This window comes from Candidatus Nitrosotalea sp. FS, assembly GCF_011319475.1.
Classification (GTDB): domain Archaea; phylum Thermoproteota; class Nitrososphaeria; order Nitrososphaerales; family Nitrosopumilaceae; genus Nitrosotalea.
In genome coordinates, this window is sequence record NZ_RCMC01000199.1 from 1 (window position 1) to 44,080 (window position 44,080).

Genomic DNA, 44,080 nt, shown 5'->3' on the forward strand with positions numbered 1-44,080 from the left:
TCTTTTGTAATTTTAGTTCTGCTTCTTACTACTACTATATCAAAATTAGAAATTTTTTCTTTTATCTGATCTGGTGTAATCTCTGGCTCATATGTTATCTTTAATCCGTTTTTTTGCAATATTTCATTTAGAATAGGCGCCACTTGATCACAGATCAATACAGATTGATTCATGGACATAAAGGAAAGCCATCAGTGACAGAATATAATCATTGCCCAGATCATGTTGAAAATATTGNGTTCATTGACATAAAGGAAGGCCATCAGTTACAGAATATAATCATTGCCCAGATCATGTTGAAAATATTGACAGATTAGAATTGTCACATAATCAAGATTAGAGAAAATCAAAACAAAAAGAGAAAGATTTGGGGGGTTTACCCGCTCATTGATTTCGCAATTGCAGCTGCTTGATCATCAGTACATAGACAATGAACTATTTCCTTTTGTGGAATGGAGTTCATACCGACTGGAGGTACTGCGTCAGATGGGTTTGGCATATCGCCTGCTTTGTATCCCAAGTTGAATGGGTCGCCTGCGACAAATACTGTGGCCGCACCTGTAAAGATTGCTGCATAGTCATGATTGACTGCGACATATGCACCTGGACTGTTAAAGACAGTATCAATTATTGCATCCTGTGAGCCACCAATTAACCAAGTCTGTGAGCCTTGAGCTTCGACATGGTTACCCTGTGACACACGGTCCAACATTCCACCCACAATGTGGAAGAATACTGGCATGTCTCCTTGATTCACTACAAATAGTCTGTAGTGTGTGTCAAGGTCTACAAATAATGGATGTCCTTGATATTGTTTTAGTGCTGGATCATTCCAAGNTACATATGCGCCTGGGCTGCTAAAGACAGTATCAATGATTGCATCCTGTGAACCACCAATTAACCAAGTCTGTGAGCCTTGAGCTTCGACATGGTTACCCTGTGACACACGGTCCAACATTCCACCCACAATGTGGAAGAATACTGGCATGTCTCCTTGATTCACTACAAATATTCTGTAGTGAGTATTAAGGTCGACAAATAACGGATGTCCTTGATATTGTTTTAGTGCTGGATCATTCCAAGGTTGCACTGGGAAGACATTCTTTGTTGGATCACCCTTGATCAGCTTGTTGATATCTGAGTTTGGTGTGTAACCAAATGCCATTCCGTTTACAACAGTTTGTGTTGTGTTATGAAGGAACATTGCTGTTTGGTCATAGCTGCCATCTGCGGTCAAGTACAATTGGTTGTACTCTAACACAAATTCTTTTGCGGCAGCTTCATAGCGTTGATGTACGACTACGACTTTACCGCTTTGGGTATCAGTCTTGTCTACTATCAATGGTTTGTAACCATCCAATGGATCAACGATTGTTACTCCGTACATACCGGACATTACATGTTGGTCCATTGATGCCAGATTGACTCCTTCACAGTGATACTTGAATGCACCAGGAACCTCAGCTATGAATGCATAGGTTGCAGATTGACCAACCTTAACAGCTCCAAAGTTTGTTGCACTTAGTTGACCTGCGTGCATGTCTATGGAGTGTGGTGTTGATTCAGTTGATGGTACGGTAAGTGTTACTTTGACGATATCGCCTTGTGTAACTCTTACAGTTGGTCCTGGGACTTGACCGTTAAAGGTCAGTGCGTGGTATTTTCCACCGCCCATAATAGGTAAGTCGACGCTTTGAGCAACCAACTGTACATCTACTACATGACGTCCCTGTGCGGCCATGGTATCAACTTGATCCGCTGGTATCTGTGCAAATGCACTTGGCATTTGGAACTGGATACCGCCCATGTCATTGACTGTCTGTACAGAGTTCTGTGCTGTTGCACTTGGAATACTCTGGCTAGATGCAGTCATCTGAGTCTGTGAATATGTGCTTGCGAACAATAATCCTGCTACTGCCACTACTGCGGCAATAGACATCATACTGTATCGTCTGTTCATCGTTTCGGATGTTTAAATCTAAATATATTAACTTATTGGGTGTTTTCTTGAGAAATTCGCAGATTCTTGAGATTTTACATTACTCTTAATTTTAAAAATGCGAATGCATATTAGGAAAATTAATTTTAGTTTTGGCGTGAAGTTTAGAACAGACTCAGATTCGTTGGGCAAAGTTGAGATTCCAATAGATGCATACTATGGAGCTTTTACGGCAAGAGCAATAAAACAATATCACGTAAGTGGACAGAGATCTCATCCATATCTTATCATGGCATTTGTGATGATCAAAAGATCAGCTGCAGTAGCAAACATGAAAGTAAAAGCACTTGATGCAAAAAGAGGAAATGCTATAATCAAGGCTTGTGACAAGGTTCTTTCAGGAAATCATCTTGATCAGTTTGTAGTAGAAGCAATCAACTCTGGTGCCGGAACAGCATTTAACATGAATACAAATGAAGTAATTGCAAATATCGCACTAGAAATAATTGGAAAAAGTAAAGGAAACTATGAAGTCATACATCCAAATGATCATGTAAACATGTCACAGTCAAGCAATGATACATTTCCAACTGCAATGCATGTTGCAATTTTATTTGATGTAAATCAGGTTATACCTGCAATTGACGAACTTGTAAAGACGTTAACCAAAAAGGCAAAAGAATTTTCAAGTTATCAAAAAATTGGAAGAACCCATTTGATGGATGCACTTCCTGTAACTCTTGGAAGTGAGTTTGCAGCATATGCTACAGCAATAGCAAGAGCACGTGATGCAATCGTTGAATCAAAGAAAGAATTAGAACGTGTTGCACTTGGAGGAACAGCAGTGGGTTCCGGTGCAAACACTCCAAAAGGATACAGAACACTTGCAATATCTGAGCTTGGAAAAATATCAAAACTCCCACTCAAACCAGAACAAGATATGCAGTTTGGACTTGAGAGCAGATTTGCAGTTGCAAGAGTTTCATCATCTCTTAGAAATTTGGCATTAGAGCTTGGAAGAATATCAAATGACATCAGATTGATGGCGTCAGGACCTGTTGCGGGTCTATCTGAGATTGGAATTCCTGCAGTTCATGCAGGCTCTTCAATCATGCCAGGCAAGGTGAACCCATCTCTTGCAGAATGTATGAACATGGTATGCTTTGATATAATTGGTAAAGACTCTACGGTAGCACTTGCCGCACAAGCAGGCCAGTTTGAACTCAATGTGATGCTTCCAGTGATGCTAAAATCAGTTCTTGATTCTATGGATATGCTAAGAAACTTTGTTCCAATATTTTCAAGAAATCTGATTGAGGGACTTACTGCAAACAAAACAAAGCTTAGCCAATACATAGAAAACAGTCCAGTCATAGTAACTCTTCTTACTCCAAAGATCGGATATCAGGTCTCTGCAGATTTATTCAAGGAATCCCTCAAGACAGGAAAAACAATCAGGCAACTTGTTATCTCAAAAGGACTGTTGACTGAAAAAGAAGTAAAGGCCTTGCTTGGATAAACAATGGCAAAGATCTGGGTAGAAGCATATGGTTGCTCTGCAAGTTTTGCAGATTCTGAAATGATATCAGGTCTTGTTGTAAATGGTGGTCACACACTTGCAGAAAATGAAAAAGATTCAGATCTTAGTGTGATAGTTACTTGTTCTGTGAAAGATGTCACTGCACACAAGATGGTTCATAGAATAAAAAAATTAAGATCAAACCCACTTGTTGTTGCAGGTTGTCTTCCCAAGGCAGAACAAACAACTGTAGAAAAGTTTAGTCCAAAAGCAAGTTTGCTTGGACCGAACTCTCTTGGAAAAACTTTGGAGGTTATCACTTCTGCATTAAACGGAGTAAGAAAGATAGAGCTTTCAGATACTGATGTCAGCAAGGTAGGACTTCCAAAAGTCAGGCTGAATCCAGCAGTAGGGATTATCGAGATAGCAAGTGGGTGTATGAGTGAATGTACATTTTGTCAGACAAAGATAGCAAAAGGAGATCTAGCAAGCTATCGTGTAGGAGACATTGTAAGGCAGGTAAGACATGAAATAGAGGACGGTTGCGCGGAGGTCTGGCTTACCTCAACTGACAATGGTTGTTATGGATTGGATATTGGTTCTAGCCTGCCTGAATTGGTACATAGTGTTTCAGAAGTAGAACATGAGTTCATGATACGTGTAGGAATGATGAATCCCATGTATCTTCCGCGAATTCAAGGCAAATTATTGGAGAGTTTTACAAATGACAAAGTCTTCAAATTTCTTCACGTTCCAGTTCAGAGTGGCAGTGATAAGGTCCTAAGAGACATGAAGAGACAACATACCTCAAAGATATTTCATGATGTAAACTCTGCCTTTAGGAAGAGATTTGACAGATTCACCATTGCTACGGACATCATAGTGGGCTTTCCTACAGAGACGGAGGAAGACTTTGACAAGACTGTAGATCTGATAAAGGAGACAAGGCCAGACGTTGTAAACCTCTCAAGATACAGTGCAAGGTCTGGCACCAAGGCATCTCAGATGCAACAGATCGATGTGTCAGAGGTCAAGAGAAGAAGCAAGATAGTCTTTGATATCGCAAAAGAGATCTCACAGCAGCGAAATGAAGAGTGGATAGGTTGGAAGGGCGAGGTCTTGTTTGATGAGGTATCAGATGGAATAACAAAGGGAAGGAATTTTGCATACAAGCAGATAGTTACAGAGAACAAGGTAAAACTTGGACAAAAGGCCATTGTAAAGATCGATGGAGCAGCACCAAATGGTCTGTATGGCAGTATAACGAGCTAAATATTTTAGATCCGATCTTGGATCAAAACTAAGCAACAAAGTTTTTTAATCAATTTTGTAAGCAACAATAAGTCATGGAATTTCAGATGAAAGATCCAGTTTTGATTATAGGTCTAGGTGGAGCAGGATGCAAACTTGCCGTTAACATAAAGGAAAAACTAGGCTATGATTGTCTCTTGATAAGCCATGATGCAAGAGATCTAAACCATGACACATCAAAGATTTTGATTAATACCAGTCCTATCTTGAATCCGTCAGCTTACCTCATAAGGGGTGTCTCATTTGGTGCCAGAGGATCAATCGAGGAGAAGATTGATGGATATTCAACCATAATGGTTATTGCCAATCTAGCAGGAAAATCAGGGGCTGCACTTGCACCAGTGGTGTCACAGATAGGCAAAGAGGCAGGAAAGAGCATACTCTCCTTTGGAATCATGCCATTCAAGTTTGAAAAAGACAGAATATTCTTCTCAGGAGTATCCCTTAAGAGACTAAAGACAAATTCTGATTGCACTGTAATAATAGACAACGATGCATTGCTAGAGAGCAATCCAGATCTTACTCCAGATGCATGTAATGTCATAACAAATTCTGCCTTGTTGCACGTAATATCCACTCTAAAGAATTCATCTTTACCACTTGAAACAAGCATACTTTCAACCAGCAAAGACATTCCAGATGTGGAAACTTCTCTTAGAGATTCCATCAAGATGCTGTATGAAGATGCATCATCAACTAGCATCAAGAGCGCATTAATGTACGTAGTAGGTGGAAACAAAGTACCAGTAGGAGTTTTGAATTCAATGGTAAATACCATAAGCGGAATCTTTGGAAATGACAGTACCAGAGTAAGCATGTCAGTGACAGCAGGAGAAACCTCCAAAGTGGTACTACTCACTTCAATCGAGGGCGAGACACGCTTTGACAAGTACGATCCACTAGGATTCATACCAAAAGAGAATGTGCTTGACTGGGATGAACCAGATGCAAGCGTAAAGATTGATCTTAATTTAGATCAAATAGAATAAAGTTCTAACAACAAAAATAATTTTTGCACTACATTACAAATACAGCAGATTAAAATTTAGAATCTATTCTTTCTTTGGCTTTTTTTCTGCCTTGGATTCTGTTTTCTTTTCTTCTGATTTTGGTTTTTCTTCAGCCTTTTTTGGTTTCTCTTCTTTCTTTGGCTTTTCTTCAACCTTCTTTTCTTCTACTGCTTTCTTTTCTTCTTGTTTTGGTTTTTCTTCTACTATTTTCTTTTCTTCTACTTTCTTTTCCTCTTTCTTTGGTTTGTCATCAGATTTCTTGCCGGTCTTCTTTTTGTCATCAGACTTTTTGTCAGATTTCTTGGAGACCTCTTCTGCTTTCTTTTCTTCTTGGTACTTTGAGACAATAACGTTACCATCATCTTTTGTAATCTTTACTCGTATCTTTCTTGGAGGATGTCTGATGCCCCTTGCCCAAACCAAGTGACTGATCTCTTCTTCAATTTTGACATTTTCAGATTTCATGTGCTTTGTAGCAAATTCTCTTATCATATTGATTGCTCTCTTTGCCCTCTGATTGTTTGGTGACAAGAGTACTTTTCCAAGGTTAATAGTGTAAATTCTTTCTATTGATTCAGTAGACATTTTATCCAACACTCACATCTGTTCTGCGCCACTGTCTTTTCTTAGGATTGGTTCTCACCCTTCTCTTTGTCCTAACAATTATCCAAGCTGGTACAGACGAATTCTGTTTTATCTTCTTCATCAATCTGTTCTTTCTTGGAGTTGACTTGCGGGCAGCCATAAAAATTTGACATTTTAGCCTCTTTTTAAATGAATCTCAGATACATGAAAGACTCTAGGACAATATCTTGTCATGTATCTGTTTTAGCATTCTTGCCGATGCTCCCCAGATCAAATGAGTCTCAAACTTGAAAGTATGCATCTCTAGGATCGATTTGTGTAATGGATCCTTGTCATTTTCAATTGTTTGTAAAAGTGAAAGCAATGGAATTCTCAGAACCGAAGCAATTTCAGAATTTGTCAAAATTTTTGGCAGTTTATCCAGTATTGCAATAAATGGAGTTATCGTAAAACCAGAGTTTAGGGTTGTAACTGGCTTTAGCTGCCCAACAATTATTGACCGTGAAATATCTATCCCCAATTCCTCCCTTGTCTCCCTGATTGCAGTCTCAAGTAGATCATTATCTTTTTCCTCCCAGGTTCCACCAGGAAAGGATATCTCACCTGCATGATGATTCATTGTTTTTGGTCTCTCAGTCATTAGTACCATAGGCTCATCACCAAATACAATTATCATGACTGCCGCAATTTTATTTTTAGAGCCACTTGGAGGTTCTGCAACTATTCCACTTGACAAGATCTGTTTTAGATTTGCAGCATCCAATGTTTTGTTATGGTCACGATTCATTATTGTCTTTTATCATTTTGTGATATGTATTACTATAGAGTAAAGTACTCAGCTTCAGGATGATGAACAACAATGGCAGCGGTAGATTGTTCAGGAATTATTTGACCTGCCTCGGTAAGAGTCATGCCAGATTTTTGTGGCTCTAACAGTTTCCACACAATATGATGTTGGGATACATCCGGACAGCTTGGATATCCCCAGCTGTATCGCAATCCTCGTTTATCGCCAATTTTGAGATCTTCTCTAATTTTGTGGTTTATCCATTCTGCCATTGCCTCTGCAGTCTCTACTGCAATCCCATGTAGATAGTAAGCATCAGTGTATCGGTCTTCTTTATTCCATTTGTCTATCAGATCAGATACTTTAGTCCCCACGGTAACTGCTTGAAATGCAACCACGTCATCCTTTCCAAAATAATCGGTAAGACAGAGATGTTTTGATTTTGAGGAACGTGGAAAATCAAATAATAATTTCTCACCATTTGGATGGTCTACTACCAGTTTTCCATCTTTGTTGTGGCATGCAAAGTAACCGTATACTGCACTTGGTTCAAATAATTTTTCATCAACTATCTTCTTTTTCCACTCTTGGAACAATACCTCATGTTCCTGTTCTGAATCCTTGGCAGACTGACCCCTAACTCCCCATGATAAAACAAACAGTGATTTTTTGTTTAGATATTTCCAGATTTCATTGAGATCAATGTCTTTTGGCTCCAATCGAATTACATTATTTAAATTAGTACAAACTGGCGGCGTCACTGGAACAATTCCACTGTGAGCAAATTCTGATACCTCTACTTTTTCAAAAGTTGGCTCCTTCCATTTTTCAATTTTTTCATGCCACTCTTGGATAAATTGTTGTTTTTCAGGTGACACTAGTTTATCCATCATTTTTAATCCATCAAACATTGTCTTGCAGTAAAATACACCCGAAGTGTAAATTCCACCTTCCTTTGCAACTCTATTGATATAGTTAGAGTTGATTGCAGCTCCTCCACAAAGAACAGGAATTTTCATGTTGTTCTTTCTTGCATGTTCCACAAAGTACTGCATCTGTTTTGATGTTGATACCAATAATGCAGAAAGACCAATTGCATCAGCATTTACTTCCTCGATTTTTTCAATAAATTTTTGCATTGGCACCTGCTTGCCAAGATCATATACAGTATATCCATTATTTTCAAAGATTGTCTTTACAAGATTTTTGCCAATGTCATGAACATCACCATAAACTGTTCCAAGTACCAATCGTCCCTTGCTTGATCCTTCCTCTTTTAACAGATATTTTTCAAGTTCTGCAACAGATGCCTTCATGCATTCTGCAGACTTGAGCACAAACGGCAAGATTAGTTCTCCTGAACCGAACTTGTCACCTACTTCTTTCATTGCAGGTAAAAGATCCTCGTTAAGCGTAACAATAGCAGCCTGATGAGTCATGTCTCTTGGTGCATCAATCTCTAGTCTACCATTTTTTTCCACAAGGCCAAACTTGGCAGTGANTTTAGTGTCACAATAGCAGCCTGATGAGTCATGTCCCGTGTGGCATCAATCTCCAGTCTACCATTTTTTTCCACAAGGCCAAACTTGGCAGTGATTTTGTCTGCAATTGCACTGACCACATCGTTTTCTATTCCATCACGTAATCGGTTTACTATCCTAAAGTTTGCTCGTTTTCCAGCAGGCCAAGTTGGGTCTACATCTACTTTCTTTGTAGTCTGCACAGTTCCTTTGGTGTTTTCAAAATATGCAATATAGTCCGCTAGTGCATTTGGATGTTTGTTAAATATTAGATCTTCTGCAAGTTTTTTTTCTTTGTCGTCAATCTCTGTATACGGTATGACATCCTTTGGATTAATGATTACAGTATCAAGTCCATATTTTACTGCATGATACAAAAATACTGCATTTAGAATCTTTCTTGCACGAGGAGAAAGTCCAAAACTGACATTGCTCAGTCCAAGTGTTGTAAATGAATTTGGAAACTTTTCCTTGACAAGACGAATTCCTTCCAAAGTATTTTTTCCAGCATCCAAAAATTCTGCTTCTCCAGTAGCCAAGGTAAATGTAAGTACATCAAAAATGAAATGCTCTTCAGTCAGACCATATTTTTTTCCGGTCTCAACCAAGAGTTCTGCAGTCTCTAGTTTTTCTCTAGGAGTCTTTGCCATTCCTTTTGGCCCAATACACATGGCAACAGCAGGAACTCCGTACTTTACCATCAAGGGCGCAAGTGAGTGAAACCTACTTCCATCACCTTCAAGATTTATGGAATTTATGACAGGTTTTCCAGGAATTTGTTCCAGTGCAGCCGCAATCACTTTGGGTTCGGTTGAATCAATTACTAGCGGTGCATCAATTTCAAGACTCAATAATTTTACAAGTTTTTTCATAAATTCAAGTTCGTCTGAGCGTTCTGTTGTTGCAACACAGACATCAAGACAGTGAGCCCCGTCTTCAACTTGATCTCTTGCAAGTTTTACCAATTCCTCAAAATTGTCATTTAGTACACATTCCTTTGCCTTTTTAGATCCTTGGGCGTTTAGCCTCTCTCCAATTATCAGAGGCGCAGGATTTTGTCGTAGGTCAACAGCCTTTAATGCAGAACTTACTCTGGGAGTTTTCAACAGCATCGTTCTCTAGATCTTTTTCTAAATACCTAGCGGTTATTTCCTGTAGCCTTTTCGTCAATTACTTTACGTAGAAATGAGATATGATCAACATTTGTGCCGCAGCACCCCCCAATTATCCTCACATTTGGATACTGGTTTAGAAAATCAGCCATTATGTTTGCCATCTCTTTTGGCTCCATTTTATAGACTGCGCTGCCACCTCGGTTTTCAGGCATTCCGGCATTTGGTACGACAAGTAACGGTAACGAATTCTGCTCGTTTAACCATTGCACGCTAGAGATCATTTCAGTGGGACCAGTGGAACAGTTCAGGCCAAATGCATCAATTCCCATTTCAGATACCGTAGTGTACGNTGGTAATGAATTCTGTTCGTTTAACCATTGCACACTAGAGATCATTTCAGCAGGACCTGTGGAACAGTTCAGACCAAATGCATCAATTCCCATTTCAGATACTGTAGTGTATGCAGCTTGAACATTGGTACCAAGAAGCATTTTACCATACTTGTCTAGTGTAACATTTGCAATTATTGGAACCCTCTTGTCAGTTTTTTTAAATGCATTGTGACATGCTTCAATTGCAAGCTTTACTTCCAAAATGTCTTGACTTGTCTCAATCAATAATGCATCAACACCACCGAGTATGAGACCCTCGGCTTGGATCTCAAATGCTTCTCGGATTTCGTCAAGTTTTATCTGTCCAAGAGATGGATCATTTGAACTTGGAAGAAAACCTGTTGGACCCATGGAACCTATAACATATCGTGGTTTGTCTGTAAACTCTTGTGCTACACTGACTGCAAGTTGTGCTATTTTTTTGTTATAGTCTAGTGTCTGGTCTCCATACCCATACTCGTCTAGTTTTAGCTTGTTTGAGCCAAATGTGTTGGTTTCAATACAGTCTGCACCTGCCTGTAGATATGATCGATGAATTTTTTTTATCCATTCAGGTCTTGTAAATGAGAGTCCATCATTGAATCCTTCCTTGCCGTCTGGAAAATCTTCGGGTTTTGGATTTAGTTTTTGGATCTCAGTTCCCATTGCACCATCAAAGAGTACAATTTTTTGTTTCATCAAAACATCTAATGGAATTTTTTCAGTCAAGTACAGCTCATAGAGAGCATCATCAATTTAATTCTGTTTTGTTTTGATATACCCTGAGTCCCTTCAAAGGTTATAATCAAGTAGTCAGGACAGTCAATTATGACTATAATCTATGAGATAAATCCACCAAAGGTTATTCAGGATACCATATTATCTCATGATCAGCTCTCAGAGTCTGTTGAGAGACTAAAGGAAAGGGCTACTAAGATTGGTCAAGCAAGCGATGGAATTCACCTTACAGATTCAGTTCTTGGGATTCCCAGAGTATCTCCAATTACAGCTGGATTTTTCATAAGAAACTCTAACAGCAAAATAAGAATTACTGCCAGCATACGTGTTCGTGACCGAAATGTTACATCAATTACTCAGACAGTGTGTGATGCCATTTTATTGAATCTAAACGGAGTTCTTGTTCTCAAGGGAGACACTCCCCCATCAGGTCCAAAAGATTCAGGTCTTGTTCCAAGTGACATAGTAAGACAGTTCAATGAACAGGGTTTTGGAAAAAGAATTGACATGTATCTTTCAATTTCAAGCAATCCAGATTTTGAAAAGATGCATAAGAAGATAGAGTCCCAACCAAAAGGGTTTGTCACTCAAGTAGTAAGCTCAATAGACCAAGTCACCAGAATGGTTGACAAGCTAAAACCTCAAGGATTTCGAATAATTCCTTGTGTGTTGTTATCATCTGAAAAGAACAAAAAATCTGCCCAGATGTTAAATCTTGACTGGTCAGAATATAGCAAAGACATGGTAGGATTTGTAAAACAGATAGACAAAATTGCAGGAAATGTATTGATAAGCTCTCCAAATGACTTTACAGGTGCATTGGATCTCTTGCACAAGCTCTAGAATAGTTACACCAAATTTGTACGAGAATTGTACATCAGAGATGAAAATTAGCATCTAGATTAAAATTAAAGAGCAATTCACAATTGAGCATCATCACATGCGATTGTTTGTTACATTATCCATATTTGCAACATTAATCGGACTTGGTATCATCACAGCTCATTCTGCGTCTGCCAGTGTATGGATTCCAGATAACGAGTTTATGGGATTTTACAATGCAAATGGTACCTACACAGTCATTGGAGCAGTCAAAAACACTGAAGCCAGTGCGATAATTCCAACAATTACAATCAATGTAAGAGACAATGACAAGACAGTGTCAGAAAGTTATACTCTATCAACGGTAAATTCTCAAAAAGACATTCCGTTTAACATCAAAATACTACAAGTAGAAGGGAAAAATGCCACACTTGAAAAACCTCAAATCAGTTTTGTTGTGACAAATCACAATTCAACAGATATTGAGATCATCTATGACAAGACATTGAAAAAACATGCCGATGGTCATGAGACTGGCTTTATCACAAACAATGACACATCTACTGCTTACGGAGTGAGGGTTTATGCCGCAATATACGGCAAAGATGGCAAGTTTTTGGATGTTGGAAAAAGTGTTGAGACAATTGAGAAAATGAGNTGAGGGTTTACGCAGCAATATACGGCAAAGATGGTAAATTTTTGGATGTTGGAAAGAGCGTTGAGACAATTGAGAAAATGAGCCCAGGAGAAAAAATTGCATTTTCCATGTATCCGGATCCACAACATGCCTCAATGGTAAGTTACTATAGCTGTTTTGTGGTAGGTGCTGATCCAACTATGCCAGTATCAGTGATCAAAGATGGCAAACCATACAATTTCGTATATCTCACTTCAGGTTCTGTGGTAGATACCAAATATGATGATGCTACACATAGTGTTACTGCAACTGTAAGATATCCATTTCCAGATTCAGGGTTTGTAAACTTTATGTTTCCAGAAGAGACAGGTGCAGAGAAATTTTCTGTTTTATCAAATGGCAAGCCAGTAGAGTTTGTGCAAAGCAAGGATCCTGATGGATATTGGCACGTAGAATTGTCACTGTCTCCAAGATCCACATCATACCTTTCAATTTCCGGATTTGACCAATCTGGTGTGTCATACCCAGATAATTTCAGAAACTATATTCTAGTAATAATACCAATTGCAGCAGCTGCAATCAGCATAGTAATTTGGAAAAAGAGAAAGGACTAGGGTATAACAGGCAAGTTTTGTGCTTGTAACACTTTGTCAAGTATACTTAGATCAAATATGTTTGAGAGATCTGGCTTTTTGTCTCCCAAAAACCCAAGATCAAATGCGCTCTGGGCAGATGTGGAAACAGAAGATTTGACAGGGTCGTATGTGATATCCATCCTTGCAAAGGCATTAGAAATAACATCATTTGGAATTGTTTGTCCAGTTATCTTTTGTAATTGAATATTGAAATCCTTGATTGACTCCTCTTTGTTATTGTTAATCCACATGGTTTCTTTTACATGAGCCTCCAATAGTTTCTGTATAACATCAGGATGGCTCTTCAAATAATCAGTTCTTGCAACTATTAGTGCTGTGGCAAACTTACCGTTTGGCCACAAGTCTCTCTCATCAAGAAAGATCTTGCCGTTTGCTTGTTTGACAAGTATAGTTCCCCACGGTTCTGGCACCCATGCTCCATCAATGTCTTTTTTGGACATCATTGTAACAATATCCGAAGTCTTTGCAGGAAGAATTGTTACGTTTCCTCCATTTTCAGTTGTCTTGTAATTATTCTTTAGCAGATAAGATCGTAGCGCAACATCCTGTGTATTGCCAAGTTGTGGAGAAGCAAACTTCTTGCCTGCAAAATCATGTACATTTGTTATTCCAGAGTCATTTCGTATAACAAATACTGCACCTCCACTTGATACACCTGCTATTATTCTGAGCCCTTGACCATCACTTTTGATGTATCCATTGATTGCAGGATTTGGACCTACATATGCAACATCAATTCTATTTGCAAATAGTGCCTCCACTGCAGCTGGTCCTGCATTGAATACCTGGGATTCAATCTTTACATCGCCAAGTGCATTTTGAAAGTCGCCGTTGCCAACCCCTATCACAGCTTGGGCGTGGTTTATGTTTGGAAAATATCCAAGTCTTAGGACATCGCTTTTTTCAGGCAAAGAAGAGGAGTGTGTCAAAGGGTGAGACGTAAGACTTAGTGCAATTACAATTGCAATTATTACGCCAGCAATTCCAAACTTTATTCCAGATTTTACCAATTATTCCAACCTCGCCCTAAAACNGCAAAATCATGTACACTTGTTATTCCAGAGTCATTTCGTATAACAAATACTGCACCTCCACTTGATGCACCTGCTATTATTCTGAGTCCTTGACCATCACTTTTGATATACCCATTGATTGCAGGATTTGGACCTACATATGCAACATCAATTCTATTTGCAAATAATGCTTCTACTGCAGCAGGTCCTGCATTGAATACTTGTGATTCAATCTTTACATCTCCAAGTGCATTTTGAAAATCACCGTTGCCAACCCCTATCACAGCTTGTGCGTGGTTTATGTTTGGAAAATATCCAAGTCTTAGGACATCGCTTTTTTCAGAGAAAGATTGAGACTGTGTCAAAGGATGCGACGTAAGACTGAGTACAATTACGATTGCAATTATTATACCAGCAATTCCAAATTTTAGTCCAGCTTTTACCAATTATCTCAACCTCGCTCTGATACCATAGAACTCATCTGTGATTATCCAATCCCCATTTTTTTCTGATTTTATCTTCTAATTTTTGTAAAACAAATCTGTCCACTAGCAAACCAATTGCAAATATGGTTATCATGCTTGCAATCACCTGACTCATATCAAGAAATTCACGTCCTACAGACAGAATGTGGCCAAGACCTACAATGGACATCAAGATCTCTGCACCAATTATAGCATGCCATGCAAATGACCATGCCTGTCTTAGACCAATTATAAGAGAAGGCGTAGCTGCAGGGATGGTAACATGTCGAAATAGTGATACTCCTTGTGCGCCCATATTTTTGGCAGCATCAATGTAGATTGTGGGAATATTTCTGATACTACTGTAAGTCGATATCATGATTGAAAAAATTGAGCTCATAACAACTACGAACATTATTCCAAATTCATCAAACCCAATCAAGAGTATAGAAAACGGCACCCATGCAATGCTTGGAAATGACAATAACCCTGCAGAAAATGAGTTTAGTGTCTTTCCAAAGCCCTTGAATTTTATCATGGTAAACCCAATCAGCGTTCCAAGAGTAATTGAGACCCCAAAGGCACCCAATAATCTCGCAAGAGTTATTCCCACACTTTGAGGCAATGACCCATTCAGTGTTATTTTGGCAAATGTCTGTGCAACCATTGCAGGAGAAGGTAGAGAAATTTGTGGCCAAATTCCAAGCATGAATACGATTTGCCACACTCCAATGAATACAGATACCAACAAGGCAGCATTTGCCGCATCATCAATATTGCCTCGAGATCTTTTTAGATGTACATTTCCAGTCATTGTGCATCATCCTTTGTTCTTGCAATTACTTCGCTTTTTAGCTCATCAAGAATTTGATGATAATATTGTTGTAGATTCTCATCTTCTGCAAGTCGCGGTCTTCTATAATCAATTAATATCTCCTTTTTAATTTTTGAAGGTCTGTTCTTGAACACTTCTACTTTATTTCCAAGTATTACAGATTCGGATATGTTATGTGTAACAAATATTATTGTCTTTTTTGTCCTTTCCCAAATTAGCTGTAGCTCCACCAAAAGCAGATCTCTTGTCTGAGAATCAAGTGCAGCAAATGGTTCATCCATCAAGAGAATTTCAGGATCCATTGCAAGTGCTCGTGCTATTGCAACCCTTTGTTTCATTCCAGTCGATAATTGATAGATATACGAGTCTGCAAATTTTGTAAGCTGCATCATGTCAAGATATCTCTGAGATATTTCTCTACGTTCATCTTTTGGAATCCCAGCCATCTTTAGCCCAAACTCGACATTGTCAATCACTTTGAGCCATGGAAAGAGTGCACCCTCTTGGAAGACCATCGTCCTATCAGGACCTGGAGTAGAGATTGGATTTCCATTTAACAAAATCTCGCCAGAGTCTGGCTTTTCAAGACCTGCTACAATATTTAGAAATGTAGATTTTCCACATCCAGACGGTCCTACGATGCATATGAAATCGCCTTCTTCAACATTGAGATTAATGCCATCAAGTGCAACTATGGGGTTTCCATTATGATCAAAGTGCTTTACAATGTTTTTGGCTTGTAGCTTTGTCATTAGCCAAAATCCCCCTCACCAATTCTAGATATAGTTGAAACTAATATCGACACATGAGATACGGTTTTCATATAACGTCGTTATAATATTTATCTTAAATAGTGTTCGAATTTTAGCTTGGACTAACTTGTTTTATCTCACATGGCAAAAAACCAATTTTGTCATTTTCCCAAAACAAAAAACTAGATCGATTGTATGATCATAAAAGATAAATGCTAAATTCTGATCACAGAAAACCTCGATGATGAAAGGAAAAGCAGTTCTAGCTTTCTCTGGTGGACTTGATACTTCGGTTGTAATAAAATATCTCCAAGAAAAACACAATCTTGATGTCATAACAGTCACAGTTGATGTCGGCCAAGAAGACAATCTAAAAAAGATTTCAGCCAAGGCAAAAAGCCTTGGTGTTTTAAAACATTACAATATTGACGCACGACAAGAGTTTGTAGACAGTTTCATTTTCCCAGCGATTAAAGCAAATGCATTATACCAAAAAAAATATTGTCTTGCAACTGCACTTGCACGTCCACTTATTGCACAAAAAGTAGTGGAAATTGCAAGAAAAGAAAATGCGTCAGCACTTGCACACGGATGTACAGGAAAAGGAAATGATCAAGTAAGATTTGATGTAACATATCGTTCAGGCTCTAGCCTTCCAATCATTGCACCAATACGTGATCTCAATCTTACACGAGATGTTGAATTAAAATATGCAAAAAAGCACAATATACCAATTGACAATACTGCAAAAAAATTCAGTATTGATCAAAACTTGTGGGGAAGAGCAATCGAAGGAGGAGATATGGAAGACGCATTCTCAGAGCCACCAGATGATGCATTCATCTGGGTCAAGACAAAAGACTTGCCAGAAAAACCACAGTATATTGAAATAAAATTTGAAAATGGAATACCTGTTGCAGCTGATAGAAAACACATGAAACCAATAGAGTTGATCAAATACATCAACAAAAAGGCAGGTGCAAGCGGAGTTGGAATAGTAGACCATATCGAAGACAGAGTAGTAGGCATAAAATCAAGAGAAGTGTATGAGACACCAGGTGCAACGTGCATCATAGAAGCACATACTGATCTTGAGAAAATGGTTTTGACAAAACATGAATTAAAGTTCAAGGCGATGGTTGATGCAGAATGGTCATGGCTTGCATATTCTGGATTATGGCAAGATCCACTAAAATCAGATTTAGATATGTTTATCAATACTACTCAGAAGAGGGTTAGCGGAACTGTCAAGCTCAAAATGTTCAAAGGAAGTCTCAGAGTTGTTGGAAGAAAATCGGAATATTCATTGTATAGCCACGATCTGGCAACATATGGAGCCGGTTCTACTTTTGACCAAACTCTTGGAAAAGGATTCGTTGAGCTATGGGGGCTTCAATCAACAGAAGCTAATAAATTACTAAAAAAGAGGTGAATGATCAAAGAATGAATTGCCCAGAATGTGATGCAACAATAAAAATTCCAGACGATGCAAGTGTTGGAGAGATAGTCTCATGTCCTGATTGTGGGGCAGATTTTGAGATTGCTTCCAAGAATGGCGGCGTATGCGAATTAAAGCATGCTGAGAAAGTTGGCGAAGATTGGGGAGAGTAAATGCCCAAAGTTCGAATCGTGTTCGATAGAGTAAGATTAGAAGAGAAGATGCTCGAGCAAAAAGCAATCGAGCTTGGACACGATACGAAGATGATCGACGCCAAGACTACCCAATTTACCACCGAAAGTAAGAAAAACGATTATGATTTCGGAGATGTCGTTTTAGAAAGATGCGTCAGTTACTTTCGTGGTCTTCATTTTACAGCAGCCCTTGAATTTTTAGATATTCCAGTAATCAATAGTACCGAGGTTGCAAACAATTGTGGAAACAAGATGTTGACTTCGCTATTGTTAAAAAAACACAACGTACCTACTCCAAAAACATACTTTACATTTTCATCAGAGGCTGCGGTGGAAACATTGGAAAAAGACGGTTATCCCCTTGTGATAAAGCCAATCATAGGAAGTTGGGGAAGAGGCATAGTACCACTAAGAGACAGGGAAACAGCAGATGCAATAATTGAGGTAAGAGAGCTAAATGATGGGCCGTTGGACAGGATTTACTACCTACAAGAGGTAGTATCACGTCCTCCAAGAGACATACGAGCCATAGCGGTAGGAGACCAGCTTATTGCTGCAATGTACAGAACATCAACTGGTGGCGGTTTTAAGACAAACATTGCTCTTGGAGCAGAGCCAATTGCGTGCGACATTACAAAGGACTTGGAAGACATTTGTATGAAGGCGTCAAAGGCAGTAGGAGGCGGAATCTTGGGAATTGATGTAATGGAAGACGAAAAACGCGGATTTGTGGTACATGAAGTAAATAACACGGTTGAATTCAAGGGATTATCAAAAGTTTCCAAGAAAAACATCCCAAAAGAAATGATCGACTACGCAATAGGTTACGCCAAGCGATAAATTCTAAAAGTTGAAAAAAATTTTAGAGTTTAAATTATACTATATTATGGTAGGAGAGTATCAATGAAAGTTGGTGTAGTCGGTGCATCAGGATATGTCGGTGGAGAAATTCTTAGATTACTTGTTAGTCACCCACATGCAGAAATTTCCATGGTAACTTCCAGACAATATGTCGGTGAATACATTTCTAGAATCCAGCCAAGCTTGAAAGGCTTTACAGACATGACATTTTCAGAACTTGATTATGATAAATTAACAGACAAGTGTGATTTGGTGTTTACAGCAGTGCCACATGGAACTGCAGTAGACATTGTAAAAGCACTCTATGATAGAGGAATGAAAGTAATTGATCTTAGCGCAGACTATAGACTGCACAATCCTGCAGACTATGACAAGTGGTATGGTTGGCAGCATCCTCATCCAGAGTTACTAGAGAAATCAGTCTTTGGAGTTCCAGAACTTCACAGAGAAGAGATAAAGAAATCACAGATTGTATCATGCCCTGGATGTATGGCAGTGACATCAATTCTTGGATTATATCCATTGATCAAAAAGAAAATTATTGATACAGAACACATCATAGTAGATTCAAAGATTGGCTCTTCTGGTGCAGGTGCAGNTTATATCCGTTGATCAAAAAGAAGATCATAGATACAGAACACATTATAGTCGACTCAAAGATTGGCTCTTCTGGTGCAGGTGCAGGAACTGTTTCCGGTACGCATCACGCAATGAGGTCAGGTGTAATTAGACCATACAAGCCAGCAAAGCACAGACATACTGGTGAGATAGAACAAGAGTTGAGCCAAGCAGCTGGAAGCAAGATAAAAGTATCAATGAGTCCACATGCAGTAGATATCGTAAGAGGAATTCTTTGTACAAATCATGTATTTCTCAATCAACCAGTTAGTGAAATGGATTTGTGGAAGATGTATCGTGAACAATACCAAAATGAAAAATTCATCAGATTAATACGTGACAAGAAAGGATTTTACAAATTCCCAGATCCAAAGTTTGTGGTAGGTTCTAACTTTTGTGATGTAGGATTTGACATTGATGAAGATAACAACAGACTTGTAGTTCTTTCAGCATCAGACAACCTCATGAAGGGTGCAGCAGGTTCTGCCATCCAAAACATGAATGTCATGGCAGGATTCAACGAAATGGAAGGAATTGCATATTCCCCATTAACTCCTGTGTAAAAAGATGATTACAATAAAGATAGGAGGAAGTGTGGTAGATGGTCTTCATCCTAGTACCATATCAGACATAAAAAAGATTTCAGAAAATGAAAAACTCATTTTGGTACATGGTGGAGGAAAAGAAGTCACAAAAATTTCTGAGGCCTTGGGAAAAGAACAAAAATTTATCGTATCCCCCAGGAGGAGTCAAGAGTAGGTTTACAGACAAGGAGACTGCTGAAATATTCACAATGGTCATGTCAGGAAAGATAAACAAGATGATAGTAGGCATGCTTCAAAAACATGGAATCAATGCAGTAGGTCTTTCAGGAGTAGATGGTAAAATAATACAGGCAGAACGAAAAAAGAAATTAATTGTAATGAATGAGAAGGGTCGCAAGATGGCAATAGATGGAGGATATACAGGAAAGATAAAAGACATCAATACAGGATTGATTCGATCTATTTTAGATCAAGGATATGTTCCAGTAATATCTCCCATTGCAATAAGTGAAGAGTGTGATTTTCTCAATGTTGATGGAGACAGAGCTGCAGCATATGTAGCAGGCAAGATGCAATCTGACAAAATACTATTTCTCACAAATGTAGATGGTTTACTCATGGAAGAAAANTAGATGGAGGATATACAGGAAAAATAAAAGATGTCAATACTGGATTGATTCGTTCTATTTTAGACCAAGGATATGTTCCAGNTGCATACGTAGCAGGCAAGATGCAGTCTGATAGAATATTGTTTCTCACAAACGTAGACGGTTTACTCATGGAAGAAAAACTAGTCAAGAAATTGTCTCTTGCAGAAGCTAAAGAGATCTTGCCAAAGATTGGATTTGGTATGGAAAAGAAGATACTTGCCGCAACAGAAGCATTAGAGATGGGTGTCAAGGAAGCACTTGTTGCAAATGGCAAAAAGGAAAACCCAATATCTGCGGCAATTTCTCATGACAATTGTACGGTGATATCAAAATGACAGAAGATCAATTCATGGGAAATATCTACCAGAGATTCCCTGTAACAATAGAACGCGGGCTTGGAGCTCGTGTATGGGATGCAAGCGGAAAAGAGTACATTGACTGTATGGGAGGATATGGTGTTGCACTAGTTGGCCACTGCAATCCTCGAGTAGTAAAGGCAATCAAAGNACTTGGAGCTCATGTATGGGATGCAAGCGGAAAAGAATACATTGACTGCATGGGAGGATATGGGGTTGCGCTGGTTGGCCACTGCAATCCTCGAGTAGTAAAGGCAATCAAAGATCAACTTGACAAAATCATAACAGTACACAGTTCTTTATACAACAAGACAAGAGAAACGTTTCTTGAAAAATTGATAAAGATTGCACCAAAGAATCTAAGCCAGGTTTACCTAAACAATAGTGGAACAGAAGCAGTAGAAGCTGCAATCAAGTTTGCACGCAAGTTTACAGGTAAGAAAAAAATGGTTGCAATGAACGGATCATATCACGGCAAATCACTTGGTGCATTATCAGNGAAGAAGAAAATGGTTGCAATGAACGGATCATATCATGGGAAATCACTTGGTGCATTATCAGTCACATTCAACCAGAAATATCGCAAGGCCTTTGAGCCACTTGTAGATACTGTGGGATTTTCCTCCTTTGGAGACATAGAGGCATTACGAAATACAGTTGATTCTGATACAGCAATGATAATCATGGAGCCAATTCAGGGAGAAAGTGGAATCAATGTTGCACCAGATGGATTTTTGCAACAGGTCAGAAAGTTATGTGATGAAAAAGGAATTGTTCTAGTATTTGACGAGATCCAGGCAGGGCTTGGAAGGACTGGAAAGATGTGGGCAAGCCAACATTGGGATACAGTTCCAGACATAATGTGTCTTGCAAAAGGAATTGCGGGAGGCGTACCAATGGGTGCAACTCTAGTGAGACCAGATATCCTGGCATCAATTAGCAAGGGAGAACAGTCATCAACATTTGGAGGCAATCCATTGTCATGTGCAGCAGGAATTGGGGCAATTGATGCACTTACAGAGGACAAGCTGGTTGAGAATGCAGACAAAAACGGAAAGTTGTTCAGAGAAGGACTAGAAAGACTAAAAGAAAAACACAAGATAATTCGAGAGGTAAGAGGCAAGGGCTTGATGATAGGAGTAGAGATGAAGTTTGAAGTAAAAGACATATTGTTTGACGGTATTGCAAATAATCTATTACTGCTTTATTCTGGCAAGAACATATTACGATTGTTACCACCACTTGTAATATCAGAATCAGAAATAAACAAAGCTTTAGAAACTCTAGATATAATACTGACAAAGGAGGAACAGAGAAGAAATGTCTAGAGATAAAACAGACGATACAATAATTGAGATGCTAAAAAAAGACTCTAGGCAGTCTTTTGTAGAAATTGGTGAAAAACTTGGACTGTCAGAATCAGCAGTAAGAAGAAGAGTAAAGAACCTCACAGATGGAGGTACAATCAAGAAGTTTACAATTGAAACAGGAGATGCANCAGGTCAATATGATATTGCAACAATAATCAAGGCGCCAACAATTACAGACATCAATGTATGCATAGATGAGCTACGAAAGGTTCCAGGCGTATTTGATACCAATACCGTCATAATATTGCGCACAGTAACATAAAACGAATTTCGTTATACAGTTCTGAAAANACCAGTGCAATAATTTTGATTTCAGTTGATTCATCTACTGATACATCCAAAGTGTCTGCAAAACTTTCCAAGCTACGTGGAGTACATACTGTATTTGAAATAACAGGTCAATATGATATTGCTACAATAATCAAGGCACCAACAATTACAGACATCAACGTATGCATAGATGAACTGCGAAAGGTTCCAGGCGTATTTGATACAAATACTGTCATAATACTGCGTACAGTGACATAAAACGAATTTCGTTATACAGTTCTGAAAATCGCCGATAATCGGTTCAAAAATAACAAAACTAGACGATTTCTGTACGAATATGTTTATATTTGTAAAACCCAGAGAAAATTTGAGAAATGGACGACGCAAACTATTACGCATATCAATACAACGAGATGGGCGTAAAACCAAAGAAGATTAGAATACTTGACAGTACACTAAGAGAGGGAGAACAACACCCAGGTGTTACTTTTTCAAACAAGCAAAGAATCCAGATTGCATGGATGCTTGATTATTTTGGAGTTGATCAAATTGAGATATCACCTGTAGTATCACCTGATCACAAGGAAGCAACAAAGACAATCATCAAACAAGGTCTAAAGGCAGACATTGTTGCACATGTTCGTGCATTAAAAGAAGATGTTGATGTTGCAATTGATTGCGATGCTACATGGATGGCAACCTATCTTGGAATCTCCGAGATTCACATGAAGGACAAGTTAAGAATCACAAGAGAAGAAGCATTACGAAGATCAGTTGAGACAGTAGAATATGCCAAATCACATGGACTCAAGATGAGGTTTACAGTAGAAGATGGTAGTAGAGCAGATCCAGAGTTTCTAATGCAGGTATGCAAGGCAATTTCTGATGCAGGTGTTGACAGAATTAGCTTGCCTGATACTGTTGGCATCATGAGACCAAATGGAATGTATAATTTTGTAAAATCAGTTCGTGAGGAAATAAAAACTCCACTTGATGTACACTGTCACAATGATATCGGTCTTGCACTTGCAAATGCATTGGCAGGATGCGACGGTGGTGCAGACCAGATTCACACAACAATTGATGGAATTGGAGAGAGGACAGGAATACCGGCACTTGCAGAAACAGCGGTTGCTCTCACCTATCTTTACAAATCGCCAAATAACTTTAGACTAGACATGCTCATGGATCTCTCAANCGGAATACCTGCACTTGCAGAAACAGCAGTTGCCCTCACTTATCTCTACAAATCTCCAAATAACTTTAGACTAGACATGCTCATGGATCTCTCAAGATTAATTGAGCAATATACCACAATTATTCCCTATGATTCAAAGCCAATTGTAGGTCCTACTGCTTACAAGCACAAGGCTGGAACTCATTTGGCTGCAATTTTACGAAACCCAGCTGCGTACGAGCCAATAGAGCCAAAGGTAGTAGGAAATAGGAGAAGAATTGTCTTTGGAGAACTTGCTGGAAAGAACGGCGCAGCATATTTGATGTCCCTATTAGGCCTTGAGCAAAATGAAGATCATGCAAAGTCTGTAGCAGCTGGCTTGAAGAACCTAAGGATGGGAGACTTGCTTGAGATACCACTTGATGATAGACTCGAACGAAAGATAGTTAATTCCGAACAAGGTATGGAATTAATAGAGAAGAAAAAACAAGGAAAATAATATGAAATGTCTAGAATGTGATGCAAACATTAACCCTCCAAAGGACTCGATGGAAGGAGAGATAGTAACCTGTCCTGATTGCGGTGCAAGTTTTGAGCTTGCCAAGGGATCCTCCGGCTTTGAGTTAAAACCAGCACAATCTGTTGGTGAGGACTGGGGCCAGTGAGCTCCGGTTTATCGATTCTCTACGATACCATCCGGTGGGAAGAAAAAGCGCTCTTTGATGCTGCCAAGGAAAAAGGCATCAATGCAAAGATGGTGGACTGTAAGAATCTATCCATTAATTTAGATAAAAGCAAGGAGGATTATGGAACTGTAATACAAAGATGTGTCAGCTATTATCGTAGTCTTCACTCTACTGCCGCACTAGAAGGAAAAGGAGTAAACATAATCAATTCTTTGAATACAAGCATCTTTGCAGGAAACAAATTATTTACTCACATGCTTTTGTTAAAAAAAGGAATACCTACACCGTTTAGTGCAGTTGCATTTTCACAAGAATCAGCACTAGAGTTTCTTGACAAAAATGGATACCCTATGGTGATAAAGCCAACTGTTGGTAGTTGGGGAAGAATGATTGCCATGTTAAAGGACAAGGAGGCTGCAGAGGCAATAATAGAAAGCAGAGAGAGCATGTACCCAATTTACCAGGTGTATTACCTAGAAGAATTTGTCAACAGACCTCCACGCGATATCAGGGCAATTGTAATAGGAGACAAGGTTGTTGCTGCAATTTATCGATATTCTGGAGACAGCCAATGGAAGACAAACATGGCACTAGGCGGCAGGGCAGAGGAACTCAAAGTCACAAAAGAATTGGAAGACATATGCATCAAGGCAAAAGAGGCAGTTCAAGGGCAGATAGTTGGAGTAGATCTAATGGAAAGTAAGGAAAATGGCCTTGTTGTTCACGAGGTCAACAATACAACGGAATACAAAAATACTGTCAGAGTTACAGGCGTAAACATACCAGCAATGATGATTGATTACGCAATGAATCAAGGAAAGTAAGAATTGGATTCGTCAGTAACTAGTACACCAAGATATTCAGTAAAAGTTCTAGAGAAGGCTCTAAGACTCTACACACCTTCTCTATCAGAAAAACCACTTGCAGAGTTTCTAGCTGACAAATGCGATGATTTTGGATTTGAAGATATCAAAATAGACGATGTAGGAAATCTCATCGCTACAAAGGGATCTGGATATCCAAGAATAATGCTATGCGGTCACATGGATACAGTCCCAGGAAAGATAAAAGTAAGAAACGAGGACGGGTTCATTTATGGAAGAGGTGCATCTGATGCCAAGGCACCCTTAATCTCAATGCTTCTTGCAGCAGCATCAATACAAGGCAACAACAATGGCACCATAACATTTGCAGCAGTAGTAGATGAAGAAGGAAATGCAACCGGAATCAAGAGCCTTGTAAAACAAAAGCCAGAGATAGATTATGCTGTGTTTGGAGAGCCAAGTGGAANTGGAATCAAGAGTCTTGTAAAACAAAAACCAGAGATAGATTATGCAGTGTTTGGAGAACCAAGTGGAATTAAAAATATTACAATTGCATACAAGGGAAGAATTGCAATAAACTTGAGAGTAAACGTAGGCGACAGTGCTCATGCTAGTGCACCATGGCTTGCAAAGAATGCAATTGAGGAATCATATGTATTTACAAACGCATTAAAAAAATCCCTAGAGCAAAACCAAGAAGGTCTGGCAAAAAGCATGATGCTCACATCATCTTTAACTGAGATTAAAGGAGGCACCAGTCACAATGTTACACCACTAGAGTGTGATGCAATAATGGATATCAGAATCCCAGTAAACATGAATTGTAAAATTGTCGGAGAAAGAATTGCGACTACGGTTCAAGAGATTGCAAAAAAACAAGGAGTCAATGCATTTTATTCAGTAATAGATGAAACAGAGCCATTTGAGGCTCCACATAGCTCCCCACTCGTAAGAGCGCTCACACTAGGCATAATGGATGTAGAAAAAGCAAGACCACNTGTAATAGATGAAACTGAACCATTTGAGGCTCCACATAATTCCCCACTGGTAAGAGCACTCACATTAGGCATAATGGATGTAGAAAAAGCAAGACCACAGTTGATTCGAAAGACAGGTACTGGGGACATGAACATAATAGGAAACTCGTTGAATATTCCAGTGGTAACATACGGTCCAGGAGATCCACATGCATCACACACAATTGATGAAAGAGTTTCAACAGATGAATTTCTAAGAAGTATTGAAGTCTTTAAGAGAATGTTGTCCCACCTTAGAAGACTNGCATACAATTGATGAAAGAGTTTCAACAGACGAATTTCTAAGAAGCGTTGAAGTCTTTAAGAGAATGTTGTCCCATCTTAGAAGACTGCATGAGTTCAAAAATTCAGCAAAATCCTAAAACGAAGCTCAAAATATAGAGCCGTCGGAGTTTTTTTACAATGTTATGGTTTGTAGGTCTTGGCATTTCAGGACTTGATGGAATAAGCGCAAACGCAATTCAGGTTTTAAAAAAAGCAGACATGACATATTTTGAGGTTTTTACTAGTCCAATAGGAAAATCAGAACTAGTAAAGATAAAGAAACTAGTCAAGGGAAAACTTACTGTTGCCCCTAGATGGATGGTGGAGGACGGTAAGGCAATTCTACTCTTAGCCAAAAAGAAAAATGTCGTACTGTTAGCTTATGGAGACCCATACGTAGCAACAACTCATGTGGAACTACGTACAAGGGCAGAAAAAGACAAGATCAAAACAAAGACAATTCATGGAGCATCGGCAATCACGTCTTTGATTGGAGAGTGTGGTCTACACCATTACAAGATTGGAAGACCAGTAACAATCATGAGAGAAAGCCCATCACTGAATACTGTATACTATACAATTTATGAAAACATGGTAAAGGGAAGTCATAGTTTACTCATACTAGAGTTTGACAATAGTTCCAACTTCTTTTTAGATCCCAAAGATGCTCTAGTCAGCTTGCTTGAAACCGAAAAGGGCCAGAAACGAAATGTGATTGACCAGTCCACATTTGCAATAGTGGCATCAAGAATTGGCTCCAAAAACCAAAAAATAATCTCAGGAAAGATATCAACTCTTATCAAAACAGACTTTGGCAAGCCACCACATACTATCATCATTCCAGGAAGATTGCATTTTACTGAGCATGATGCAATCAAAATATTTTCCCAATGCTTTGACGAGCCATTTGACAACTCATCAAAGATTCAAAAAATATCAGATCAGATGCTTTCAAAATACATTCCAAAAGCAAGAAAGGCATTAGAAGAAGTTGTAAAGATGTTCAAAGATGATTCAAGCTTAAATTCTGTAATAGAAAATGCCCAATTGTACATAGATGACGCTGAAAAGTTCCAAAAGGATGGACAGGAAGAACTTGCAGTACTCAGCATAGGATACGCAGAGGGTCTAATGGATGCATTACGCCTATCAAAAGGAGTCGATCCTTGGGCACAGAGTTTATAGATAAATCAAATTGTAATAGTTTCGCTCTAGTGATAATATTTGGATGCATTTGATAAAGAGATAATCACGGCCTTTTTTGTGGCAACACTTTCGGGGGATACTCCAATTGGCATCATCCGAAAAAAGCTTGCCCTAAGCCCAGAATATGTACAAGATAGAATCGAAGATCTTGCAAAAAATGGGTTTATTGAAAGTAACAAAAAAACCCTCACCGACCTTGGAAGAAATTCTATACGAGTGGTACTTGCAGGAGGAGTTTTCGACATAATCCACCCAGGACACATTCACACTCTCAGAGCAGCAAAGGCTCTTGGCAATGTTCTAGTTGTAGTGATTGCAACAGACAAGACTGCACAAAAAATGAAGAGTCGAATTCCACTTCACAACATGGAGCTTCGTAAAGACTTGGTGAAATCACTTTCAATGGTAGACTATGCCGTAGTTGGGTACGAAGGAGACATATTCAAGTCAGTTGAACTCATCAAGCCAAATATCATAGCACTAGGATATGATCAGGTTCATCAAGAGAAATTCATAATAGATGGATGCAAAAAAATTGGAATCGAAGTATCAATTGCAAGACTCCAGTCCCCAATACCAGACATCAAGAGCTCAAAAATAGAAAATGAATACGGCAAGTCAATTTATGGAATCTAGTCCCGCACAGGTTTTACGCTTATTGGGACTCGTATTGTAACTTTTGAGCCAGTTGAAAGTTTTGTTGCCTTTTTGATGTTCTCTTCTGAGATCAACTCAATTATAGAATCATCGTGATGAGTTCGCTCAAGTAGTATTAGTGCAGCATTTATGCCATTTATTTTTGCAGGATAGCATTTTACCCAGCCATATGTCCTCTTACCATCAGAGAAGCCATCAACCAATATTGCAGTATATGCATCAAGGGAACGCTTGGCCTCAATTGATTCCTTGTCTTTTAGTTTTACATTAAGTGTTCCAGGAAATGGAACATAACCAAGTTTTGTCTTGAATTGTTTTGTATATCCCTTCATTGACATGTAATATGCTCCTTCACCCATACCAGAGATTATTGTTCCACGAAATTCCAAGTGAGCAGGAACTGATTCAAGGCTGGATTTTAGTATAGAAGATATCTTGATCATTTCAGAATGGCCTTTTGTGGTTATTCTTACAGAGACCTTTTGTCCACTTCGCAGTCTTTCCACATATCCATTTGCTTCAAGTTCCATCAGATGCTTTGATGCAGCTTGCTGTGACTTGTTGATGCTTTTTCCAAGAGATGACGTGGTTATTGGAACAAAGTTATAGCGTGCGCCTTTTGTAAAAAGTTCTGCAAGTGTGAGAATATGTTGAATCTTTAATTCTGACATTAATTTTATGCAACACCAAGCTCTGTAAATGTTTTGAGTGTCAATCCATCAGTGGATTTTAGATTAGCCATTCTGTGACCAATCAGATACCCAATTCCAGCTTGTTTTGCAGAGTCAACTAGTCGTTGTGTTATGATTCCATCTAGTATTAGATATCGTATTCCAGATCCTGGGGCAAGCTTACCTACAACCTCGCTTACTGGAACCTTGAAGAGTTGGTTAACACCATCATCGAGAGCTATTGCTTCCAATGATTCATTTAGTTGCGGGTAAACCTTCTTTACAACATTAGCAATCGGCTCATCCTTTACATCCTTGAGCACTGGTTTTGCGGTCTCTTTTTTCATGTCTTCTGCAGTATCTTTTAGAATGTCTGCAATCTGTATAGGAGTAAGTTCTTCAACCTCTACACCTTCTGGTGCTCGATGTACCACATCTACGTTAACAAGTGATTTTAGTTCTTTTAGTATGAATCCACCTGCTCTATCTCCATCAAGGAATGCAACTACTTTGGCTTTAGAATCGCAGAGTGACTTGATTGATTCATCAATTCTTGCGCCTTCGATTGCAAGCGCATTATCAAAACCGGCTCGTAATAGATTTATCACATCTGCTCTTCCCTCTACAAGAATTATCCATGGTGAATCAAACACTCCAGAACCACATGCAAGTTTTTCTTTTCCAAATGCTGCAAGCTTACCGGCAGAACCAACATCAGATACATCCTTGAGCATCTCTTCTCCTTCACTGATTGTTTTTGTAGACCACTTTTGCACAATATCCTTTGCTCTGTCTACAATCTCTTTTTTCTTGGCAGTGCGTACATCATCAATTGCATCTAATTTGAATGCCGCCTGGAAAGGACCTACCTTGTCAATGCTTTCTATGGCTGCTGCAATCAATGCAGCAGTGTTGATATCAGTACTCATAGGAATCAGTGCATCTCCCTTTGTTTGAGTAGACGAGGCCGTGGTATTGACTTCTATTCGTCCTACCTTCGACACCTTCTGGAGTTCATTCAGGTTCATTTCTGGGCCAAGCAGACCTTCTGTCTGGCCAAAAATTGCGCCTATGATATCGGCTTTTTCAACGAGTCCATCGACGTCGAAGCTGAGCTTAACGTGATACTTGACAATTCCCTTATACGACAAATCATTATCCTCTTAATTTTTGATCAATTATTTTTGATAACAGTTCGATATAAGTGCTTATTCCTAGTTTCCTTACGTTAACCTTCAAATGCATATGCAGACAGATCTTCTACGTTTTTTATCTTGCCTTTTGTGATAACGGTGAGTTGTTTTCGATATGACAGGTCCACAGTCATCCTATGCTGTAGCTGAGAGATTATTCTCTTTGTGAGATATCGTCCTTTTCTATCTGAATCCAGTAAGAGTATGAGATTTTTGTATCTAGGCATACTATCGGCAAATTTTATGAGACCTTTGAAGCTATGAAATTGACATATCTTTCCAGTAAAGCCCAACTTTTTGAGAGATTCTTCGTCACGCTTTCCTTCTACAACAATTATGCTGTGATGTTCAGAGTTGAGTGATTTGATAAAGTCTTTTACTTTGTAGATCTCATCTGATTCAAAATTCACAAACTTATTTACAAGCTAGACTATTAAGCAATTTTCAGATCTCATGTCAGAATTTCTAGTAATTCAGAATACAAAGATAGAAGGGATTGGCACATTAGGAGATCTACTCAAAGCAGATGGGTTTAGCATAAAGACTGTCCTTGCAAAGAGTGAAAAAATTCCAGAGACCAAACATGATGCGGTAATAATTCTTGGCGCCCCCGAAAGTGCAAATGATGATCTTACATATCTAAAGCAAGAGATGGANATTTTTGAAGTTCACAATCATTTTCATAACTCAACATTTGTTATTGTTTTTCTGCAACGTACTTGTCATAGTATGGACTATTTGGGGAACAACGTTCATCTTGAATTATACCTGCAGTTTTGTTATTATCAAACCAACTTGTTTTAGAAGGACAAAATGTGCCGCCGCAACTTAGATTTTCACACATTTGTATCACTTTTGGCATTGTATGACCGATCCAACATGCTGTAAGTGATTTGACCTGACCATCTGGAAAAGTGGCTATAAAATGTCGTGTCTCATTTATCTTGAAGTATCCATCATAGTTTACAATTATTGGTGGATGATGACCGCTAGTAGAATTTATTGCTCTTGGAAGCATATTATTGCAATTTATCCCATCAACTTCGGGTGTACTGCTACCGATGTATACAAATTTCACACCATCAAATTCAACAGGTTTGTTTACTTCAGTAGTAATAGGAAATCCATCATAAATTCTGCTTTCGTTGTCTACTTCCATGTTTAAACTATAGATGCAGTTAGTCGAATTGCCTTGGCATTCTTGAGGTCGTATTGATTCATTTTGGAATAAAAGAAAAACATACAATGAAATGGTAATTACCAAGACAGATGCCGAAATTATAGTAAGAAGCTGTGTCTTCAAAATACACTATCATTCATTCTTCAAACTTTAAAAAACTGACGTAGATTCCCACAGTAAGATTGTTCAAATAAAAGCAAACTTGGTAGATAGTATTTTCTCGATTTTGACAAAAGTTTAATATAAAACACTTAGACCTTCGGNAGAGTTTGACAACACCAACCAGTCCAAACTCTTCAATGGAATAAAGAGTCCATCTCTTGTGTTTCATTGGCATGGAGACACGTTTGATCTACCAAAAGATGCAACAAGACTTGCGCATTCGAAGGATTATCAGAACCAGGCAATAAAAATAGGCAGTGCAATAGGAATACAATTCCATCTAGAGATAGATGAACCAACCATAAGGCTATGGCTAGAGAAATCAAGTGAAGAGCTTGCCAGCGTGCCATACATACATCCAGACGTAATCAAAAAACAGATACCACAAAAAATTGGCACAATTAAAGACACCCTAGAGATATTTTATAAAAACTTCAAGTCAGAGTTTAATTTTTGAAGATCATTAGGTTCATCATGTGTTTTCCCATTTGTCACATTAGACCAAATCTAAACTAGAAATGAGATCAAGTGATACCATTTGACAAAAGTTTAATATAAAACACTTAGACCTTCGGATCACGTTATGATGCACAAAAAAACACAGATCTCATCATTGCGATCTGCAAATAAAGAGGAGAAATCCTTTTGAATCCAGTAACAAAGATTTTTGAAGAAACATTTGCAACGGATCATAAGGTAATTACCGAAGATCTATCCAAAGCAGTATTGAAAAAGTATGGAATCAAAGTTCCAGGTTATGCACTTGTAACAAATGCAAAAGATGCTACCAAGGCTGCAAAGAAATTAGGTTATCCATTAGTTATGAAGGTAGTTTCACCACAGATACTCCACAAAAGTGATGTAGGTGGAGTAAAAGTAGGACTACAAAATGAGAAAGACGTAAAGAAAGCATTTCTTGAAATGTATCCAAGACTTTCAAAGAAAAAAGGAGTCCACGTAAAAGGAATTTTACTTGAGAAGATGGTTCCACAAGGAGTCGAACTTATCATAGGACTCCAAAATGACCCACAATTTGGTCCAGTAATAATGGTAGGACTTGGTGGAGTATTAACCGAGATATTCAAAGATGTGGCATTTAGAATGCTACCAATCACAGTAGATGATGCAAAGTCAATGCTTACAGAATTGAAGGGTGCAAAGATCCTTCAAGGATACAGAGGTAGTAAGCCAATTGATTTGAACATGCTTGCAAAAACAATTGTTCAAATCGGCAAGGTCGGAGTAGACAATGCAAACTACTTTGACAGCATTGACTTCAATCCAATCGTAGTTTATCCAAAGTCATACTATGTAGTTGATGCAAAGATAATCTTAAGAAAAGAGATCAAAAAAGATGCAATCTCAACAACAAAACCAAACATCGAATCCATGGAGACATTCTTTACACCACAATCAGTCGCATTGGTTGGTGCATCTGCAACTCCTGGCAAAGTAGGAAATTCGGTTCTTGATAGCATTGCAAAACACGACTACAAAGGAAAAGTATACCCAATCAATCCAAAGGCAGAGGAAATTTTGGGATTGAAATGTTATCCATCACTTGAAGCAATTCCAGAAAAAGTTGACTTGGTTGTTGTATGTGTTGATCTATCAGTTACTCCACCAGTTCTTGAATCATGTGCCAAGAAAGGAATTCACAATGCGGTGATCGTATCAGGAGGTGGAAAGGAACTGGGAGGAGAGAGAGCAGACTTTGAATCTCAAATAAAGAGCCTTTCGGAACAACACAAGATCAGAATAATTGGTCCAAATTGTATTGGTATGTTTAACGCAGCCAATAGACTAGACTGTGCATTCCAAGGCCAAGAGAGAATGGTACGCGCAAAACTCGGACCAGTGGCACTGTTATCACAAAGTGGTACAATGGGAATTAGCTTCCTTGAGACTGCAGATTCATTTGGACTATCAAAGATGGTCAGCTATGGCAACAGATCAGATGTAGATGAGGCAGACATGATCTGGTACTTGGCAAATGATCCTCAAACCAAAGTAATTGCACTATACGTAGAAGGTTTTGGAGATGGTAGAAAATTCATCGAGACTTCAAAACGTGTAATGAAAGAGATGCATAAACCGATAGTAATCTGGAAGAGTGGAAGAACTGCACTTGGAGCAAAGCAAGCAGCATCACACACAGGTTCACTTGGAGGTTCTAATGCAATAATCCAAGGAGCATTCAAACAAGCTGGAATAGTTTCAGTAGAGAGTTATCAAGAACTTGCTTCAGTTACAAAAGCATTAGCATGGCAACCAGCAGCAAAGGGTCCAAGAGTGGCTCTTGTCAGCAATGGTGCCGGACCAATGATTGGTGCAATAGACCAATTTGAAAAATATGGATTAGAACTTGGCAAAGTAACAGAAGCAACACTCAAGGAAATGAAAGAACATTATCCTCCGACATATGTAATAGGAAATGGAAATCCTGCAGATGTCACAGGTGGAGCAAATGCTGATGACTATAGATACTCCATCCAAAAATTCATGGATGATCCAAACATCGACATTGTCATGCCATGGTTTGTCTTCCAAGATGATCCACTTGAAGAGACAATAATCGATTATTTGGGAGAGTTCTCAAAACAAGGCAAAAAGCCATTGCTTGTTGGTGGAAATGGTGGTCCATACACAGCCAAAGTCTCAGGATTAATTGAGAAACACAATGTTCCAGTGTATGACGACATCCGAAATTGGGTTGCAGCAGCATCTGCCCTACACCAATGGGGAAAGCACAAACCCAATAAGGTTTAATTTCCTCATCATTTGGAGTTTTGACATGTCTCTAGTTAATGTCTCAAAATCAGAAGGAATTTGCACAATCAAGATAAACAGACCTGACAAGCTCAATGCAATGAACATGGATGTTGCAAATGACATCATCAAAGTATTCAAAGAAATTGAAGGAGACGATTCAGTAAAAGTTGTAGTCATCACAGGAGAAGGAGACAAGGCATTTTCTGCTGGTGCAGACATTGCATACATGTCAACCATCACACCAATAGAATCAGAGACCTATGCAAAACTTGGCCATCTTTTGACTTATACTGTAGAAAATTGTAGCAAGCCAACAATTGCTGCAATCAATGGATTTGCACTTGGAGGAGGATGTGAACTTGCACTAGCATGTGACATTAGAGTAGCTGCAGACACTGCAAGGATGGGACAACCCGAAGTAACAATAGGTGTATGCCCAGGATGGGGTGGAACTCAGAGATTGCAAAGAACTATTGGAATATCCCAGGCAAAAGATTTGATCTTTACAGGAAGAATTGTCAAATCAGATGAAGCAAAAGAGATGGGCTTGGTAAACAAAGTCGTAGAACTTGCAAAATTAATGGAAGAGACTAACAATATTGCAAAGATGATTGCTCAGAATTCTGCAATGGCAGTAAGAATGTCAAAGATCGCAATAAACAAGGGAAGAAATTCAGACATCGATACAGGTCTTGCACTAGAACTTTACACATGGGGCTTGTGCTTTACTCATCCAGACAGAGCAGAACGAATGACTGCTTTTGTAAACAAGTCAAAAAAGTAAGCTTCACCTAATCTTTAATTCCTATTATGTCAGGTATGAAAAGATTATTATAATTTAAAGGACGAATTAGTTCATGAGTAATACACAGACCACAAAATTGGTCACAATTACACCAAAAGCCGCAGAAAAAGTAATTGCTTTCATGGCAGAAGAAGCCGAAAAGCCACAATTTCTGCGAGTCTACGTACAAGGTGGAGGATGTTCAGGATTATCCTATGGAATGGGATTTGAAAAGACATCTGAAGAAGACGATCTTGTAATCGAAGAAAATGGTGTCAAGATGGTAATTGACAGTTACAGTGTCGACTATCTCAAGGGTGCAAATATTGACTACATCGAGAGCCTAATGGGTGCTGGATTTAAAATTAACAATCCAAACGTAACCAAATCTTGCTCTTGTGGAAGTTCATTTAGTACATCCTAAACCTGAAATTTCTTTAATTTTTATTTGTTAACAACCAGTGTAAACTAGGATCACAGACCATAGATTATTCACCATACAATACATATTATTTATAAAAACTATAGAATATGCTTATCAATTGTACCGGATACTATCAATTGAAAAGAGTTGACAGTGTTCAAAAGTGGAGAAAGGGTACGCATAACAGGAGTTAATGAATCCAATAAAATTTACAAAATCAAAAAGATTAGAATAACTGAAAAAGGTGGAATTCTATATTTGTTAAAATCTCTTGAAAAAAATTCCGTCTTGCGAATGTACCATGAAGATAAAAGACTGTGTTTAGAAAGAATCAGATAAGTTCTAGGTGACCATCAGGGTCATCGTAGTCAAGACATGCGGTATTTTTCTTACTTCTTTTGTAATTATTCTTTCAAGCATCATAGAATCTGATGCCTCTACTTTTACTATAATATCATAAAGACCCAAAGTCCCTGTGACCTCTGACATACCCTTGATTTCCATTAGTCTTCTAATTATTGGATTTTCTTTTCCAGTTTCGCAATGTATTGCCACAAAAGCTTTGCTCATAAAATATTATCACGATCTCAAGTATTAGGTATTTCTATGGCCAGAGGCCGCGTGCCTNCTTGTTCATAAAATATTATCACGATATTAAGTATTAGGTATTTCTATGGCCAGAGGCCACGTGCTTCAAATGCTTCCAGCACTCTGCCAACTGCAAGCACCATACTTGCTTTTCTCATGTCGACACTGTGTTTCTTTGAAAGTGCATATGTATCGTTGAAACCACGTACAATGTGGTGTTCCATCTTACTTGCAACCTCATCAAATGTCCAGTAATATCTTTGCAAGTTCTGTACCCATTCCAAGTATGATATGCATACACCACCAGAATTTGCCAAGATGTCTGGAATAACCATTATTTTCTTTTTGAATAAAACGTCATCTGCTTCAGGCGTGGTAGGACCGTTTGCGGCTTCTGCAATTATTTTACATTTGATGTTTCTTGCAACCTGTGGAGTTATTTGGTTCTCAAGTGCTGCAGGTATCAAAACATCACATGGTGTAGTAAGAAGCTCTTCTGTTGAGACCTTTTTGCTTCCAGGATAGCCAACAACACTGCCATGTCTAGTCTTGTACTCAAGAACTTTCTTTGAGTCAAGTCCTTTTAGATTAATTATAGAACCTTTAGAATCGCTTACTCCAATAATCTTTGCACCCATTTTTTCAACATATTCTGCTGCATATGTTCCAGCATTACCATAGCCCTGAATGACAACTTTGGCGCCCTTTAACTTGAGTCCAATTTTCTTTGCTCCCTCTCTTACACAATAAGCAACACCTAGACCAGTGGCTACATTTCTTGCAAGAGAACCTCCTGTTGGAATCGGTTNCTTGGCGCCCTTTAGCTTGAGCCCAATCTTCTTTGCTCCCTCTCTTACACAATAAGCGACACCTAGACCAGTAGCTACATTTCTTGCAAGAGAACCTCCTGTTGGAATCGGTTTTCCGGTAATAACACCTGGTTCTGCTTGTCCGTGCATCATACTATAAACATCCATTATCTGAGCCATTTCTTTTCCAGTAGTATACACATCAGGTGCTGGGATGTCTTTTCCTGGTCCAATGATTTCAGATATTGCATATGCATATCTTCTTGTGAGTCTCTCTTTTTCTCCAGCCGAGAGTCTCTTTGGATCACAGATTATTCCTCCCTTACCGCCTCCAAATGGAACATCAACAATAGCACATTTCCAAGTCATCCACATGGATAGTGCCTTTACTTCTTCGATTGAAACATCTGGATGATATCTTATTCCTCCTTTGTGTGGACCTCTAAAGTCATTATGTTGTGATCTATATCCTGTGAATACCTTGATTCTACCATCATCCATCTTTACTGGTAGTGAAACTGTTAGAATTTTTTTTGGACTTGCAAGCATTTCATGAATACCGGCATCAATTTTCAAAATTTTTGCGGCATCTGCAAGTTGCTTGAGAGCATTTTGCCAAGGATCGATTTTAGTCAATCTTAACCGATATGTCTCACGGTATATTGTATTTAAATTTGTTGAGATCGTTGCTTATTGTTTTGTAGTATCTTGATCGGGTTTTGCAGAACCCCCAAGTTTAGAATTTACCAGACTACGCAGATCATCATCAGTCTTACCTTCAGTGTTGACACCCAAAGACTTGGCAAGTGTTTCAAGTTTTTGTCGTTCAGACATGACAGGTCCTGAAATGTCGAGGTTAAACTCGCCTTTGGCTTTTTTTAGTTCATCTTGAACCATGTTTTTTGTTTTATCGTATTGTGCCATGACTCTAGCAAGTTTTTTTGTTGCATCAGGTAATCTTTTGGTTCCAAGAAGTAATACCAATGCTACCAAGACAATCATTATCCAGTCATTTCCTATAATGTTAAGTGCAAAATCAGACATGGAGTAATTTGGCTTGTTTCTAAAATTAAAGCTTTAGACCAACATGACTTGTTTTCTCTTGAGAAATACAAATCCCAATACAAATAGCCCAACTACAGATAAAATAAGATAAGGAATCGAACTTCCAAAAGAGTTGGCAATTACACCAATAATCAGAGGTCCAAAGGCCCAACCCATTCCAAAGGTTGCCTCATACGCACCAATCAATGCACCAACATTTTCTTTTGTTTTTCTCATTATGATCTCAAATGTAAGTGGAAAATACACGCTAAACCCAAATCCCAGTATGAGAACTGCCACACTGAATTCCAGTACAGAGTGAGAATAGTATAGCATCAGCATTCCAGCAGATATTGATATTATAACAAGCAGTATACTTGTGAGAAACTTTTTCATAAGAAAGTTAGATGCCAACAAGGAAACAAGTCTAGAGATACCAAATACGAAAAAGAGTAATTCAATGTTTGATTCTGAGATTGACCTCTCATTCATGAATGCTGGAAGTATTGCCAAGAATACGCCAAAGCTTACACTACAAAACAAGAGAATTGCAATCACCGTAGGAAATTTTATCAAATGTTTTGCAGATGCAATANGATGCAATGGATATAATTCCATTATGAGCCACATCCTTATCTTTCGATAACATTAATGATGAGACAAGTGAAGTCGCTATTGCAAATGCGGCAATCTGGAATATCATCCCATATGAAACACCAAAGTGTTCAAGCAAAAATGAACCAACAAGCGGTCCAATCATAATACCAGTAACAAAAAAAGCCATGAACCTAGAAATTGCTTTGACTCGATTCTGTGGACTGGTAGATTTTGATATAATCGATTCACAGGGAGGCCAGAAAAACGAATGTGCGACACCTACCAGTGTTCTAAATATTATAATTTGTGGCACAGAATCTGCTACAGATAACAAGTAAATTGACACAGAGTCAAGGACTAGCCCAAGGGAAAGTAGTATGCCTTTGTTGAACCTGTCAAGTAACAGCCCAACAAAAAGTGGAATGAACATGTAAGGGATAAAGTTTGCAAATCCAATTACTCCAAGATCAGAATATGAGGCACCCATGTTTTTTGCAAACAGTGGAACTATTGGATTGTGTATTCCATATGAAAATCCAACAATTAGGGCAATAACGTAGACAAGAATTACTTTATTCATTTTACTTGTATGCTGCAACCATGATTGCGCCCCCAAGCATGCCTTTTTCAAATTCTACTCTTGAGAACCTTTCAAGAAGAAGTGACTCTAGCTTTTTGTTTTGAGGCCATAGTTTGTACGTACCATAAAGAGTGGCAAATTTTAGACCAAGTCTTCCACCACCAATTACTGCTAATATAGGAAGTACAGCCCTGAGGTAAAATGACACTCCTGCTCTAACTACAGGATTATCAGGCTTGCCCAGATCAACTATGACAAATCTTCCATTCTTTTTTAGCACTCGATGTATCTCAGATATTGCAATTCTGAGATTGATTGCGTCTCTTAGTGAATAACCAGTAAGTACCGCATCAAAGTTTTCATCACGAAATGGAATATGTTCAAAGACTCCGCATGTTAATACTGGCGTTGTAGAAAATAATCTACTGGTATTTTTGAGCATGGGTCTTAACGGATCATACAATGTGATGTTGACGTTACCATCACAGATCTTAGATGCAGTCTTTGACATGTTACCAAAACCAGAGCCAGCATCAAGGATGTGATCTCCAGGATTGACTCTTCCCTTAATTCCTCGTTGACGAAACTCTGAATCTCTTCCAAGTGAGATCAGCGAGTTTACTTTGTCATATACCGGGATTATTTTTTCTAAAACATCGAGGACTTCGCCCCAATAACTTCCAAGACCCACATCAGTCTAGAAATAATACGATATTATATGTCATCATGGTTTTTGAGCATGTTTTTTGCTCCGGGTTTTACTTGTGATCAATACGATAACCAAAAATTAAATCATCCAGAATTATTCCATGAACTAGTGCATTATTGTCCCAAGTGTAAATCCAAGATAGAGGTGCAACGCACGTTTAATCAAAAAATACACTTTAGCTGTCCCAAGTGCAAAATTGAGGACATTATAGACTCTACAAAGAATATTGACGAGGCATTTTTGGAATTTTTGATAAAATTTGACAATGATGAGATACCAAACAAGAATCAACAAGAGTCAACCCTGGAAAAAGAAGGCATACTGCAGTCAGAAGATGAGATAAACAAGATGATAGGAGGTGCAAAGATTGCAGACATTACAAGATCAGTTCTTTTCTCAAAGAGGCATTATGTCTCACACTTTAGGGTAATAGAAGAGCCGGATCCCGAGATGGGCTCTACCGTATCAGAGTCAGGCCTTGACCAGCGAATAGTTGAGGCTCTAGAATCAATAGGTATAAAGAAATTCTACAAGTTTCAAGAAGAATCCATTCATCACATTATTTCTGGTGACAATGTAGTAATCACTGCACCGACTGCATCTGGAAAAACAGAATCATTTGTTGTGCCAATCATTGAAAGAATAGGTAATTCAAAAAATCCTGTTCCCACAATACAAGCAATTTTTGTCTATCCAACCAAATCTCTTTCAAGAGACCAATACCCAAAGATAAAAGAAATTGCAGACAAGATGAATGTACAATGCGCTGTATTTGATGGGGATACAAAACAAATAGAGCGTGCAGAGATTCTTGTAAATCCTCCCCAGGTGATCATAACTAACTTTGATGTTTTGCATTATCATTTATGGCACAGGACTAGGTTTGCATCTCTTCTTAACACAACTAGATTTCTTGCAGTGGATGAAGCTCATGTATATTCTGGAATCTTTGGTTCCAATGTTCATTATATCATAAAAAGATTAAAGAGAATTGCACCCAAGTTACAGATGATTGCAGCATCTGCAACATTAGATAACGCATTATCATTTTGCCAGATGCTATTTGGAGTAAACATGGTTCAGATCTCAGGATCTGGCAAGAAGGGCAAGACAGAATTTTCAATGCTCTTTCCCTCTTTGATGACCCAGCGCGCATTAATGATTGACATACTAAAAAAACTGACTACAAAACAACACAAGACACTGGTGTTTAGTAACTCACATCTTAATTCCGAACTTTTGGCTCTACAGGCAAGAAGACAAAAAGTGGACATCAAGGTTCATCGAGCAGGCCTAATGGCAAACTATAGGAGATCAGTTGAGAACTTGTTCAAGACTGATAAACTACTTGCAATTTCTGCAACCCCTACACTTGAGCTTGGCATAGATGTAGGCAATGTAGACGGAGTAATCTCATCTACGATTCCAGTAAATAGACTCACGCAGAGAATAGGAAGGGCTGCAAGAAAAGGCCAAGGAGGATATGCATTTCTAGTACTGGGCAACGATCCAATTTCACAGTATTACAAGAACCATCCAGCTGACTATTTTGAAGATGTTGAACAAATTTACATTGATCCAAAAAATCCCTTTGTTGAAGAGTTTCAAGTTATCGCAATGGCTTGTGACAAACCAATTGCAAAACACGAATTGTCAGAACACAAAGACGTCATTGAAAGACATGTTGGTGCAGGCAACCTTGTCTTGATTGAAAATAGATATGTCCCAAATTATGATCAAATAAAATCAATTTTAGAAGATTATAGCATAAGAGGAATAGGAAGATCAATTGACATATTCCTAAACGGCAAAAAAGTTGGAGAGCGCGTATTGCCAATTGCTTTAGAAGAACTGCATCCGCAAGCAGTTTACTTTTTGGCAGGAATTAGATATCAAGTAAAAGAGATCGGATATCCAGAAAAAATGACTGCAAAATTAGAATATCTTCCAAAGAATTATCCATACTACACCAAGGCGCTAACAGAAGAATGGCCAACAATAGAGACAATCTTTGAGAAAAGACGTGCAAATGGAATTGAGGTTGCGTTCTGCAAGTTACACATTCAGAAGCGAGTTTATGGATATGTCAACTTGGAGTTGGGCCAAGAGGTAGGACAAGGACAGAAAATAATTTTAGAAAAGCCACTTGATTATGATTTTATCACAAAGGGAATTGTATTCAAGGCTCCAAGACCGCTAGACGAAATAAGCAAGGCAGAAAATGAAGAATATGTAGAAGCAAGCGGGTATCATGCCACAGAGCATGTTGTCATAGAAGGAAGCAACATGATAACAGGAGGCGTATCACAAGATTTGGGAGGCATATCTCTTGGCACATCTGGCTTGGTCTTTGTCTATGATTCCGCAATAGGCGGAAATGGTGCAAGCAGAGCACTTTATGATAGACTTGAGAAGGCATTTGAGAGAAGCCTTGACATTGTAACAGAGTGTCCTTGCAAGAGCGAAGCAGGTTGCCCACGCTGTACTTTTTCATACAGATGTGGTAACAATAACGAATACCTCCACAAGTTTTCAGCAAAAGAGATCCTACAGAGAATAACAGATGGTGAAACAACAGATGTTACAGAACCTGTAGAAGGAGACAAACCTCTTGTATGATAAATTTAGAAGTACAAAATGAAACAAATTATTAACATCATCAACTGAGAGTTATCATGGATAAGGTTGCAATAGTTACTGGAAGCTCAAGTGGAATAGGTTTTGAGACAGCACTTGCACTAGCTCGAGAAGGATATCACACCTATGCAACTATGCGAGACATCAAAAAAGGCGACAAGATTTTAGATATTGCAAAAAAGGAGAATCTGAAGATCAGAGTAATAGAACTTGATGTCGACAAGGAAGATACGATCAAGAAGGCAGTTGAAGATATAACAAGCGAGAAGAAAAGAATCGATGTTCTAGTAAACAATGCAGGTTATTTTCTTGTAGGGTGTTTGGAAGATCTAACAATTTCAGATCTAAAGGATCAATTTGAAACAAACTTTTTTGGAGTTGTCCGAACAATCCAAGCAGTATTACCCACAATGCGTAGCCAGAAATCTGGAACAATAGTAAATGTAAGCTCAGTTGCAGGAAGAATTGGTTTTCCAGTAACTCCAGGATACATCAGTACCAAATTTGCATTGGAGGGCTTGAGTGAATCAATGCGATACGAGTTGTTTCCATTTGGAATTAAAACAATAATCATAGAACCAGGTGTCATCAAGACAAACTTGTTTGCAACTCTGAAAAAGACAACAAAACAAGACTCTCCCTACAAGGACATGACTGAGAAAGTGATGAACGGACTATTGATGATGTCAGAGATGGGCACTCCTCCACAAGAAGTTGCCAAGACCATAGTCAAGGCAGTCTCATCTGAGAGTCCATTACCGCGATATCCAGTCGGTAACGATGCCATAATGTTCCTAGAGGCAAAGAGGGACAAGACCGACATTGAGTTTGAAAATTACATAAAAAAAGAACTTTTTAGCTAAAAACATCTTTTTTGTCACCATTTTATCATTATAGAAATGTCATGGCACAGAATTTGATGAATTTTATACTATTCTTTTGGTTAGATTGATATACGACGTAAAGTCAATTTTTGTCAAAGTCAACAGATTTAACCAAAAATTTAGTGATAATACAAATGAAATGGAAAACACTTCAACATAATGGCATTGCGTTTCTTCCTCCCTACGAATCAAAAGGAATTACAATCAAGATCAAGGGAGCAAAAGTTCCACTAAGTATAGACGCTGAAGAAATGGTCTACCAATGGGCAAAAAAGAAAGATACGCCATATGTTAAAGACCAAGTGTTTCAAAAGAACTTTCTTTCATATTTTGTAAAAACACTTCCTGCAGATTTCAAAAACATTTCACTTTCAGATATTGACTTTTCTGAAGCATTCAAGCTAGTGGACATGGAAAAAGATTCCAAGCTAACAATGAGCAAGGAGGAGAAGAAAAAGATCGCAGCCACAAGAAAAGAGATCAAAGAAAAGATGAAGGCAATGTATGGCAAGGCAACAATTGATGGAAAGGAAGTAGATGTAGCAAACTGGATGGCAGAACCTCCAGGTCTTTTCATCGGAAGAGGAGACCACCCACTAAGGGGTAAGTGGAAACCAAGAGTTACAGAAAAAGACGTTACACTAAATCTTGGAAAGGAAGCCAAAGTACCGCCAGGCAAATGGGGCAAGATAATACACGAACAAGACTTTATGTGGCTTGCAAGTTGGGTTGACGTACTAACCGATAAGAGAAAATACGTATGGTTATCTGATACATCAGATCTCAAGCAAGAGCGCGACAAAATGAAGTATGACAAGG

At 38.6% G+C, this 44,080-nt stretch carries 36 protein-coding genes and 20 pseudogenes; 32 read left to right on the top strand and 24 right to left on the bottom strand.

Features of this window, described 5'->3' with window-relative positions; genetic code table 11:
• Together DYY66_RS07280 and DYY66_RS16285 are read right to left on the bottom strand one after the other, a co-directional pair.
• Positions 1-179: pseudogene (locus DYY66_RS07280) on the bottom strand (3-phosphoglycerate dehydrogenase); the annotation flags it as partial.
• Between the two features lie 659 nt (positions 180-838).
• A pseudogene (locus tag DYY66_RS16285) lies at positions 839-1,960 on the bottom strand (multicopper oxidase domain-containing protein); the annotation flags it as partial.
• A gap of 136 nt (positions 1,961-2,096) precedes the next feature.
• On the opposite strand from DYY66_RS16285, the gene DYY66_RS07290 reads away from it, so the two are divergent.
• The 3 genes from DYY66_RS07290 (at position 2,097) to DYY66_RS07300 (ending at position 5,758) form a co-directional block, all read left to right on the top strand.
• Positions 2,097-3,458 carry an aspartate ammonia-lyase gene (locus DYY66_RS07290; RefSeq protein ID WP_166287569.1) on the top strand — a complete coding sequence of 454 codons (1,362 nt, stop codon included), beginning with the start codon at positions 2,097-2,099 and terminating at the stop codon, positions 3,456-3,458.
• A gap of 3 nt (positions 3,459-3,461) precedes the next feature.
• Positions 3,462-4,730 carry a tRNA (N(6)-L-threonylcarbamoyladenosine(37)-C(2))-methylthiotransferase gene (locus DYY66_RS07295; RefSeq protein WP_166287572.1) on the top strand — a complete coding sequence of 423 codons (1,269 nt, stop codon included), beginning with the start codon at positions 3,462-3,464 and terminating at the stop codon, positions 4,728-4,730.
• A gap of 74 nt (positions 4,731-4,804) precedes the next feature.
• Complete coding sequence (locus tag DYY66_RS07300) at positions 4,805-5,758, top strand: cell division protein FtsZ (RefSeq protein ID WP_166287575.1); 954 nt, start codon at positions 4,805-4,807, stop codon at positions 5,756-5,758.
• A 63-nt stretch (positions 5,759-5,821) separates the two neighbouring features.
• On the opposite strand, the gene DYY66_RS07305 is transcribed toward DYY66_RS07300, so the two are convergent.
• The 7 genes and pseudogenes from DYY66_RS07305 to DYY66_RS07330 form a co-directional block, all read right to left on the bottom strand.
• Positions 5,822-6,364, bottom strand: coding sequence for a 50S ribosomal protein L31e (locus DYY66_RS07305; protein WP_166287578.1), 543 nt, complete (start codon positions 6,362-6,364; stop codon positions 5,822-5,824).
• Between the two features lies 1 nt (position 6,365).
• The gene (locus DYY66_RS07310; RefSeq protein WP_148694356.1) at positions 6,366-6,524 is read right to left on the bottom strand and encodes a 50S ribosomal protein L39e; all 159 of its coding nucleotides are present in this window, start codon (positions 6,522-6,524) and stop codon (positions 6,366-6,368) included.
• A 54-nt stretch (positions 6,525-6,578) separates the two neighbouring features.
• Complete coding sequence (locus DYY66_RS07315) at positions 6,579-7,151, bottom strand: CoA pyrophosphatase (RefSeq protein WP_166287581.1); 573 nt, start codon at positions 7,149-7,151, stop codon at positions 6,579-6,581.
• Between the two features lie 32 nt (positions 7,152-7,183).
• On the bottom strand, positions 7,184-8,590 hold the full coding sequence (locus DYY66_RS14565; RefSeq protein ID WP_394352607.1) for a vitamin B12 dependent-methionine synthase activation domain-containing protein: 1,407 nt from the start codon (positions 8,588-8,590) through the stop codon (positions 7,184-7,186).
• Positions 8,591-8,653: 63 nt separating this feature from the next.
• A pseudogene (locus DYY66_RS14570) lies at positions 8,654-9,777 on the bottom strand (dihydropteroate synthase); the annotation flags it as partial.
• Positions 9,778-9,809: 32 nt separating this feature from the next.
• A pseudogene (locus DYY66_RS07325) lies at positions 9,810-10,043 on the bottom strand (homocysteine S-methyltransferase family protein); the annotation flags it as partial.
• A gap of 93 nt (positions 10,044-10,136) precedes the next feature.
• Positions 10,137-10,856: pseudogene (locus DYY66_RS07330) on the bottom strand (homocysteine S-methyltransferase family protein); the annotation flags it as partial.
• A 129-nt stretch (positions 10,857-10,985) separates the two neighbouring features.
• On the opposite strand from DYY66_RS07330, the gene DYY66_RS07335 reads away from it, so the two are divergent.
• Positions 10,986-11,738, top strand: coding sequence for a methylenetetrahydrofolate reductase (locus tag DYY66_RS07335; RefSeq protein WP_166287584.1), 753 nt, complete (start codon positions 10,986-10,988; stop codon positions 11,736-11,738).
• A gap of 1,226 nt (positions 11,739-12,964) precedes the next feature.
• Here the strand turns inward: DYY66_RS07335 and DYY66_RS07350 are convergent.
• The 4 genes and pseudogenes from DYY66_RS07350 to DYY66_RS07365 form a co-directional block, all read right to left on the bottom strand.
• Positions 12,965-14,020 carry an ABC transporter substrate-binding protein gene (locus DYY66_RS07350; RefSeq protein WP_166287593.1) on the bottom strand — a complete coding sequence of 352 codons (1,056 nt, stop codon included), beginning with the start codon at positions 14,018-14,020 and terminating at the stop codon, positions 12,965-12,967.
• A gap of 24 nt (positions 14,021-14,044) precedes the next feature.
• A pseudogene (locus DYY66_RS07355) lies at positions 14,045-14,469 on the bottom strand (ABC transporter substrate-binding protein); the annotation flags it as partial.
• 31 nt (positions 14,470-14,500) lie between these two features.
• Entirely contained in the window at positions 14,501-15,301 is an 801-nt protein-coding gene (locus DYY66_RS07360) for an ABC transporter permease (protein ID WP_166287596.1), read from the bottom strand.
• Positions 15,298-16,074: an ABC transporter ATP-binding protein gene (locus tag DYY66_RS07365; protein WP_166287599.1), complete on the bottom strand. Its 777-nt coding sequence runs from the start codon at positions 16,072-16,074 to the stop codon at positions 15,298-15,300. The genes DYY66_RS07360 and DYY66_RS07365 overlap by 4 nt, the downstream gene beginning before the upstream one ends.
• A 244-nt stretch (positions 16,075-16,318) precedes the next feature.
• Here DYY66_RS07365 and DYY66_RS07370 point away from each other — a divergent pair, with 244 nt between their 5' ends.
• The 21 genes and pseudogenes from DYY66_RS07370 (at position 16,319) to DYY66_RS07440 (ending at position 28,206) form a co-directional block, all read left to right on the top strand.
• Entirely contained in the window at positions 16,319-17,506 is a 1,188-nt protein-coding gene (locus DYY66_RS07370) for an argininosuccinate synthase (RefSeq protein ID WP_166287602.1), read from the top strand.
• An 11-nt stretch (positions 17,507-17,517) separates the two neighbouring features.
• Positions 17,518-17,685: an alpha-aminoadipate/glutamate carrier protein LysW gene (gene lysW/argW, locus DYY66_RS07375; RefSeq protein ID WP_166287709.1), complete on the top strand. Its 168-nt coding sequence runs from the start codon at positions 17,518-17,520 to the stop codon at positions 17,683-17,685.
• Positions 17,686-18,546 carry a lysine biosynthesis protein LysX gene (gene lysX / locus DYY66_RS07380; RefSeq protein ID WP_166287605.1) on the top strand — a complete coding sequence of 287 codons (861 nt, stop codon included), beginning with the start codon at positions 17,686-17,688 and terminating at the stop codon, positions 18,544-18,546. It begins immediately after the preceding gene.
• 63 nt (positions 18,547-18,609) lie between these two features.
• Positions 18,610-19,165, top strand: a pseudogene (locus tag DYY66_RS14575) (N-acetyl-gamma-glutamyl-phosphate reductase); the annotation flags it as partial.
• Position 19,166: 1 nt separating this feature from the next.
• Positions 19,167-19,748 (top strand): annotated as a pseudogene (locus tag DYY66_RS14580) (Asd/ArgC dimerization domain-containing protein); the annotation flags it as partial.
• A 4-nt stretch (positions 19,749-19,752) separates the two neighbouring features.
• A pseudogene (locus tag DYY66_RS07390) lies at positions 19,753-20,358 on the top strand ([LysW]-aminoadipate/[LysW]-glutamate kinase); the annotation flags it as partial.
• An 83-nt stretch (positions 20,359-20,441) separates the two neighbouring features.
• Positions 20,442-20,715, top strand: a pseudogene (locus tag DYY66_RS16290) (acetylaminoadipate kinase); the annotation flags it as partial.
• 14 nt (positions 20,716-20,729) lie between these two features.
• Positions 20,730-20,886: aminotransferase class III-fold pyridoxal phosphate-dependent enzyme (locus tag DYY66_RS16295; RefSeq protein ID WP_394352608.1), on the top strand; the 157-nt coding region annotated here is incomplete at its 3' end.
• 1 nt (position 20,887) lies between these two features.
• Positions 20,888-21,234 (top strand): annotated as a pseudogene (locus DYY66_RS14585) (aminotransferase class III-fold pyridoxal phosphate-dependent enzyme); the annotation flags it as partial.
• A 1-nt stretch (position 21,235) separates the two neighbouring features.
• Positions 21,236-22,064 (top strand): annotated as a pseudogene (locus DYY66_RS07400) (aspartate aminotransferase family protein); the annotation flags it as partial.
• Positions 22,057-22,233: AsnC family transcriptional regulator (locus tag DYY66_RS14590; RefSeq protein ID WP_255496363.1), on the top strand; the 177-nt coding region annotated here is incomplete at its 3' end. The pseudogene DYY66_RS07400 and the gene DYY66_RS14590, both read left to right, overlap by 8 nt.
• Before the next feature lie 164 nt (positions 22,234-22,397).
• Positions 22,398-22,634 (top strand): annotated as a pseudogene (locus DYY66_RS07410) (Lrp/AsnC ligand binding domain-containing protein); the annotation flags it as partial.
• 116 nt (positions 22,635-22,750) lie between these two features.
• On the top strand, positions 22,751-23,573 hold an 823-nt coding region (locus tag DYY66_RS14600; protein ID WP_255496343.1), incomplete at its 3' end, for a 2-isopropylmalate synthase.
• A 1-nt stretch (position 23,574) separates the two neighbouring features.
• Positions 23,575-24,052, top strand: a pseudogene (locus DYY66_RS14605) (2-isopropylmalate synthase); the annotation flags it as partial.
• Between the two features lies 1 nt (position 24,053).
• Positions 24,054-24,218, top strand: coding sequence for an alpha-aminoadipate/glutamate carrier protein LysW (gene lysW/argW / locus DYY66_RS07420; protein WP_101009592.1), 165 nt, complete (start codon positions 24,054-24,056; stop codon positions 24,216-24,218).
• Positions 24,215-25,063 carry a lysine biosynthesis protein LysX gene (gene lysX, locus DYY66_RS07425; RefSeq protein ID WP_166287617.1) on the top strand — a complete coding sequence of 283 codons (849 nt, stop codon included), beginning with the start codon at positions 24,215-24,217 and terminating at the stop codon, positions 25,061-25,063. The genes lysW/argW (DYY66_RS07420) and lysX (DYY66_RS07425) overlap by 4 nt, the downstream gene beginning before the upstream one ends.
• Before the next feature lie 3 nt (positions 25,064-25,066).
• The coding region (locus tag DYY66_RS14610; RefSeq protein ID WP_255496347.1) for a M20/M25/M40 family metallo-hydrolase at positions 25,067-25,529 on the top strand (463 nt) is incomplete at its 3' end.
• Between the two features lies 1 nt (position 25,530).
• Positions 25,531-26,060, top strand: a pseudogene (locus DYY66_RS14615) (peptidase dimerization domain-containing protein); the annotation flags it as partial.
• 1 nt (position 26,061) lies between these two features.
• A pseudogene (locus DYY66_RS16300) lies at positions 26,062-26,343 on the top strand (M20/M25/M40 family metallo-hydrolase); the annotation flags it as partial.
• Positions 26,344-26,502: 159 nt separating this feature from the next.
• Complete coding sequence (gene dph5 / locus DYY66_RS07435; protein ID WP_166287620.1) at positions 26,503-27,549, top strand: diphthine synthase; 1,047 nt, start codon at positions 26,503-26,505, stop codon at positions 27,547-27,549.
• A gap of 39 nt (positions 27,550-27,588) precedes the next feature.
• Positions 27,589-28,206, top strand: a complete 618-nt coding sequence (locus DYY66_RS07440) for an adenylyltransferase/cytidyltransferase family protein (RefSeq protein WP_166287623.1) — start codon at positions 27,589-27,591, stop codon at positions 28,204-28,206.
• On the opposite strand, the gene DYY66_RS07445 is transcribed toward DYY66_RS07440, so the two are convergent.
• The 4 genes from DYY66_RS07445 to DYY66_RS07460 all read right to left on the bottom strand — a co-directional run bounded on the left by DYY66_RS07445 (position 28,203) and on the right by DYY66_RS07460 (position 31,250).
• Positions 28,203-28,898 carry a DUF120 domain-containing protein gene (locus DYY66_RS07445; RefSeq protein ID WP_166287626.1) on the bottom strand — a complete coding sequence of 232 codons (696 nt, stop codon included), beginning with the start codon at positions 28,896-28,898 and terminating at the stop codon, positions 28,203-28,205. The two genes, DYY66_RS07440 and DYY66_RS07445, sit on opposite strands and share 4 nt — an antisense overlap.
• A gap of 5 nt (positions 28,899-28,903) precedes the next feature.
• Positions 28,904-30,049, bottom strand: coding sequence for a DNA primase DnaG (gene dnaG, locus DYY66_RS07450; protein WP_166287629.1), 1,146 nt, complete (start codon positions 30,047-30,049; stop codon positions 28,904-28,906).
• Between the two features lie 77 nt (positions 30,050-30,126).
• Positions 30,127-30,501 carry a toprim domain-containing protein gene (locus DYY66_RS07455; RefSeq protein ID WP_166287632.1) on the bottom strand — a complete coding sequence of 125 codons (375 nt, stop codon included), beginning with the start codon at positions 30,499-30,501 and terminating at the stop codon, positions 30,127-30,129.
• 287 nt (positions 30,502-30,788) lie between these two features.
• Positions 30,789-31,250: a hypothetical protein gene (locus DYY66_RS07460; protein ID WP_166287635.1), complete on the bottom strand. Its 462-nt coding sequence runs from the start codon at positions 31,248-31,250 to the stop codon at positions 30,789-30,791.
• Between the two features lie 285 nt (positions 31,251-31,535).
• On the opposite strand from DYY66_RS07460, the pseudogene DYY66_RS16305 reads away from it, so the two are divergent.
• The 4 genes and pseudogenes from DYY66_RS16305 to erpA all read left to right on the top strand — a co-directional run.
• Positions 31,536-31,890: pseudogene (locus DYY66_RS16305) on the top strand (type 1 glutamine amidotransferase); the annotation flags it as partial.
• Positions 31,891-32,078: 188 nt separating this feature from the next.
• Complete coding sequence (locus DYY66_RS07470; RefSeq protein WP_166287641.1) at positions 32,079-34,202, top strand: 3-hydroxypropionate--CoA ligase; 2,124 nt, start codon at positions 32,079-32,081, stop codon at positions 34,200-34,202.
• Between the two features lie 25 nt (positions 34,203-34,227).
• The gene (locus DYY66_RS07475) at positions 34,228-34,989 is read left to right on the top strand and encodes an enoyl-CoA hydratase/isomerase family protein (RefSeq protein ID WP_166287644.1); all 762 of its coding nucleotides are present in this window, start codon (positions 34,228-34,230) and stop codon (positions 34,987-34,989) included.
• Positions 34,990-35,062: 73 nt separating this feature from the next.
• Positions 35,063-35,413 (top strand): iron-sulfur cluster insertion protein ErpA, encoded by a 351-nt coding sequence (erpA, locus tag DYY66_RS07480; protein WP_166287647.1) that lies wholly within the window; start codon positions 35,063-35,065, stop codon positions 35,411-35,413.
• Between the two features lie 342 nt (positions 35,414-35,755).
• Here the strand turns inward: erpA and DYY66_RS07485 are convergent, their stop codons facing one another.
• The 7 genes and pseudogenes from DYY66_RS07485 to DYY66_RS07505 all read right to left on the bottom strand — a co-directional run bounded on the left by DYY66_RS07485 (position 35,756) and on the right by DYY66_RS07505 (position 39,722).
• The gene (locus DYY66_RS07485; RefSeq protein WP_166287650.1) at positions 35,756-35,983 is read right to left on the bottom strand and encodes an Lrp/AsnC ligand binding domain-containing protein; all 228 of its coding nucleotides are present in this window, start codon (positions 35,981-35,983) and stop codon (positions 35,756-35,758) included.
• A gap of 101 nt (positions 35,984-36,084) precedes the next feature.
• Positions 36,085-36,809 (bottom strand): Glu/Leu/Phe/Val dehydrogenase (locus DYY66_RS14620; RefSeq protein WP_255496355.1); only part of this gene is annotated, 725 nt, incomplete at its 5' end.
• Position 36,810: 1 nt separating this feature from the next.
• Positions 36,811-37,446: pseudogene (locus DYY66_RS14625) on the bottom strand (Glu/Leu/Phe/Val dehydrogenase); the annotation flags it as partial.
• A gap of 54 nt (positions 37,447-37,500) precedes the next feature.
• On the bottom strand, positions 37,501-37,854 hold the full coding sequence (locus DYY66_RS07495; protein ID WP_166287656.1) for a twin-arginine translocase TatA/TatE family subunit: 354 nt from the start codon (positions 37,852-37,854) through the stop codon (positions 37,501-37,503).
• Between the two features lie 33 nt (positions 37,855-37,887).
• Positions 37,888-38,346 (bottom strand): MFS transporter, encoded by a 459-nt coding sequence (locus DYY66_RS14630; protein ID WP_394352609.1) that lies wholly within the window; start codon positions 38,344-38,346, stop codon positions 37,888-37,890.
• Between the two features lie 104 nt (positions 38,347-38,450).
• A pseudogene (locus tag DYY66_RS14635) lies at positions 38,451-39,031 on the bottom strand (MFS transporter); the annotation flags it as partial.
• Between the two features lies 1 nt (position 39,032).
• Entirely contained in the window at positions 39,033-39,722 is a 690-nt protein-coding gene (locus tag DYY66_RS07505) for a class I SAM-dependent methyltransferase (protein ID WP_166287659.1), read from the bottom strand.
• 48 nt (positions 39,723-39,770) lie between these two features.
• Here DYY66_RS07505 and DYY66_RS07510 point away from each other — a divergent pair, with 48 nt between their 5' ends.
• The 3 genes and pseudogenes from DYY66_RS07510 to DYY66_RS14640 all read left to right on the top strand — a co-directional run.
• Complete coding sequence (locus DYY66_RS07510) at positions 39,771-42,359, top strand: DEAD/DEAH box helicase (protein ID WP_166287662.1); 2,589 nt, start codon at positions 39,771-39,773, stop codon at positions 42,357-42,359.
• A 56-nt stretch (positions 42,360-42,415) separates the two neighbouring features.
• A complete protein-coding gene (locus DYY66_RS07515; RefSeq protein ID WP_166287665.1) occupies positions 42,416-43,240 on the top strand; it encodes an SDR family oxidoreductase in 825 nt (274 codons plus the stop codon).
• Between the two features lie 155 nt (positions 43,241-43,395).
• A pseudogene (locus tag DYY66_RS14640) lies at positions 43,396-44,080 on the top strand (DNA topoisomerase I); the annotation flags it as partial.

What these genes read in the sequence shown, in the direction of transcription:
- DYY66_RS07300 (WP_166287575.1), top strand. Translation starts at nt 4,805, where the DNA reads ATGGAATTTCAGATGAAAGATCCAGTTTTGATTATAGGTCTAGGTGGA.
- DYY66_RS07485 (WP_166287650.1), bottom strand. Translation starts at nt 35,983, where the DNA reads ATGAGCAAAGCTTTTGTGGCAATACATTGCGAAACTGGAAAAGAAAAT.
- DYY66_RS07510 (WP_166287662.1), top strand. Translation starts at nt 39,771, where the DNA reads ATGTTTTTTGCTCCGGGTTTTACTTGTGATCAATACGATAACCAAAAA.
- erpA (WP_166287647.1), top strand. Translation starts at nt 35,063, where the DNA reads ATGAGTAATACACAGACCACAAAATTGGTCACAATTACACCAAAAGCC.
- DYY66_RS07360 (WP_166287596.1), bottom strand. Translation starts at nt 15,301, where the DNA reads ATGACTGGAAATGTACATCTAAAAAGATCTCGAGGCAATATTGATGAT.
- DYY66_RS07365 (WP_166287599.1), bottom strand. Translation starts at nt 16,074, where the DNA reads ATGACAAAGCTACAAGCCAAAAACATTGTAAAGCACTTTGATCATAAT.
- DYY66_RS07335 (WP_166287584.1), top strand. Translation starts at nt 10,986, where the DNA reads ATGACTATAATCTATGAGATAAATCCACCAAAGGTTATTCAGGATACC.
- DYY66_RS07495 (WP_166287656.1), bottom strand. Translation starts at nt 37,854, where the DNA reads ATGTCTGATTTTGCACTTAACATTATAGGAAATGACTGGATAATGATT.
- DYY66_RS07460 (WP_166287635.1), bottom strand. Translation starts at nt 31,250, where the DNA reads ATGGAAGTAGACAACGAAAGCAGAATTTATGATGGATTTCCTATTACT.
- DYY66_RS14630 (WP_394352609.1), bottom strand. Translation starts at nt 38,346, where the DNA reads ATGAATGAGAGGTCAATCTCAGAATCAAACATTGAATTACTCTTTTTC.
- DYY66_RS07445 (WP_166287626.1), bottom strand. Translation starts at nt 28,898, where the DNA reads ATGTCAGAATTAAAGATTCAACATATTCTCACACTTGCAGAACTTTTT.
- lysW/argW (WP_101009592.1), top strand. Translation starts at nt 24,054, where the DNA reads ATGAAATGTCTAGAATGTGATGCAAACATTAACCCTCCAAAGGACTCG.
- DYY66_RS14565 (WP_394352607.1), bottom strand. Translation starts at nt 8,590, where the DNA reads ATGACTCATCAGGCTGCTATTGTTACGCTTAACGAGGATCTTTTACCT.
- dph5 (WP_166287620.1), top strand. Translation starts at nt 26,503, where the DNA reads ATGTTATGGTTTGTAGGTCTTGGCATTTCAGGACTTGATGGAATAAGC.
- DYY66_RS07315 (WP_166287581.1), bottom strand. Translation starts at nt 7,151, where the DNA reads ATGAATCGTGACCATAACAAAACATTGGATGCTGCAAATCTAAAACAG.
- DYY66_RS07310 (WP_148694356.1), bottom strand. Translation starts at nt 6,524, where the DNA reads ATGGCTGCCCGCAAGTCAACTCCAAGAAAGAACAGATTGATGAAGAAG.
- DYY66_RS07515 (WP_166287665.1), top strand. Translation starts at nt 42,416, where the DNA reads ATGGATAAGGTTGCAATAGTTACTGGAAGCTCAAGTGGAATAGGTTTT.
- DYY66_RS07475 (WP_166287644.1), top strand. Translation starts at nt 34,228, where the DNA reads ATGTCTCTAGTTAATGTCTCAAAATCAGAAGGAATTTGCACAATCAAG.
- DYY66_RS07305 (WP_166287578.1), bottom strand. Translation starts at nt 6,364, where the DNA reads ATGTCTACTGAATCAATAGAAAGAATTTACACTATTAACCTTGGAAAA.
- lysX (WP_166287605.1), top strand. Translation starts at nt 17,686, where the DNA reads ATGCCCAAAGTTCGAATCGTGTTCGATAGAGTAAGATTAGAAGAGAAG.
- DYY66_RS07370 (WP_166287602.1), top strand. Translation starts at nt 16,319, where the DNA reads ATGAAAGGAAAAGCAGTTCTAGCTTTCTCTGGTGGACTTGATACTTCG.
- DYY66_RS07295 (WP_166287572.1), top strand. Translation starts at nt 3,462, where the DNA reads ATGGCAAAGATCTGGGTAGAAGCATATGGTTGCTCTGCAAGTTTTGCA.
- lysW/argW (WP_166287709.1), top strand. Translation starts at nt 17,518, where the DNA reads ATGAATTGCCCAGAATGTGATGCAACAATAAAAATTCCAGACGATGCA.